The sequence below is a fragment of the Alishewanella longhuensis genome (assembly GCF_014653435.1).
In the GTDB taxonomy this organism is placed as follows: Bacteria; Pseudomonadota; Gammaproteobacteria; order Enterobacterales; family Alteromonadaceae; genus Alishewanella; species Alishewanella longhuensis.
The window spans coordinates 331808-389478 of sequence record NZ_BNAO01000003.1 but is presented as its reverse complement, the minus strand read 5'-3'; the positions used below and the strand labels follow the sequence as shown (position 1 = coordinate 389478).

The window sequence follows — 57671 nt, the reverse complement described above, 5'->3', positions numbered from 1 at the left end:
CTGTTATAGGTGCCCATCAGCAAAGTGCTATCAGTGGGAATACGAAACAGTTCAATTAGCAAAATAATCTAACCTATCACGGCAGCAAGTTTTGCTTACAGCATAACTTAATCAGCAAAACACAGCGAATTTTTCACGCTGCAGCAACACCGTTAGATTATCCACACAACTCCGGTACCGGCCCGACCAGTTTATCCACACAACTCCGGTACCGGCCCGACCAGTTTATCCACACAACTCCGGTACCGGCCTGACCAGTATGCCTAATTATCCACACAACTCCGGTACCGGTCTGACCAGTATGCCTTAGTTACCATAACAACTTTTTCTCAAGTTCAATTACTAACATTACACATACAGCCCCAAGCAGTGCCCAGCCCCAGTGCACCAGCTGCAGGGATGTGGTACCAAACCAGTTCTGCATAAAGGGCGCGTAAACAAAGCCAAGCTGCAATAGCACTAAAATGGCGATGGCTAACCAGGCAATAAGGTTGGTGAATAAGAGTTTCGGATGCAAACTAAAGCTACTTAAATGCCGGCTATTAAGCAGATAACCGGCCTGAGCCACAACCAAGGCGGTAACGGTAATGGTCCTGGCATAAGCCAAATCAAAACCTTCACTTAACGCCAGTTGAAACAGTAGCATCGCACAGCCACCAATTAGCACTGAAACTAAGGTAATACGCCTTAAAAAAGCGCCACTTAATAGCGCTGCTTTCGTTTGCCGTGGTGCTCGTTGCATCACACCCGGTTCAGCGGGTTCAAAGGCCAATGCCAGTGCCAACGTTACTGCAACAACCATATTAACCCAGAGAATTTGCACCGGAGTAAGCGGTAGCGTTAAGCCAAATAAGACGGCACAGAGCATGACTAACCCTTGCGCACCATTAGTCGGTAGGATAAATAAAATGGCTTTGCGTAAGTTATCATAAATAGTGCGGCCCTCTGCAACGGCAGCGGCGATGGTACTAAAGTTGTCATCGGCCAGTACAATATCGGCAGCCTCTTTACTGGCCTCAGAACCTTTGATGCCCATGGCTACGCCAACGTCGGCTTGTTTTAGTGCCGGCGCGTCATTTACCCCATCACCGGTCATGGCCACTACTTCGCCTTGTTGCTGTAAGGCTTGCACCAAGCGCAGCTTATGCTCTGGGCTGGTGCGGGCGAAAATAGTGCCTTTTAACGCCATCTCTTGCAGCTCTGCGCTAGAAGCTTGTTCAACTTGTTTGCCGGTATAGACCACTAGCTCACCGTGTTGCGCTAACCCCATGGCTTCGCCAATAGCTTTGGCGGTTCCGGCATGGTCACCTGTGATCATTTTCACTTTAATCCCTGCACCCTGGCAGGCGGCAATTGCCGTTATCGCTTCAGGTCTGGGGGGATCAATAATGCCGATAAGGCCATAAAAACATAGCGCTTCTAACTCTTTTATGCCTAATTCATTCTGTTCAGTGCTTTTACCTGCTGCGGCTAATACCCGTAAACCTTGTTGACTCAACACTTCAATTTGTTTTAGCCAAAAGGCTTGATCCAGCGGCTCAATTTCGCCTTGTGCCGATAGTTGTGTTTGGCAACGCGGTAATAAGCGGTCTGGTGCGCCTTTTAGTAATAGCTGTTTGCTGCCGTCAGGCCTTTGCTCCAAGCTAGCCATAAACTTATTTTCAGATTCAAACGGGATCACCGCCAATCGCTGATAGCGTTCACGTTCAAATCCTGTTTTCTCTGCCAAGCAAAGTAAGGCCCCCTCAGTGGGTTCGCCATGCACCTGCCATTGCTGAGCTTTTTGTTGTAGCTCACTGTCGTTTGCCACGGCAATCACTTCTATCAATGCTTGCAACGCAGGATGCTCTCCAAGAGCAACTGGTTGGTTCTGATGCAAAATGTCACCCGTCGGTTCATAGCCAATACCATTAACCTGATAATGCCCCTGTCTGGTAACCACATCTTTAACTGTCATTTCATTGCGGGTGAGAGTCCCGGTCTTATCTGAGCAAATTACCGTTATCGCACCCAGAGTTTCTACGGCATTTAACCGCCGGGTAATAGCATTGCGTCTAGCCATTTGTTTTACGCCAAGTGCCAGAGTAATGGTTAAAATAGCGGGTAACCCCTCAGGTATAGCTGCTACGGCAAAGCCAATAGCGGCTAAAAATACGTCGACTGGGGCATAGTTATGTGCCAGTAAGCCGATAGCTAGCATTAGCACCGTCAAGATAGCGATAGCCAACGCAAGGTAGCGACCAAACTGGTTCATTTGCTTGGTAAGGGGTGTTTCTAAACTTTGTACATCAGAAAGTAGCGTATTGATCTGGCCAATCTCTGTTGTAGCACCAGTGGCGGTCACAACCCCAATACCCCGTCCAGAGGTTACCAAAGTGCCGGAAAAAGCTAAACAACTGCGATCGCCTAAAGGTGCATCTGTTGCAACGGGCGCGGTTTGTTTCGACACGGGCATCGATTCACCTGTTAGCGCCGACTCTTCAATGCGCAGTTCAGTAGTTTCCAGCATGCGTAAATCAGCCGGCACTCGATCACCAGAGCGAAGTTTCACAATATCACCAGGCACTAAAACGTCAGCTGGCAACTGCTGCCATTGCCCATCGCGGCAGACATTGGCGTTTACCGATAACATCTGGCGAATGCCAGCTAAGGCTTGCTCGGCTTTTCCTTCCTGAATAAACCCGATAATGGCATTAATCACCACCACAGCGAGTATTACCACTGTGTCCAGCCAATGACCCAAAATAGCTGTAACCAAGGCGGCAAATAGCAAGACGTAAATTAAGGTATCGTGAAAATGCTTAAAAAAACGATAAAGCAATGAGGGGCCCGGCGCCTGCGGCAAGGCATTTTCACCATAATGTAAAAAGCGTGCTTTAGCCTCCTGAGTTGATAAGCCAGCCGCACTGCTACCTAATTCGGCTAGCGCCTCATCAGCATTTTTGTTATGTACCTGGTATTGCGGTTTATTCATAGGTTCAGCTCAGTTTCTCAACTTATAATCATAGTATGCCAGGAAGCCTGCGTTACACCCTGCGCTATATCAAGCCACTTGTCCACACAACTCCGGTACCGGTTGGAGGTCTTACCTGTTGAGCTTTGATTTGAAAAATTCACTTATTAATCTAAATTTAATCTTTATTAACAAATGTTTTTCATTATGGCTAGAAAACCTCGCTCATTTATTGATGGCATGCCTTATCACATTATTAACCGTGGGCATAATCGTATGCACTGTTTCGGATCTGAAGCAGATAAGCGCGTCTTTTTCAAAATGCTTTGTAGTAAGTTAGAAACCTTTGCAATCAAGTTACATGCATTCGTCTTGATGTCTAACCACTATCATCTTTTAATTACACCTGAAGACGGGGCTGAAGTACCGCATTTTATGCAATGTTTAGGACGCAAATACGCCGCTTACTACAACACCATCAATCAGCGCACAGGCACAGTATGGGATGGTAAGTATTTTGCCAGCGTTATTGAAAGCGACTATTACCTGCTCGCGTGTTATCGCTACATAGAACTAAACCCGGTCCGGGCTGGTTTAGTGAAGACTCCAGGTGGTTTCGAGTGGTCTAGTTTTCTCACTAATGCTTGCGGCAAAAATTCGACGGTAATAACACCACATACAACATATGAGGCTCTTGGGGCTACCTCATTAGCTCGCTTAAAAGCGTACAATCAGTTATTTACTCAACCCATGAGTGAAGATGAATTATATGATATCCGTAATGCCCTGACTAAGAACAGCATAAAGCCGCGCCCTCAAAACAGGTTAGACCGGTACCGGAGACCTGTGGATAAAGTGGTCGGGCCGGTACCGGAGTTGTGTGGATAAGTTAGCCGAAGATACCGCGGGTGTCGATGACGACTTTTGCTGCTACCTCGTTGATATGTAATGCTTTGAATTGGCGGTGGTCGACCAGCACAACCAGCACATTGGCTCGTTCTAATGCTTGGGGTAGGGTAGTTAACTTGTCGTTATGCTGGCTAAGACGCTTCGGTAATTGTTTGATATTGGGTTCAACTAACAATACCTCACCCACATTATCATTAATTAAGTGCTCAGCAATATCCAAGGCCGGGCTCTCGCGTAAATCATCAATATCGGCTTTAAAGGCTAAACCCAAACAGGCGATAACAGGGCGTTTAAATTGGTCTGCCGCCGCCTTTACCTTCTCAATAACATAGTGCGGTTTGCTGTCGTTAATTTCGCGGGCCGAACGAATTAACTTAGCAAGCTCAGGCGCTGAATCAACAATAAACCAAGGGTCAACTGCGATACAGTGACCGCCCACGCCAGGACCTGGGCTTAAAATATTGACGCGAGGGTGGCGGTTTGAAAGTTTAATTAGCTCCCAAACATTAATTTTTAGCTTGTCACAGATAAGTGATAATTCATTGGCAAAAGCAATATTCACATCGCGAAAGGCGTTTTCTGTCAGCTTGGCCATCTCGGCGGTACGGGCATGGGTTTGTAAACATTCACCCCGAACGAACAGCTCATACAAAGACTTGGCTTTTTCGGCACAGCGTGGCGTAATACCGCCAATAATACGGTCATTACTTACCAATTCCTGTAACACTCTGCCCGGTAAAACGCGCTCTGGGCAATGCGCAATAAAAATATCGGCAGCATCAGAATGGTCCATCGGAACCTTTAAATCAGGCCGAAGCTCATTTAGCCACTGAGCGATTTGCTCGGTTGTGCCAACAGGTGAGGTTGATTCCAAGACAATTAAATTACCTTTTTCAATTACCGGAGCAATATTTTCGATAGCAGTACGAATATAGCTAAGATCAGGTGATTTATTTTCTTTAAAAGGAGTGGGTACCGCAATCATAAAAGCTTGTGCCGGCTCAGGTATAAGCGAAGCACGTAACTTACCAGTTGTTACCGCAGCCTGCACTAACATATCTAAATCCGGCTCTACGATATGTATTTTACCCTGATTTATTGTGTTAACTGCGTGCTCAGAGACATCAATACCCACCACCTCAACACCGCGCGAAGCGATTACTGCAGCAGTAGGTAAACCAATATAGCCAAGACCAATTACCGACACTTTAGAAAAAAAAGCTGACATCATATCCCCTTAGTAGGATTTAGATTGTAATGTGCTCATCTTAAGGCTGCGAAAATGAATATACAATTTACATATAGAAAAATATAACAAACTAAAAGTGAGCGCTAAAACCCAAAGCAACCGCTAAGCAGCAAAAAAATCGACCTATCAGTACAAAGTAACGCAAAACATACGCTAGCATAACATTTACAGCTTTGTGGTGTTTCTGCTATTCTCGGCCAAAAATTTAAATGTAAAAAAATGAAAATATCAAAAAGCTTTTTTAACATTCTGCTGCTACTTATCTTAAGCCCCGTCTCGGCAGCGCCATGGTTCGATAAGTCTGACCGGACTGTTATGGACAGTCTGGACTTATTGGTTGCAAGCCAGTTGATAACTACTAATTTACATCAAGAACGCATTTTTATTGCTCCAGTATCAGAACAGCTTTTTACATTGCAAAAGCAGGTGCTAAGCGAAGAAGAGCAGCGCGCGGTTGATAGACTACTGAATGCCATAAGGTACGTCGAAGGTAATTATAATCATTATTTTAGCGCGGGATATACCAATTCAAACAGCATTTGGGTTGCTGGTCAGCAGTCGCAGTTTGCACGCTACAGTGCAAAGCTCGGAACAGAGTGGTATCAAGGAAATTTTGCAGTAGGTCTATTTGCGCAGCGCTTCGAAAATACATTAACAGAAAATTATTCGTCACAACATTTTGCCGGCAGTTATCTGGCTTATGCATTCCCCAAGCTTTCCATTAGCATAGCTCAAGAAAACTTGCATGCAGGCCCTGCTGCATCAGGACTGCTAAGCTCTAATCGGTTTTATACGCCGCCAATAACTTTGCAGCTAAGTAATGGTAGACAACCTTTACATAATGCTTTTATTAACCATGGCTGGGACCTAACTTTAGGTCATTTTGATAAGCATGGATTAGGACAATTACAATTTGTTAAAGCCGCTTCACATCATGTGTTGAACTTTAGCTCACAAATTTCGGCTGAGCTTGCACAGGTTAAAACGCAAAACATTATGCAAAACTGGCAAAATAACAAAGCAACTTATGTTAATTTTACGTTTACCCATGCAATTAACACAAACAAACAAGTTTACAGTCGTTTAGATTACCAAACCACTAACGCAGCATTGGCATTAACTGCTGGCTTCAAACAAAGCCTCTCGATATTCGATGGCTCGTTATCAGGTTTTATTGAAACGCGCTTATTTCAGGCCGATTACCTAGATTGGCAATTTTTAGGGCATACTAGTGATGCTCAGTACCTAAAGTCAGATAATAGTGTTGGCCTTAATTGGTTTGAGAGCACTGGTGCAGCTATAAAATGGCACGTGAGCTTTCAACGATGGGATATCCCATTCTCTGAGGCAACAAATAGTGTACAATCGGTCGTCACAAGCTCAATCCCGTTATTTTCTGGCTTGCTTAGTGCAAGTTTGAAATGGCAAAATAAACTTCCAGTTGCAGTAGACGGTCATTCAGCACTCGATGCTGCCTTCAATTGGCAAGTACGCTTTTGACGCATTTTGTCTTTCGCAACAAAACTTTGGTTATGGAGTCTCCAGTGTTTAAATTTTTTACTGCATTCTTGCTAGCGTTCTGCATAGGAACGGCTTTTGCCAATACACCGTCTCCAGAAATGCTAGCGCAGCTCAAAAATCTGCCGTTAGAGCAACAGCAAGCACTGGCAAAGCAGTTTGGGATAGACCCTAACACTCTTATCAATCAAAATACGCCAGAAAACCCTGCGAATACAGTGCAAGTTTTACAACCTAAAGTCATACCGGGTGAACAAAGCCGGCAACGCACACAAGCCGTCAGAACGGTAAACACTCGGTTTGGTCTCAATATTTTCAATCCAGAAATATCAACTTTTGCACCGGTAGATAACGGTCCTGTGCCTGATAGTTACATTCTCGGTGCGGGTGATACTATTTTACTGCAGTTTTTTGGTAAGCAAAGTTCAAGTCATTCTTTACAAATTGACCGCGACGGTCAGGTCGTGGTGCCAGAAGCCGGCGCTATAGTGTTAGCTGGGCTGTCATTTGGCAATGCCAGGCAGCTTCTTATCGATAGGATTCGCCAGTCGACTATAGGTGTTGAAGTAGCAGTATCTATGGGGAAAATGAGAACCATAAACATTATTATGGCAGGTGAAGCCAAAAACCCTGGCATGTATGCGGTATCTGCGCTTACAACTGTAACGCAAGCTTTGTTTGTCTCTGGTGGGGTATCAGACATTGGTTCTTTGCGTAATATCAAAGTGAATCGTGCGGGCAAAACTGTTGCAGAGTTTGATCTATATGAGTTGTTATTGCAGGGATTAAACTCCAAAGATATACATCTTATGCATGGCGATGTGGTCTTTATAAGCGCATTAGGGCCAACAGTAAGCATTAATGGTGAAGTTCGCCGTCCTGGCGTTTATGAAATTAACCCAGGCGACACAATTCAATCGTTATTAAGTCTTGCCGGTGGCGTTAATGCTAAAGCAAACACCGCCAATGTGAGCTTAGAAAGAACAGACGGCAAATCAAAAAATCTTCTAAGTTTACAATTGAGTAATTCTCAGGATATTACTCAGAAGTTACATAACGGCGATAAATTGATGGTTCACCCATTAGAGGCCCGTTTTAACAATCAAGTGACGATACTGGGCGCTGTAGCACGTCCAGCCGTATATGCCTGGCAGCCTGATATCAAGTTGCACCATCTTATTCGTAATATATGGTCAGATTTACTGGTATCAACAGATTTACAATCGGCAATCGTTGTGCGCAACAATCCAAATAGCCGCATGCACGAGGTGTTTAGTTTCAATCTAATCGACAATATTAAAGACCACGCTGGCATTATTAGGAACGAGTTGACCTTGCAACCAGACGATATTATCTTGATCTTCCACCACGGCAGTGAGGGGTACAATCGTGCACAACTAAACGAAAAGCTTGCAGAGGTACTGCAAGAAGACTTCACCAACCTCTTTAATAGCCCCGCTACATCAGGTGATTTCTTTACAAAAGCCTTTAGTGCTATTCAGGAAAAGTCTCAGGTTGTTTCTGTTCCGCAGCAATCTGTTAGTAACGTTTTGATAAGCCAAGATGAGCTAATAGAACGAAGAATCAATGAGCTGCTATCGCAAGTCTATTACAATGAGACACAGATAGCACTGAGTCAGCATCTTACCCGACAAGAGCTGTTGTATCCGTTGTTACAAATGTTGAAGCGGCAGTCAAATCACAACAGTCCCATGCAAATCGTATCCGTAACCGGCGATGTAAAAGTGCCTGGCGAGTATCCGTTACTAAAAGAGGGTAATATAAAAGCTCAGCTGGCATTGGCTGGAGGTTTAAACGCTTCGGCTTATTTACCACGTGCCGAACTCAGCCGTTTTGAAGGCTTTAGTTTTGAAAGTAACTCGGTGAAATTTAACAATGTGCCAATTCAACTTAACGCCATACTTAATGGCACAGAACCCGACATTGTATTAAGAAGCCGTGATCGTTTGAATGTCTTCAGCGCGCCTTCATGGGACGAAACTCGAATTGTTAAGCTTCGTGGTGCTGTGCGCTTCCCTGGTGATTATCAAATCGTTAAGGGAGAAACATTATCGCAACTTATCAATAGGGCTGGTGGCTTTACTGACGATGCTTATTCTTTTGGTGCTATTTTTACCCGCCAATCGATAAAGCAGCAACAAAGAGAACAGCTAAATAAATTATTAGAGCAGGTAAAATCGGATATCGCTACTAAGTCTATTTCTGCACAAATGTTAGCAACACCGCCCCAGCAAGCGATTGCTCTGGTAAACGAAATTGCTGATGCAGAACCAGTTGGCCGCGTAGTGTTAAGTGTTGAGCGTTTAATGGCTGGCGATGTCAGTTCTGACATTGTTTTAGAGCATAACGACAATTTCTTTGTACCCAGGCTGAATAACACCATTACCATCATTGGTGAAGTGCAACATACTGGCACGCACTTATTTAATGGAACTTTTAGTGTGGAAGATTACCTAAAATTGTCAGGCGGATTACGTAAGCGGGCAGATAATGATCGTTTATATGTAATAAGAGCTGACGGCTCAGTGCTAATTCCGCCACGCAGTCGTTGGTTTAGCGCGCAGGCTACTAATTTACTGCCAGGTGACACCATCGTGGTACCGGTTGATATTGAATACAAAGATTCACTGAGCTTATGGTCGCAAGTTACCCAAATTTTCTATCAAAGCGCGGTAGCCTTGGCAGCAATTTCAAGAATTTAATTAAATAATTAGCAGCTTGAAAAATAGGCGAGCTGCTGTTTTTATTGAGGTTTTTATGTTTTTTGACAGAGTATGTAAAAGTGAAACTCACACAGTAAACAAACGAAAAAAAGGTTTTACGCTTATCGAATTGCTAATCGTTATCGTGATACTGGGTTTACTAGCTTCTCTGGTTGCTCCCACTATGTTCTCAAAAGTAGATTCATCCAAAATTAAAACAGCAGAAACTCAGCTGAGGATGCTAGAGAGTGCATTAAACACCTATCGCTTAGATATGGGGAATTATCCTGCATCGTTAGACGAATTACTGAAAAGTGAGAATCCCAAATGGGATGGTCCTTATTTACCTCGTGAAGTACCATTAGATCCTTGGGGAAATCCTTACCACTATGTGCTTGGTGGTGAAGCAGGGAAGTCTTTTACCCTAAGTTCACTTGGCAGTGATGGTAAAGCGGGTGGCGAAGGTGAAGCAGCTGATATTACCCTATAAAAGTAGTTTTTCGGAAAACTAAATGACTGTAATAGATGATTTTTTTCAGCAACAAGCGCTCACGGGCGAAGACATTGCAAAAGCACGTTTATATCAAGAGAAACATGGCGGTAGAGTAGAGCTCATCCTGAACAGAATGGGCGCTTTATCTTCTGAAAAGCTTATTGAATTTTATCATCAGGTGTTTGGTACAGCTCCAGTAACCAAACAATCGTTGCAGGCAATTTTGGTAAACGACAAGCTTAAAGAACAAATATGGGCTGAGTATAATGCTCAATTGTTGTTCGAATTAGCGCAAAAAAATATTTTGCTTTGCAAACAGCATGACGATGCTCCCATCACACTAATATCTTCTCCACAACTTGATTTTTGTGAAATAGAAGCAGTAGTTGAAAAGACAGGTTTAACGAGCTATCAGTTGTTAGTTGCTACCGATGAGCAATTTAAACAACTCAGCGAGGTTTTACTGCCCCCTGTTGAAGATTCAGGTACAGTAAATTTATCTATTCTCGAAGAAGATCGGCTGCGTGAGTTAGCGTCAGAAGCGCCAACGGTCAACCTATTAAATAACCTAATTATTAAAGCTCTCAGACGCAGAGCGTCAGACATGCATATAGAACCGATTCGGGGTGTGGCTCGGGTACGCTACCGTATAGACGGCGTATTGCATGACGTTGAAACTATTCCGCAAAACATGGTGTTACCTATAGTCACCCGTTTAAAGCTCTTGTCAAAAATGGACATTGCTGAAAAACGGCGGCCGCAAGACGGAAAAATAGAAATGAAGATTGACGCCAAGTCAGTCGATATACGCGTTTCAGCGTTGCCTGTTGGTGATGGTGAAAGTATAGTCATGCGGTTTTTGTTAAAAGAATCATTGAGTTACGATATTAAAAATCTGGGTATAGAAACAGATGTTGAGCAAAGTCTATTAGCCGATATCCAAGCTACTTCAGGTGTTATTTTGCTCACAGGGCCAACTGGCTCAGGTAAGACAACCAGCTTGTACTCATTTTTGTCGTTGCGTAATGAAGAAGATGTAAAAATTATTACTATAGAAGATCCGGTAGAGTATCAATTATCCGGTATCAATCAGGTACAAGTGCAAACCGATATTGGCTACACTTTTGCGTCTGCTCTGCGCAGTGTTGTTCGACAAGATCCAGACATTATCATGGTAGGTGAAATTCGGGATCATGAAACTGCCGCTATCGCGTTGCAGTCGGCGTTAACGGGGCACTTGGTATTTAGCACCCTGCATACTAACGATGCCCCAAGTGCTTACACGCGCCTGCTAGATTTGGGCGTTGAGCCTTTTTTGCTTAGTGCCGCTGTCAAAGTAGTTGTAGCACAACGTTTAGTGCGACGGCTATGCCCAGTTTGTGCTCAACCTAACCCCAGCTTATTGCAACAGGTGCAAGTGTTAGATAAACATCACATACTTAGCCAACACTACGAACATGCAAATTGCAAAGTAGCAGCAGGTTGTGAGCACTGTAACCATACTGGTTACAGTGGGCGTGTTGCTATTATTCAATATTTAAAATGTGACAACGAATTAACGTCGTTACTTGGCCATGCAGACTTTTTAGATGCAGCGGCAACACTTAACAGGCAACGTGGTTTACGTAGTTTATTAGAGGATGGTCTACTTAAAGTGCTGAAAGGTGAAACAACCTTAGACGAAGTATTAAGGGTTGCGGGTTAATGCCAATATATCATTATAAAACCTACAACCAAAGTGGTACCTTGGTTAAGGGGAAAATAGACTCAGCAAACGAAGATGAGGCTAGGCGAAAACTCACTGCAGACGGTCTGTTAATCGTTGAGCTTTATCAGCAAAGTACGGCAACCGATCTAACCTTATTTGCAAATACTAGCTTAAATAAAAAAGACATAGAACTGTTCACAACAGAGCTAGCTTTGCTATTTCGCTCAGGTATTAAGCTCGATAAAGGCTTACAGATATTGGGTGAAAACCTAGCTAAGCCATATTTGCAAAGTTTTGTGTTAAATGTGGCTCAATCGGTTCGCAAAGGCAATAGTCTCTCTCAAGCACTGTCTGAGTACAGTGTATTCGATAACTTGTACATTAATATGGTGAAAATTGCCGAGGAGACAGGAGATTACCGCAACGTATTTGAAAAACTTGCTGAAGACTTGAAAAATGAACTTGCCCTCAGAGAGAAGGTTATTCAATCCTTAACTTATCCTGCAGTTATATTATTTGTCTGTGTAATGTCGCTACTCTTTATCTTTAACTATGTAGTCCCTAACATGACTGGCCTGTTTAACGAGCAAACAGACTTACCCGGATATACCGTTGCCTTACTTGGTATTAGTACTTTTTTTCAGCTCTATCAATTTCACCTTTTCTTCATTATTGCCGTTACAGTGTTTTCACTATGGTATTTTAGAGAACAACCCTTTGCAAAAAATGTGTTTAAAACTTTAAGAACATTGTCACCGGTAAATGTTTTGATAGAACAAATAAAGTTTAATTCAGCAGTCGCATCCATGCTTAAAGCTGGTATAAAAGTAGATAAAGCGCTGAGAATGGGCGCAGAAGTATTAAGAACGCCAGCATTAAGCCAAGAAGTGATTATTTGTGTAGAGAGTATCAGACGAGGAGAATCTCTTTCCGAAAGTCTAGGCTTAAGCCAACTTTATCCGCCTTTTTATAAGTCACTTTTGAAAATCGGCGAAGAGAGTGGTCAACTAACCGAAGTTTTTAACGAGATCGCAGACCGTTCCAGGCAAAAATTCTATGCTTGGGTTGCAAAATTCACCAGTTTATTAGAGCCGCTATTGATCTTAGTCATGGGGGGTATTGTTGGTAGTGTAGTGGTCATTATGATGCTAAGTATCTCATCTGTAACCGATGTTGGATTTTAGTCGCGATGCGGCAGCAAGCTTTTACACTAATAGAGTTACTTATTGTTATTATGCTGATGGCTTTACTCATGTCTTTAGTAGGACCTGTCGCCATAAATCAATACGAGCGAACGCGCTTAGTAGAAGAGCGAGAGCACTTTTTACGTATTGTTGAACGTGCGAAAGCCGACGCGTTAAACCGACGCATTTCACATACGCTCAATTTTTCTGAAAATCAAATTAGCTTTTCGCAGCATACTGAAACGCATGTTCATACTTATCAATACCTGACATTTGGCAATGAGAAACTTACTGTAAATGCGCATGGTTATTGGCAGCCAGAAACGCTTGACTACCTGGAGCTTACCAGGCAAAAAACACTGGCGTTAAACCCACCAGCTATCGAACTAAATTAAGATGTCTATACCAAGCAACATCAAACCAGTTCGGCCTAAAGTCACTTCCGGCTTCACTTTAATAGAAGTGTTACTGGCTATGGTTATTATGGCTTCGGTCATTACCGTGAGTGCGGTAACCTTACAACGCTTTAGCCAAAACAACCATAAAGCCGCTGACTTGGTTGCATTAATCGCCGTAAAAGAACTAATAAAAAATAATATTAAGCATCAACTAATTGTAAGTAATGAAACAGGCGGTGAAGGAGTTTTTAACGAGGTCAGCTACAAATGGCAAGCAGAAACTGTTGCTTTTAAAGCGCCACCGCCAAGGTTTCAGGAAGGCGGTTCGCAAAGTTACCAACCGCGCTATCGCTTGTTAAATATAAACCTGAGTTTGCAGCATAATGGAACAACACACCAAGTTGAATATCGGGAACTTACATGGGCTCCAGACCTATTTTTAACCGTTCAGTAAAACAAAAAGGCTTTACGCTAATCGAGTTACTGATAAGCATAAGTCTGTCATCCTTGCTTTTAATTACTGCGGCCTTTGCATACAGTTTTTTTCAAGACAGTTGGCGCAGGAGTATGGGAAAATTTGAAACTGCTGTTGCAGACTACCAGCGTTGGCAAATTGTGCTAGACGTGTTAAATGCTTCTCAAGTTAAAACGGTTTACAGGAATCAACCTGTACTTCGGGCGGCAGAAAATAACACAGGTTACTATTTTTTAGGTGAGGAAGGGGGCTTTACAGCCTATTCAACGATAAGTGTGCAAGATCCTGCGCGCACCAGTATTTATCGGCTCTTTAAAGAAGAGGATCCATTTAACCCAGGCAAATGGCGCTTGGTATACGAAGAAGCCATATTAGTTAATCAGTTACTACGTAGTGCAGATCAAAACTTGCCATTTAATTTTAGACGCATTTTAAAAAGTGGTTTATCTGACATAGAGTTTTTATATTACGGCTATACCTCGTTAGAAGACAGAAACTCAGCCAGATCAGAAAATGCTATAGAGGTAATAAAACCAACCTGGCTGCGTACTTACGATGGTATGACGATAAATTTAAATCCACTGAGTGTAAAAATAAGCATTGAACAACAAGTGATTGTTATAGACATTCCCGACACACTAGATAGATCAATAATGAGCATTTACAGCGATGTCTAACGCACAAATAAAAGTTGCTTTAGCCCAGGTGCAAAAAGGGATAGTGCTATTTCAAGTATTGCTAATAACGGCAATAATCAGTGTCTTTGTATTAGTCGCCGCTGCTTATAACAAACAAGTATTAGAGCAAGCGTTTGCCTATAAAAACGTATCAGATAGCAGAGATAGGCTTTATAGTGCCGCAAACGAAATGTTATTTACGTTTCTCACCGAAAGTTGGTTAGACAGTGGTCCCCTCGCTGCAACACCAGGCTTAAACTATTACGGCAAACCTTTTCAGTTTCCCGCATTTTATGCTAACAACACTGCCGCAACAGAGGACACTAGCACACCAGAAATACTCGTTAGTCTGCAAAGCGCCGATAGCTTACTTGATATTAAATTTAACCATGGCATTCTCACAACTTTACTGCAGCAAAAAGGCTTGTCGGAATCTGCAGCTCGGCAAATGACGGCTACATTAGAACAGGCCCAGCAATTTATTACCGAAGCTGGCGGAGTAAACAGTATTAATGATGCCTATCCGTATAAGCCGTTAGAGGCCTATGCTGAATTAGCTTCATTACCTGGTTGGTCTATGGAAATAGTGACGGAACTTTTACCCTTCATTACACTCTACGGCGTTAACGCAAATCCGTTTTGGGCACCCGACGATTTACTACCAATATTATTGCCAGCAAACCATGCGGAGATACTTATACAAGATAGGCAAAACTTACAGTATAATGCCGCTCGTTACACGGCTGTTACCGGGATAGATGGCGACGAAATAGTGGGTTTTTACCCAGATAAAAATTTAAGAATCGTAGTAAGTGAGCCAGCTCAATCAACCTCATTAACGCTCGAAGTTAAAATAGAGCCTTATGACCGTAATCCCGTTACGCTTTATCTATACAGCAAATCGGCTGGTTTTTTCGTTAATAAAAATGAGCAATAGGCAGGTTAATCAGTAAATTGTATGAAAAACATTTTTGCACTATGGCACAAATTTTCAGCTTGGCTAACAGGCAACACCCTTGGGTATCTTGATGCGTCAGGCGTGTTTTATCGCTTAGAGCCAAAAGCTCAGCTACAATGGCTATCCACTAACCTGACTATTGCGACTACTCACGCAAAATTACCGCCATTAGTTTTGGTGTCGAGGCACTGGTACTCGGAGCAGAAAAAAAGTTATCCGGTTAATAACAAAGCAGATGTTATAAAAATCGCCAAACAAGAATTTGGTAATAGCTGTCAGCTCTATCTGGGCGATTACACCGATGGTAAACGCGATGTTTTGGTCATACAGTTTAAACCGGCCTTATTAGACTTTGCTAGCCAGGCAAAATTAATTATTCCCGAAACCTTGCTGATTAATAAGCATTATCCGAAATTATTGGTATCGGCAAAAATGCGTGACCAGGCCTTTGCGCAAATAACAACACCGGATGGTCTATGGCAAAGCATCAAGTTAAGCCCTTTATTGCCAGATACGGCAAGAGCAGCAATTGCCTTGGGGGCGCCAGCAGACGCTGTATTGCAAAACATTACAGAAGATGCGCTACGCCTGAGCCTATTTAAGCTGTTTAAAGGTTTCTCCTTTGCTGAATTACAACAACTTGCCAATATTGCCAACAGTAGTGAAAAGCAAAAGCCTTGGGCAGCCTTTGCTGGCGTATTGTTGTTCAGTGGCTTGGTGTACTTGTCAAGCGCGGAGCTATATTTGCGCAGCCAAATTAGCAGCTATCAGGCACAACTGAGCAGTATCTCGCTTAACATAGATGACGCGGTAGCTACCCGCAGCCAGTTTGAAGAGCTTACCCGTAAGGTTAACCAATTTGACGCCAAAAGAGCTGATCATTACAACGCCTTGGCGGTTTGGCACATTTTAGCTGAGCTTATTGCAAAAGAGGTCGGTTTTACTAATACCATCTACGATGGCAAAGTATTAACCCTGTTTGGCCAGGCTCCTGAGGCGGCAGCAATACTAGAGTGGCTGCATGCTCAACCATACATTTCAGATGCTGACTTTACTAACCCGGTACGCCAGATAAGAGCCGGCGAAAGTTTCTCATTAAAGTTAACGGTGGAAGGGCAACGTTACGCCCAGTGGTTAGAGCAGCAAGCTACTGCAGCAACTGCCGCAGCGGAGGCAGCTATGTTGCCGCCAGAAACCCAGCAAAAGCAAAATAACACTGAACAAACTGCTGAGGTAGCAAGTGAAAAATAAAAAAGCATTGCTGTTTTTATTAGCCTTACTGGCTGTAATAAAGTTTGTAATTCAACCGTTATTACAGCATCAGCAGCTGCTAAGGCAAGACTTACAAATGGTAATGAGCCAGTTAGAGCGTGCTGAACGCACCTTAAAGCTAGCGCCGTTGCAGCAAGAGTTGCTAACACCATTAGAGCAACAATTAAAAGAACAACAAGGTTTATTTCCCCGTGCTAACAACGGGCCATTATTTCGCTTGAGTATCCAGCGAATTATTAGCACTAATTTTTCTGCAAATAAACTTGAAGTAAGTAACTTTGACTGGCTACTTACCACGGATGACGGCCCCTTTGAAGTGCATCAGTTAAGGTTTAACAGCACCGGTCATCCGGCACAGCTTTTTAAAGCATTTAACGAGTTTGTAGTCGCAAACGAATCGATCGAAGTAGTAGAGTTTACCTTTGCGCAACGCGCCCAAGCCAACAGAATTTTATCCGAAGTAGCAACCCTAACCTTAATGCTCAATGTAACTGCAATAAAAGGGGGGCAATAACATTATGGATATGGCAAGTTTCCGGACACAGTTACAGCAGTTAACCCAATTTCCGTACAGCGTGTTGCTGGGTGCAACTTGCTTAATGTTAGTGATTTTCTTTGTACAGCATGTTTATGTATCGCCGCCAGACAGCACCCCATCAGAACGCGAGTTTAGTTTGCCGGTAGTAAAACCATTAGCAAAACCTATGCTAAGCGAGTCGCTGGCATCATGGCAGCAGCAAGCTGTGGCGCAAATCACGCCTGAAACGCTGGCTACCGAGCCTGAGGGGGCGACCAAGCTAGAAAACCAGCATTTGCGCATAAGAGGGACTTGGTTAAATTCGGCAAAACAGGCTGTTGCATTATTTGAAATTATTGAAAACAATACCACACGTTTCGCGCCTTACACTCAGGGCGAGCTGTTTGGTTACTATAAGGTTGCGCAAATCGCTAACCAACAGGTAAGCCTAGCCGATACCCGTGAACCAAACGCTGAGCCTATTGTACTCGTTGTATTTGAACCTATTTCTAACAGAGAATAATTATGATTAATTATGTCAGCTCGCTGCGGCTAAGCGGTGCCATTGCGTTAACCTTTTTATTAGGTAGCTGTGCCTCACCGGATGTGTCTTTACGTCTTGATCCAGGTAAAATGGCAGACGAACGCCCTATCTCAGAACAAGTTAGTGATGATTACGAGGAGGCACCCGCGGCGCAAACCGGCTTTAACCGGTTAAATAGCCTAATGACGAGCCGCACAGCTACCCAGCGCTCGGCTGATTTAGCGAATAACTTTGCCGCCAACGACAGCCACCAAATAGCGTTAAACCAACTGCCATTGCCAGACTTTATTCAATTGGTTTTTGGTCAGTCGTTAGCGATTAATTATGTTATTGCGGAAAACATTCGCTCACCACAACCTGTATCGTTAAATGTTTCCGAGCCTATTAGTAGCAGAGAGTTATTTCGTATTGCTGCACAAACGTTGGAAAAACAGAACTTATCGATAACCCTGCGCGACAACGTATACTTTATCCACCCTCGCGATAATAAAACGCGTAACGATGTGATCATTGGCTTTGGGCGTGCGGCACAAGATGTACCCGATACCCATTTACCTATATTGCAAATTGCGCCCTTGCGCTTTGGCGCAAAATTAAGTTTAGAGCGCACCCTGCGCGCGCTTAGCGGCGCCACTATTACTATGGATAACGAGCAGAATGCCGCCTTTATCGAGGGTAGCCGCGCAGAAATTATTCGTACGCTCGATTTAATTAACCTTTTAGATATACCCTCAACCCGTGGCCGCTTTATTGGGCTTACCGAGTTGGTGTATGTAACTCCCGATGACTTTATTAAACAACTTACCGAACTATTACAAGCCGAAGGCATTACTGCTAATACCCGCGCTGCGCAAGGCGGTGCCTTATTAATGGTGCCCATCAGCCAATTAGGTGCTGTAGCCTTGTTTGCTGGCGACGAATTTGTGCTAGACCGGGCAGAGTACTGGGCCAGACAACTCGATAAGCCGGCAAAAGGTGATCAAAAGCAGTTCTTTTTATATCACCCGCGGTACGCTAGGGCAGCCGATTTAGGTGCGTCTTTACAGCCGTTGTTAGGTAATGTTAACACGAGTGCGCAGGGCAATCAGGCACGCGATACACGTACCGCGCAAGCCCAGCAGTTAGTGCAAGCCCTAGCCGGTGGCGATTTACGCTTAAACGTAGATGAACGCTCTAACACCCTGATGTTTTATGGTAATGGCGCTTCTTATGCCGCCTTAAGACCTATTATTAACCGCCTAGATACCATGCCCAAACAAATTTTGTTAGATGCGGTTATTGCCGAAGTTACTCTTACTGACGAATTTTCCATGGGCTTCGAATTTGCCATCCGTAATGTATTAAGCGGTGAAGGGCGCAGCATTAACTTTGGCACCCTAGGCGCGCTGGGTGTAAGCGAAATGAGTGGCTTAAAAATTACTGGCATAGGTAGTGCCAAGCAATTTGTGGCGGCTTTATCGGCCTCGACTAACTTAGTAAATGTATTATCTAACCCTACGTTAGTAGTACGAGATGGTGTAGCGGCTAGCATTACTGTAGGTAACGACATCCCAACCATTGGCTCTACCACCACCAATCCCAATTTTGACACTCAAACCATTAATGTGGTGTATCGCAAAACTGGGGTGAATTTAAATGTGCAGCCTAATATTAATGCCCAGGGCCTGGTGGTACTGCAAATAGATAAGCAAATATCGAATATTGCCAGCGGTGGCCCCAGTGTGCAGGGCTCGCCCAGTATTTTTGAGCGTAATATTAAAACCGAGGTTATTGCTACCAGCGGCCAAACGATTTTGCTAGGTGGGCTTATTTCCGAAAATAATACCAGTGGCAACAGCTATGTGCCTGGTTTTGCATCAATTCCGCTTTTAGGTAAGCTATTTCAGGGTGAAAATAAGCAAAAGCAAAAAACCGAATTGGTTATTTTTATTACCCCCAGAATTATCGATACCGTAGACGATTGGTATCAGATAAGAAAAAAATTCGCCGAGGGCTTGACAAGCCTAACACTGGACGAATAAGTTACTCAACCATGCAATACGGCGTTAATAACTCGGGTAAAGCTATTGTGTTTTGCCAATTAACGAATAAACGTTATTGTTAAGGGTGTTTAACACACAAAAATCTTTTTCTATGATTGACATAGTAAGAGAGATTCATAATAATCATGGCGACAGCTTTAAGTTGTTTACGAGATTTGGCAAGAAGCTAATAATCTCAATTTCATGAAATTGGAGAATAACATGACAAAAACGTTCAAAAAGTCTTTGTTAGCACTAGCGGTGGCCGGTTTTGCTGGTCAAGCTATGGCAGCAACGGTTGATAACACTGCAGTAGTGGTTTCTACTGAATACTTACAAGTTGCACCAACTGGTACTTTAACTTCTAACGACCTTAACGTAGTGCTTGGCGCTGAATATACGTTAAATGACGTTATTACTATTACTTTCGCTGCTGCGCCAACTAACCAGTTACCAGCTAACATCACTGTTACTGGTCAAGATCCTGTTTTATTCCCTAATGGCCTTAAAGGTATTACTTTAGGTAAATTAAACCAGACTGGTAACGTTGTTACTTACCGTGTAACAGATATCGCTGGTGCGCCAAGTCAAAAAACTACTGGTCAAACTATCCCATTTAGCACTGTTACTTTCGAGCGTTCTGCTGTAACAGCTAACTCTGGTATGCCAGTAACCTTTACTGCACAGTTAAACAACAATGCTAATGCTGGTTCTTTAGAAGGTGCTGCGCAGGATAACCTGTTCAACCTGAAATCACAGTTTACTGTAGCTGCTACCACATTATTTGATCAAATTATCGATGTTGAAGCTGATCGTTTAGTGTTCGTTAACGCTGAAACTGATGACACTGGTGTTTTTGCTTTAACTGACAACGGTGGCGGTTTCGACTTTGATGCTGACTTAGACTTAGTTAAATATACCGTAACAGGTAACTTTGGCTGGATCGTAAACCCAGCTAATGCTATCGCTAACGGTGTTATTGATATCACTGGTTGTTCTGGTTTAGCTAATGCTGTTGTTACTGCTTCTGCTATCACCTTTAACTGTGATGACTACGGTTCAGTAACTGTGGATATCGACACAGCGGCTAACGGTGGTGCTTCTGTATTACCAACACAGCGTTTCACTTTAGCCACTGAAGTAACTTACTCTGACGGCCCTGCTACTGCGTCTAAAGTGGTTGCAGCTGCTACTGGTTTAGGTTCATGGGGCATCAATGCTTCACAAACCTTTATCCCTTACATGCCATTCAACCGTACTGGTGCTAATGCCACTTCTGGTATCAGCCAAATCATCACAGTAACGAATACTGCTGATGTTCAGTCTGTTGCTAACAACGACACTGATTACGCTGCAGTAACAGTAGACGTATTGTTAGAGAACGGTACTGTAGTTACCTTAACTAAAGACGATTTAATGGTTCAGGCATTACCAGGCGTTACTCGTATCGCTGGTCAAATCCGTAATGCTATGGCTGCTAAAGGCTTAACAGACGGTGGCGCTGCTACCCGTTATGCTGGTTTAACAGTATTAGTTAACGCTTCAGCTTCTGATATCCAGGTTTACTCTGCTTACAACGTAGGTGGCAACGACCGTGGTTGGGTACAGAACGATTCAGTTGTAACTAAGCAAGTTGCTGGTTTACAAACTCAAATCGACGAACTGAACAACGTAAGTGCTGGTAACGTTGAAGCTGCAGTTGCTGCTGCTCTGAACACGTACGGTGCTTCTACTGCTACTAACGTAACTGACGCACAAGTTGCAATCGAAGCTATCCTGGCTACTTTAGCAACTCAAGCTTCTGTTGACGGTTTAGAGAACCTGTCTGTTGCAGATATCCAAGGTCTGAACTTAGCTACTTCAGCTAACGTATCTGATACTCAGGCTGCACTGGAACTTGTATTAGCTACTTTAGCTACTCAAGCTTCTGTTGACGGCTTAAACAACCTGTCAGCTGCTGAAGTTCAAACTGCCGTATGTGCTGCTGTAGCTGGCGCTACCAACGGTACTGTTGACTTGAGTTCTGTTGTTGGTGACGTTACAGGTGGCGAAGCTACTGCTTCAGGTAATGCTGCTGCTGCATTAAGCTTCATCCTGAACTGTAACCCATAATTAATCTTAGTTGATTATACCAAGCCACCTTCGGGTGGCTTTTTTATTTTACTAAACCCCTTGTTTCTATCTAACAGTTGTGGCTTAATTATTGAGCTACTAGTAAACCGATTCATCCAATTTCATTTTTTATACCCAATCTATATTGGGTATTTTTTTGTTAATATCTTTTAAATGTACCTATTATATTGCCTGCTGCAATCCGATAGTATTAATGTTAAGGTATTACTTTAGAATGGAGTTTCTGATGAATAAATACTATCCCGCCTTTGGGCTTACAGCCTGTTTGCTTACGCTAATTTTACTTGCTGCCTGCAATGGTAATGACATCAGCGAAGCACCGCCAAAAACTACTTTTTATCGTGTTGAGTTTAATGTGGCTATTGGAGGCGCACTTACACCTGCTAGCGGTAGCTTTAGTGCCGGTACTCGCTTAACAATTACTGTGAATGTTACAGAGGGCTATGCGCTAGACAGTATTACCGGTTGCAATGGCACCTTAGAAGCGCTGCTTTATACCACAGCTGCGTTAACACAAAATTGTACTATTACTGCATCTTTTATACTGCTACCTGTGGCACCAACTAACTTAACCGTCACAGCCGCTGAACAACAACTTACTTTTTATTGGGACACCGATACAACAGTAACTGACTATACCCTTTATTATGATGAGGAGCCGGTGGTTGATGATCTGGGTTTAGTAAATCGTCATTCGCTAAAGAACATTACCTCTTTACAGCCACCTTTTACCTTAGCCAATTTAACCAACAATCAGGTGTATTTTGCCGTGATTACTGCCCGCAAAGGGGCCTTTGAAAGTGCCACAAGCCAACAGGTTTTTGCCGTTGTTAATCCGCTTTTTACGTCTGTTGGTGGGTTAAATGACACTGGTTTGACACTTTGTGCAGATAGTCGAGGGACTATTTCAGCCTGTAATGCAGATTCTGTTGTAAATCAAGATGCACTAATTGGGCGTGATGCAGTGATTGGGCTAGTAAAGCAGGGTAGTGGTAGAGCAGGTTTTGACTTTACCAAGCTAGATGAGTTTGGTGCTATCGTAGCACAGAATGCACCAGATTGGCGCTGTGTGCGTGATAATCATACCGGGCTTATTTGGGAAGTAAAAACGCAAGATGGTAGTATTCAGGATCAAAACCTTAACTATTATTGGTATGAACCTGATGATACTTTAAATGGTGGCAACCCAGGTTACGAGAGTGATTTTAGCAAAGAAAGAAACACCCTTTATTACAGCGGGCTGATTAATGAGCTAAAACTTTGTGGCGTTGCTGATTGGCGCTTACCCACACCAGAAGAGTTAACTAGCATAGTGGACTATAGCTTTTATGAACCCGCAATAGATAGCAATTACTTCCCTAATACTCTGTCTAGACCCTATCTCACCAGTCAAGCTCACCCCCTGCAGCCTGTGGGGGTTCGAGCGGTTAATTTCAGATTTGGTAGTATTGTAACTATCGATAAAATAAGCCCTAGCTTGGTTAGGTTAGTTTCAGGCCCTGTTCTAACAGAAGAAAATGGCCAATAGCGGAGTAATACGATGAAACCTTTTATTTTTAAGCTTTATGCTGTGTTATTGGCTTTATTTAGCATGTGCTCTGCTTATGCGGCGTTATGCCCTAATGAAAATCAACAAGTTAGAGCGACCACACCAACCGAAGACTTTATTTTATTCGAAAATGGTACCGCTATTCATAAGCGGACTGGGCTTATGTGGATGAGATGTTCTAACCAGCAAGTGTGGGATGGCGCTAAATGCATTGGAAACAGTATAGGAGCAACGTGGGCCAATGCATTGGTGATTGCAGAGCAATCTGATTTTGCAAGTTACACTGATTGGCGTTTACCCAACATTAAAGAATTACAAACGATTATTGAGGCACGCTGTTTACCTGGCGGGGTAAATGAAGTGGTATTTCCCATTGCCGATAGGGTGTACTACTCAGATCCTGATGAGGAAATTTGGCTTGGTGGCAATAATTTTTGGTCTGCCACCACTACTGTTTTTCCTAGTGCTTATGGGCCTAGTGCTTGGATTGTCCACTTTAATTCTGCTAGTACCAGTTTTACCCGCAAAGGAACCGTAAGATCTTTCAGGTTAGTAAGAGAGGTTGCCTCTGAGTAGCCCGTTAACCGGGGTTAACCGCCAGTAAATTCTGGCGGTTGCCAGCACAATCCGCTACAATCTCCTACCTTTTAAATTGCCCTGTTAAACTTTTCGCTAACGGTAGTTCATGAAACGATTAATCTTAAAGCTTTTGCCTCGTAGTTTAGTGTTTAAGTTAAAGCACGCTAAAGAAACGTTAAACGTGTATTTCATTAGGTTTTTTGCGGCTAATTCCGTTTTATCCTCTATCTATTTTGCGTTTTTTAGCAATAAGTTTGCGCGTGAGCATCGCGCTGTGTTGCTCGGTAGATTGGAATACCATCATTCATTAAAACAAATTAAACAAAGCTGCGTTTTGCTTAGGCGTAATATTCATCGTTTAGAAAAGGGGCTGATAATGCAGCCTCGTAGGCCAGTCTTTGCAGAAGCCTATATTCAGGAAACGGTTACTTGTTATAGTGATGCTATTAAGAGCTCTGAGCTATGCCATGAAGAAAAACAATGGGCTACCGACGTGCTTGCTGAGTTTTTTTCTGTAACAGGAAATAGTACTATTCTGGATAAAGCGCGCGAGCGATTTACTAGCTTAGCGCAGACGGGCAAGCGAAGCAGTGTGCCTTATCCGCATTCTGCTTTACCTGCTTCTCCGCTTAATTATGATGAGTTGATCCAGTTATTCCGCCGTCGTCGCTCAGTAAGGTGGTATCAAGAAAAGGCCATCCCCGCAGAACTGATTCGACAGGCCGTTACCGCTGCCAGCCTTGCGCCCTCCGCTTGTAATAGACAGCCTTATCAGTTTTATGTGGTTAATAATGCTGAGAAAGCCGCTAAGGTTGCCGAGTGTGCTATGGGTACGGCGGGCTTCTCGCATAACATTCCTTGTATTGTTGCTGTTGTCGGCGATTTAAGCGCTTATCCAGCCGAACGTGATCGGCATGTTATTTATATTGATGGTGGTTTAGCCGCCATGCAATTTATGTTAGCTTGCGAAACCTTAGGGCTGTCTAGTTGCCCAATTAATTGGCCTGATATAGAGCAGCGCGAAAAAATGCTTAGCGCGCAATTGGGGCTTGAATATCATCAACGCATTATTATGTTAATTGCCGTAGGATATGCCGAGTCTGAAGGTGGTATTCCATTTTCGCAAAAGAAAACGGATAAGTTATTGGTTAAGGATATTATTTAAGTATGTTAATTGAGATTAAAGGCGTGCAGTTTGTTAATAAAGGCGCAGAGCTAATGCTGCAAGCTGTGTTACAACAAATTCAGCAGCACTGGCCTGATGCCCAACTGGTTTTAGCGCCTAATGCTAACTCTTCTTATCTTAACCGCGCCAAGCTTGGTGCTTACCAAAAGTGGTCTATCCGTAAAAATATTATTGATTTAAATGGTCTTAGCTATGCGTTACCCAAGGCTTTTCGGCACTGGCTAAAGCGTACCTGGGGTGTGGTAACCGAAGCCGATATTGATGTGGTATTGGATGCTTCTGGCTTTGCTTATGGCGATCAATGGGGCTTTTTATCCACCAAAGCCATGGCCGGTGAAGTTGTTCGTGCCGCTAAACACGGCAAAAAATATATTTTTTTACCGCAGGCATTAGGCCCTTTTACCCGTGAAAAAGATATGCGCTACCTAAAACGTGCCTTACCTAAAGCGACGTTGATTTGCGCCCGAGAAGAAAGTAGTTTTAATCATGTAAAGCAGCTAATTGGTGAAACAGCAAACTTGCAGCGTTTTCCCGATTTTACCAATCTGGTAAAAGGAATTATTCCTGACTATTACACTGATGGCCTTTCAAAGGTATTGATTATTCCAAACTCCAATATGATTAGTAGTCGTAATCAGCATGGTGCTTGGCAACAGACTTACTTGGATATGCTGGTTAATTCAGTGCAGGTTATTCGTAAAATGGGGTTAAAACCTGTACTGTTAAATCATGAAGGTGAGGCAGATGGTACCATTTGCACTTTGGTGCAACAGCGTGCGGCAGGTGAGCCAATAGAGCTTATCACCGAGCAAGATCCGCTAAAAGTTAAAGGTATTATTGGTGCAAGCAAAGCGGTAATATGCTCACGGTTTCATGGCTGTGTAAGTGCTTTATCACAAGGTGTGCCTTGTCTTGGTACTAGCTGGAGCCACAAATATGAGCGATTGTATGAAGAGTATCAATTGTCTACTTGCTTGATCGATGCCAACATCACTATTACTGAAATTGAGGATAAGTTGCACGCGGCTATTGCTGGTGTTGATGCGCCTGATGTTATAAATTCCCGCAATGCGTACAAACTACAATCTGAAGCTCTTTGGAACACAATACGGTCTATAATCTAGATTAGATGGAAGTTTTATGAATACTGAGCGTGAAACCGTTACGATAGTGGAGTTCTTCCAGGTTCTTTGGGCTAAGAAACTGGTAATAATTGCCATAACGGCTATGTTTTCTGTGGCAGGTGTACTTTTTTCGTTAAGTTTGCCTAATATTTACATGTCACAAATTAAACTTTATCCGTCTGAAGAGAGCCGTGGTGGTGGTCTATCAGGAATTGCTTCGCAATTCGGCGGTATTGCGGGTCTTGCTGGGTTAAGATTGCCAGGCGCTGAAGTTGATAAAGCGACGCTAGCTTTAGAGTTAGCGCGCTCCTATGATTTTATTACTAACTTTATTAATAGACGCGAAATTCTTGTCGATTTAATGGCTGCTGATTCCTGGCATCAGCAAAACGATACGCTTACTTACGATCCTGAAATTCATGATATAACCGCAGGCGTATGGTTGAGGGAATCCGATACTAAGCCGAGTAAACCAACTGATTGGGAAGCCTTTGATTACTTCTCTAAAAACACCTTAAGAATTTCTGTAGATGACAAAACCGGTATCATTACTATTGGAATGCGGCATATTTCACCTACTATTGCGTTTAAATGGGTAAACTGGTTTGTGGATGACATCAATGAGCACCTAAAAGCAAAAGATGTCGAAGAAGCCATCAGAAGCAAAACCTATTTAGAAAAAGAGCTTGCTGCGAACAGTTTAAGTTCTTCACAACAAATTTTATCGACGTTAATAGAGAAACAAGTGCAAACACTGATGATGGCTAACGTTCGCGAAGAATACGTATTTAAAGTGTTGTCGCCAGCTTATGTGCCGGAATTAAAAGCTGCGCCTAGTCGGGCTGTAATATGTATTCTCTTTTTTATGAGCGGCTTTATCTTGTCGAGCATAGGAGTCGTTTTCTACTCAAGCTTTAAAAGATGACAACTGTTTCTGATATAAATACCATAAAATCGAAAGAGACAACCTTAGTCCAACTTTGGTTGTTTTTTTATGTATTTTCTTTCTTTATTCCTGCTATTAATTTAGACATTGGATTTTCTTTGAAAATTTTCATGCCTTTGTCTGTTCTAACGTTGCTAGTTTTTTTTAATCGCTTAAAGCTTAATATTAATACTACAGATTTTCTTTGGGTGATTTTTATTTGTCTTGGGTTTGTCAGTGTCTCTCTTTCTATTGATTTAGAAAAAGGTTTTCGGTTGTCGCTTGGCGCGTTAATTATATATTTTTGTTATTTGGTTTTTCGTTCGTTTCTTTTTTATTGCGTAGAAAGAAATATAAAGGTTGAAAGTGTCTTCTTAGTAGTCGCTTTGATTTTTTCAAGCGTTTCTTTAATCTTATACTTTATTGGTTTAAAGTCGATAGGTATTAATGTTTTAAGCTTTGAAGGTCAAAGAGTCTATGGTGTCTTAGTGGATAGGGCAATTCCGCGCTTGATCGGTGTTGTACAAGATCCTAATATTTTTATTTATTATGCTTCGATTTTTATTTTCTACTTTGGTTTAAAAAAGCAAAAAGCGTTTCTTGATATATTGTGTTTAGTGTTGTTGGCACTATGTTGCTTACTCACAGTCTCTCGTGGTGGCTTATTAGCTCTCATTCTTGTTTTTTCGTTGGTTTTTATTAATTCATTTTTCCGTTTCCTTCTAAGGCCAAAATTTACACTTTCTTTTTTTGCTGGATTGCTTTCTCTTATTGTCTTTATTTATATAGCTGTTTTATTCTTGTCTAGCGTTGATGATGTTATTTCTATTATTGAACGGCGTTTATCGTCAGCCGCTTCTGGTAGTGGTAGATTTGAAATCTGGATTAACGGTCTGTCGCTTTGGCAGCAATCACCTCTATTTGGTATTGGTTGGCACAATTTTTTGTATTATAACTCCAATTTTTTTATGCGTGATAATTATGCTCATAATACTTTCTTGGAAGTGTTGGTAGAAACAGGAATTGTCGGTTTTACTATCTATTTTCTTTTCTTCTTGTCTTTTTTCTATTCAATTCTTAAGGTGATCAATTCGGATTCACGCAAAATCTATTTGCTATTTACGTTTGTTGCAATGGTTTTAATGTTGAATAATTTATCGCTTATTATAAGTGAAGCAACTTTTTTTCTAATGGCTGTTGTTTATATGTCTTTATACAAAATTAAACTCTCTAAATCATGAGTCAGAATTTATTTGTAGTTGGCCCATTACTTAGCCAACATATTCAAGTGTGGTTTAAACACTTTACCACTACTGCAAACGTAACGGTGTTAACAGTACATGAAGGTGGTAAACCGCTGCCTGAAGCTATGCAGAAAAAAGTGTTTAGCATTACCGGTACGCGGCTAGATTTTTTTCTATTTGCCCCTGTCTTTTGGCTGCTTTGGTGGTGGCATCGTCCTGTGGTAACCAATTTTCATTATTTAAGCTCCTATGGGTTACTCAGCTTACTGTTACCCAAGCGTAACTTGGTGCTTAATGTGTGGGGCAGCGATGTTAATTTACCCTTTAAGAGTAAAAATAAGTTAAAACGTTTTTTAATTAAAAAAGCCTTGCAGCGTTATAGTTGGATTAATGCCCCCGCTGAGCATTTAAAACAAAAGCTTATTGCCTTGGGGGCGGCCGAAGAGAAAATTGAAGTATTTCAATATGGTGTCAACGTTAACGATTTGCCTATTAAAGCTAAAGCAACCGACAAAGCCGAGCTGATTGTGGTGTCTAACCGCAATTGGCAAGCACTGTATCGGATAGAGTTAATCGTGGCGGCTTTTTGCTTATGGCAGCAGCAACCCGATGCACCGCCGGCTTTATTACATTTGTATGGCACTGGTGATAACGCCGATATAGCCCGTGTTAATGCCACCTTAGCCCGTTATCCCACAGCAGCAAGTCGTGTAACAGTAATGGGCTATACCGATAAAGATACCATGTTGCAGCAGATGGCGCAGGCCGATATTTTTGTGTCGGTGCCAGAGCGTGATGGCACGCCATTGTCGTTATTAGAGGCTATGTATATAGGGTTATTGCCAGTAGTGTCGGATATTGATGCCAACCATGAATGGTTAGTGGCCAACTCGGCACTATGGCTAACAACCTATCAGCCAGCAGCACTCGCTGCTTTATTGGCTCAGGCGGTAACAACCTTGGCTTCTTCTAATGAGTGGCAAGCAGTGAACCGTGATAAGGTTGCTAAGCTTGCCGATGTAAATCAAAATTTGCCGCGTTTTTATGCGGTGTTACAACGCTATATTGGAGATAAGTAGTGCCCACTATTTGCGTGTACATACCTACACATAACCGCAGTGTTATGTTGCAGCGTGCTTTAACCTCTGTGTTTAATCAAAGCTTACCGGCCAGTGAAGTGATAGTGGTGGATGATGCCTCTGCCGACGATACCCAAGCTGTACTGGCCGATTGGCAAAAACGCTATCCAGAGCTTAAGGTGATTCAGCATACCCAGCCACAAGGGGCCTGTGCTGCCAGAAATGCCGCTATACAGGCTGCAACTGCAACCTTTATTACAGGCCTAGATGATGATGATGAATTTGCACTCAATCATTTGCAGCAGTTATATAATGCATTTTTGCCATCCTATGCCTTTGTGTCGGCCTCGCTGATAGAAGACACCGGTGCTGGCCGTATAGTGCGCGCCACTACCACAGGTGAGCACGATTTAAACAGCTTGCTACATTATAATAAATTTACCAATCAGGTATTTACGCTTACCAGCCGTTTAAAAGCGGTGCAGGGGTTTGATCCTGCTTTTCCGGCCATGCAGGACTATGATACCTGGGTGCGTTTAGTGGCCCAATTTGGTGCTGCCTTAAAAATCCCCGCAGCGACTTATATTTGGCATACCGGGCATGAACAAAATCGGATTAGCCATTCTTCAGAAAAACGGCTTAGGGCGTTAGTGCTGTTTTTAGAGAAACATCAGGCTTTGTTAATGCCACAACATAAAAAATCGCTAGAGCTAATGCGCATTAAAATGGCTGGCGAAAGCTTGGGCTTTTTGCGCTGTATTCGCTTAATAAATAAAGGGAACTGGCGGGCGGCTTTGGCTTTGCTGCTTAATACCCGCTTAAAACGGATTAAAGCTGTTATGAATAAGCGGAGGCTTACATGACGGCATCGAACCCTGTAGTTTCGGTAATTATGCCCGCTTACAATACAGCCGACTTTATTGCTGAATCTATTGAAAGTGTGCTATCCCAGCGCTTTACCCAATGGGAGCTACTGATTGTTAATGATTGCTCTACCGATAATACGCTTGCGGTTATTCAGCCGTATTTAACCGATAAGCGCATTGTATTACTTAATAACGAACAGAATTTAGGCGGCGCCGGATCGCGTAATAAAGCCATTGCCGCAGCAAAAGGGCGTTACCTGGCCTTTTTAGATGCGGATGATATTTGGACAACAGATAAGCTTGAAAAACAAATTGCCTTTATGCAGCAACACAAGCTTGGCTTCAGTTTTACCGGCTATACCACCATGACAGAAGACGGCCAAGCGTTAGATCCTTTAGCAGTACCTGCAAAAATTCGTTTTTCGCAATTACTGAAGCATAATTATATTGGCTGTTTAACCGCTATTTACGACACAGAGCCGTTTGGTAAAATTTACATGCCGCTGGTACGAAAGAGACAAGATTTTGCCTTATGGTTAGAGCTGCTTAAGCGCTTTGACTTCGCTTGGGGTATTAATACTAATTTGGGGTTTTATCGCATTAGAGCAGGTTCCTTGTCGGCTAGTAAAATCGATGCCTTTAAATTTTATTGGCGAGTGCTAAGAGAGGTTGCTGGCTGTAACTGGTTTACGGCGTCGTACAATCTTTGCTGCTATCTTGCTATTGTTTTTCTTAAAAAGAAGTGTAGTGCTTTTTATAACAGGGTGTTTATTAGGTAATGTCACAAAAAATTGTAGTTACCGGCGCCTCGGGCTTTATTGGTAAGGCTTTAGTGCAATGTTTAGCAGAGCAATATCAGGTTGTTGCACCTTTGCGTCAAGCCGTGGATTTTGGCACCGACGCTATTCAGGTTCCTATTATACAAGATATTGGCCATTTGCCTGCTGAGTGTGATTGGTTAGCTAACACCGATGTTGTGATACATATTGCGGCCATGGCACACCGGGTTGGAGCAGCGTTAGCCGATTTTCAGAGGGTAAACACCCAAGCCACATTGGCTTTAGCTCAAAAAGCGGTTGATTATGGTGTGAAACGTTTTATTTTTATTAGCTCTATAGGTGTGCTGGGTGCATCTAATAGCGTTCCTTTTAAATTTAACGATACGCCTGCTCCAGAAGAGCCTTATGCCGTATCAAAACTGCAAGCTGAAATTGGCTTAACCCAACTGGCAAAAGCGACAGGCTTAGAACTAGTTATAATTAGGCCGCCCTTAGTTTATGGCCCGGGCGCACCGGGGAATTTTTCTAAACTAAACAACCTTGTAAGTAGCGGTCTTCCTTTACCCTTTGGTAAGGTTAACAATAAGCGTAGCTTTGTGGCCTTAGCTAATGTGGTAGACTTAATTTCAACTTGTATAACGCATCCTAAGGCCACTAACCAAACTTTTTTGGTTAGTGACGATCACGATATTTCCACCACAGAGTTGCTTAAACTGATGGCATTAGCAAAGGGTAAGGCTGTTTGGTTGTTGCCAGTTCCAGTATCATGTTTAACTTTTGTCGCTGGGTGTTTTGGTAAAAAAGCCTTGATACAAAAGTTTTGCGGTAATTTACAAGTGGATATTAATCATACTAAAACAACGCTTAATTGGCAGCCGCCGTTAAGTGTTGCCGACGGTATAGCCCAGTGTTTTAAGGACTAAGTGACTATGTTGATTAGGCTGTTAGATATTATTTTTGCAATTACCGGTTTATTAGTTGGCTTGCCGGTGCTGTTGTTAATTACATTGTTTGGTTTTTTTGATACTGGCTCGCCAATTTTTAGACAGGTTAGAGTAGGGCGTAATAAAAAACCCTTTACGCTGGTAAAATTTAGAACAATGAAACCCGATACGGCCAGTGTGGCTAGCCATTTAGCGGCAGCCAGTGCCATTACGCCTATGGGGAATTTTTTGCGGCGCACTAAACTCGATGAATTGCCACAATTGTGGAACGTGTTAAAGGGTGAAATGAGCTTAGTTGGGCCTCGTCCTTGTTTGTTTAATCAGGAAGAGTTGATTGCCGAGCGAGAGAAACGCCAGGTTTTTCAGGCCCGACCAGGGATTACCGGCTTAGCACAAACCCAAAATATTGATATGTCTACGCCGGTGCTGCTGGCTGAGACGGATCAAAAAATGTTAGCTAAGTTTGGTTTGCCTGAATATTTTATATATATTTTTAGAACCTTAGGTGGTAAAGGCCAAGGCGATGTTGTTAAGCGTTAAGGTAAGGCTCTACAAAGTTTCTGTTGAGTAATTAGTCGTGATGGTATACCCTTTACGAGATTGTTTATTTTGGCATTGAGGGATTGATATGAGAAAGATGCTGGTAGCTGTAGCGGTTGCCGCTGCACTTGGTTTGCATAGCGCTGGAGCGCTTGCTGAAGAGATGGCAGGTGCGGGTAGCACCAACGCTATGTCTATGACCAATTTAGAAAAAGCGTCTGCGTCGGCCATAGCTGCCACCGTTATCTCTGTTATTATATCTAATAGCAGCGGTTCGACCATCGTAGGTGGTGACGACGATGACGACGATGACGACGATGACGACGACGACGACGATGACGACGACGACGACGACGATGACGACGACGACGATGACGACGATGACGACGACGACGACGACGATGACGATGACGACGACGACGACGATTGCGAAGAAGGTGAAGAACTGGTTGGCGGCGTTTGTGTGCCTAGCACCACAACTACCGTTACTAGCACCACAACTAACACTGTAACGTCTACTGGTACAGTGACAGTTACAGTTACTGGTACTTTCTAAGACGTTTTAAAGTATTTTAAGCACTAAGCCGCCTTTGGGCGGCTTTTTTTTTAGCGGTAGCCGTAGTATGCTTCGCATCGTTTTCACTTTTTAGCTGGATGCGGTATTAATGAAGCTTGTTGTATATTGTTTGCTATGCATTTTGCTAAGTGCCTGTGGCAACACTTATTACGTGTATAAAGAAAACTTTCGGATCCTCTTTAATAACGACGAGCCAAAAGTATTAACTTGGCAGCAAATAGCACAGAGCCAGTTCGACTTAATTGAGGTAGTTACTGAAGAACATGCAAGCTTGGTATTAGCGCTTGCTTTTATAGAAAATGGTCAGCATAAATTTATAAGTGCAGACAATAGTTTTTTTATTTTTGAGCAAGGGCGGTTGGTAAGAACGACTGGCTTAAAAGACAATGTGTTATTTACTAAGGCGACACAACCAGATCCCTTAGCCTTGCCGTTAAACGCGCTTGACGGCGCTAACTGGCAATTTGTACAAGATGTTACAACTGGCGTAAATTTACAGGCCAGTAACCATTTTTATGCGATGGGGCCTGCGACTATTAGCGTATTGTCGCGGCAAATTGCTACCTTACATTTTACCGAGCAGGTTACGTATTTGCACAATGGCAAAAGCGTGATTAATCATTATTGGTTTGATGCGGCATCTGGCCAATTAATTCGCACCTTGCAACATGTGCCCACTGCACTGCAATTTGTCGATGTTACCTTTTTAAGCCGCATTAATAGGTTGCCTTCGTAATGAAACCTTTAATTACCTCACTTTTAACGGCGTTAGTGCTTGTGTCGGGCAGCGCTTTGGCCAACACGCGCGTTACACTTAATGGCCAGGTTCTGGAGTATCAAACACCACCCCGTTTGGCTACGCTGTTAGCTGAATTACCCGCCTCTGCCGACTACTATTGGCCAGCTGCTGCACTCTACCGGGCGGACGCCAGTTTAGAGCAAGATCGCGTAGAAGTGCTGAATGGCCTAGCCCGATTAATGCAAAGTAGAAACACCGTATTAAGCCGCACCGCTAGCGTATTGCATACCGAGATAAAGCAATGGCGCTTGGCCAAGCGGGTTAATATTAATATCGATTTTGATCAGGCCCGGCGTGCGCGTTTTGCTAATCCAAGACTTACCGAGGGTGAGTTTTGGTTGCATGTGCCCAAAAGAGCCCATGCTGTGCACGTTTTTGGCGCGGTATTAAACCCGGGTATGAAACCGTTAATGGCCGATGCCGACGCTTATCGGCGCCAGGGTATGGCGGCGTCGGTTGCCGACAATAGCATTGTTATTTTAGGCCGCTTAAACGGCAGTACAGAGCAGCGTGGCATTGCTTATTGGAATAACCAGCATGCTGCAGTTTATCCTGGTGAGTGGGTATTTGTGCCTTTTGGCCGTAGTGTGTTACCTGCTGCACATAGGCAACTTAACGATAAAATTGCTGTGCTTGCCACCAATCGGGTTCCTTTATGAAGTCAAATGTTAAAATTGTTACTCTGGCAGTAGCCTGGGCTTTGGTTAGTGGTGCTTTGCAGGCAGCAGATACGGAAGTTGCAAGCTTTAATTTATCGCAAGCTAATCGTGGTGGCGTAGGTTTAATTCAAACACCTACCGCCCGTATGGGCAGCGAAGGCGCTTTTGCAGTAAATTATGCCGACAATGATCAGTATCGTTTTTGGAGTGCCAGTGTACAGCTGTTTCCATGGTTAGAAACTACGGTACGTTATACCGATGTGCGTACCCGCTTGTTTAGCCAGTTTCCGGGTTTTAGTGGTGATCAATCTTTAAAAGATAAAGGCATCGACGTTAAGTTACGCTTGTGGCAAGAATCGTATTGGTTACCAGAAGTTAGCTTAGGTTTTCTAGATTTCGGGGGGACTGGGTTTTTCGAAAGCGAGTTTATTGCGGCTAGTAAACGCTTTGGGCCTGTCGATGTGCACCTTGGGATGGGTTTTGGTAGTTTGGGCCGCTCAGGTAATATTGCCAATCCTTTTTGTGAAGCAGCGGATAGGTTTTGTCGGCGCAGTAGTGCCTTCCGTGGCCAGGGTGGTATGATTGATTACCAAAACTTCTTTACCGGCCCCGCCGCCTTATTTGGCGGTATTGAGTATCAAACGCCGTGGCAGCCACTGAGTATAAAGTTGGAATATGAAGGTAACGACTACAGCCGCGAGCGTGCTGGCACTATAGTACAAGACAGCGCTTTTAACTTTGGCTTGGTATATCGCCATGCCCCATTCGATTTACAGCTAAGTTATCAACGTGGTAATACCTTGGCATTTTCTGCAAGTTATAAGTTAGATTTCCAGACGCTTAGCCAGGTGAAGTTTGATCCGCCGCCACAGCAAGTAAAAGCTCGGGGTTTACCCAGAAAAGAGTTCACTCGCACTAAGATGCGCAACGATCTCTATTTTAATGCCGGTTTTGTTACCACCAGGGTGCAATTAACTGACGATGAATTAATTATTCAGGGTGAGCAGGTTGCTTTTAGAGATGATGATGTGTCTATAGAGCGAATTAGCCGGGTATTAGCCAATGTAGCACCGCACAATGTTAAACGGTATCGGATTATTGTTGAGCAAGCGGCCATGCCGATGGTAGAGACGGTAGTTGATGCCGCCGAATTTAGAGCTCAGGCACGTTACGACAGATTGGAATATGATTTAAAAAGTACCTATGTGCGGCAAAACCCGCAATTGGATGAGGTTAACTGGCAGTTTGTTAACCAGAATCGTGGTTTAAGCTTTTCGTTAGAAACCTTTTGGATCCAAATGCTGGGTAATCCAGAAGCCTTTTTTATGTACCAGGGCGGTTTGTTGCCTGGCGCGTCTTACAGTTTTAATGACAATTGGCTAGTGGGCGGCGCGTTAAAGGCAACGGTGCTGGAGAACTTTGATAAATTTAATTTTAAGGTCGATTCTCAAGACTCTACCCTGCCACGCGTGAGAACCTTTTCGCGTGAGTATGCAACGCGTAGCAGAGTGACCTTAGATAAGCTCTTTGCAACTGGCCGTGACAACTTAACAGAGAACGTTTTTGGCCAGGTTTATGGTGGCTATTTAGAGGCAATGTTTGCTGGTGTTGGCGCTGAAGTGTTATATCGACCTATAGATTCACGTTTTGCAGTGGGTTTTGATCTTAACTATGTGCGGCAACGTGATTTTGCCAGTGAGTATAAGCTGTTTGATTATTCTGTGTTAACCGGTTTTGCAACCCTTTACTGGCAACCTAGCTTTTTAAACAATAGTTTGGTGTCGGTCAGTGCTGGGCGTTTCTTAGCTAAAGATGTGGGTGTGAACATAGATGTAGGTAAGCGTTTTAATAGTGGTATTGTGGTTGGTGCCTTTGCTGCCATTACCGACGCCACCTCTGCCGAATACGGCGAGGGCAGTTTTACCAAAGGGTTTTACTTGTCTATTCCGTTTGATTTAATGTCGTTTAAATCTACCCGGGGCCAAGGTGCTATTCCTTGGGTACCTATTGCGCGTGATGGTGGGCAGATGCTACAGCGCCCGGTTAAACTTTACGGTTTAACGCAAGAGCGTCAATCGGTTAATTTTAGGTAGCACTATGCAAAGAGCGCAATGTTTAGCTATTGTTCATGCTTCAGCAAAGTTTATGTATAAGCAAGTTTTGCCTAAAGGTAAATTTGTGTATCGCCGAGATCTAACAGGCGCGCCAATACCGGGTAAATACAATATGCTGCGGCATTGTGGTGCCATTTGGTCTTTAGCGCTTTACGAGCAGTTTTTGGGTAAAAAGGCTTCATCTAAAAGTGTAGTAGCTGCCTGTGAATATGCCAGAGAAAGAATAGTGCGTTGTGTTTTTGGTGAAGAAAAAACACCGGTTTTACTTATTCTTGATAAAGGTGAAGCGAAACTGGGCGGCAATGCCCTGGCACTTTTGGCTTATTCGTTAGTTAAGCCCGTGCAAACTGAAGCGATAACGGGGTTAACTGCTGGCTTAGGCTGTTTTAATGACAAAGATACTGGGGCTATTCGGTTTTCTAAGTTTAATCCGCAAACCGGCTATGTGTCTGATTTTGTGTCAGAGTATTATCCTGGTGAGGCTGCACTGGCTTATGCCACAGTGGGCGATATTGAGCGAGCGTATAAGCTTATAGTGCAATTAAAATTGCAACGTGATAAAGACTCGGTGTTACAAGACCACTGGTTGCTGCAAGCGATTGAGTTGGTAGATAAGCATTTACCCGCCGACGATGTTGCGGCAAGGGGCTTTTTAAAAGACTATGCCCGATTAATTTTTGATGAAATTGTGGCTAACCCTTATTATTTAGAGCGCAGTACGCCCTTAGCGTGTCGGGCCGAGGCGTTAGTTGCTTATTTGGGGATGCTGGGCCGTGATGCCGTGTATCGTCAAGAAGAGCATTTTTTAGAGGTTCGGGATTTTTGCCATTTTTTATTACTAGAGCTTAAAAAACATCAACAGACTAAAGGTATGCTTGCCGGGGCATTCATTGAGGGTAAAGGTACCCGAATTGATTATACTCAGCATGCTATGACCGCGTACTTACGTTATGTGCAGTTAAAAGATGAGTTACGGAGTAAGCATGTTGTACTTTAACAGTAAGCAGATCCCAGAGCTTGCCGGATTAAATTTTAGGCAGCGCATGGCCGTGGTAAGAGCCGCAGCCGATCGTTTGCCGGCACCGACCAAGCTGATGTTGAATATTGTTAAGTTATTGATTTTAAGCTTAATGTTTTTGCAAATTGCGAGGGCGGAGGGCGTGTTAATTTTTGGATACAGTGCTTTGCTGTTGATAATTTATCCATTAATTACCCGGCCAATTACCTTTGCGTTATGCCAAGAGCGTTTGGCGATGGTTCGTCGGCAACTTTACCCAGATGTATCGGAATAACGTGGTTTTGGTGAGCGTGAATAATGGTTTGGTTAATTGTAAGGATTACCCTTATAATTTAATACTTTTAGTGTTGGATACAACTTGCCGTTTGGATTTTTTTGCAAGTTATAGGGAATATTGGAGAAGGTATGAAGGTTAGAAAGGCGGTGATTCCAGTTGCAGGTTTGGGTACCAGGATGTTGCCTGCAACCAAAGCAATTCCAAAAGAAATGCTTCCAGTAGTTGATAAGCCTTTAATTCAGTACGTTGTTCAAGAATGTATTGCCGCAGGTATTAAAGAAATCATCTTAGTGACTCATTCTTCAAAAAATAGCATTGAGAACCATTTTGATAAGAGCTTTGAGCTTGAGTCTATGCTAGAGAAGCGGGTAAAAAGGCAGTTGCTGGATGAGGTCCAGAATATTTGTCCAAAAGACGTGACAATAATGCATGTGCGTCAGGGTGAGGCCAAAGGTTTGGGCCATGCGGTGTTATGTGCTAAACCCCTTATTGGCAATGTTCCTTTTGCTGTGTTGCTGCCTGATGTATTGATTGATAGTTACGAAAGTAACCTAAAGCAAGACAATTTGGCACAAATGATAAGCCGCTATGAAGAGCAAGATCTTAGCCAGGTTATGGTAGAGCCTGTACCGCTTGAGCAAGTAAGTAATTATGGTGTCGTAGACATTAATGGCGAAGTATTGAAGCCGACCGCCTCTGTGAACATGCAGGCCATTGTTGAAAAGCCTGAAGTTGATGTTGCGCCATCAAATTATGCTGTAGTTGGTCGTTATGTGTTTACACCTGAGATATGGCAAGCGTTAGCGTCTACACCGCTTGGTGCCGGAGACGAGATTCAACTGACGGATGCTATTGCCATTTTGATGAAGTCTTTCCCAGTACAGGCTTACCATATAAAAGGTAGAAGCCATGATTGTGGTAATAAATTAGGTTATATGAAAGCCTTCGTAGAGTATGGTTTGCGTGATAGCAAGCTTGGCGCTGACTTTCAATCTTGGTTAGCGACAATGTCTTTAGCTAAAGCAAAATAACAATGGATAGCCTAACAGAACTAAGAATATTGGTTATATCAATTAATGTCTGTCAGGCTTTTAGGAGTTAATTCTATGCTTTCATGGCTTTTGGAATTACCACGATTTTTTAAACGCGTAATTTCAGTAATTGCAGATGTAGCGTTTTTATTTGCATCACTTTGTATTGCATACATGGTTACGCAAAGCTCTACAGAGTATTCATTTAGCCAAGTATTTCTTGGTTTTGTTGTTACCTTGCCGATAACCATTTATTTGTTTGCGCGGCTAGGCTTATACCGGGCAGTTATTCGTTATATAGGACAACATGCATTAGGTGCCGTGTTAGCCGGAATAATGTTTAACGCTATTGCAATGGCGTTGTTTTTTTCCTGGTTGCGGTTAGACGACAAGTTAAATTTGTTGTTTGTTTATGCTGTGTTATCTCTGGTTTTTGTAGGCGGAGTGAGACTGCTGGTAAGAGTTTTACTAGGCCAGCGTAACAATATTTCTAAAGAGCGGGTGCTGATATACGGTGCGGGCTCTTCGGGTAGACAATTAGCTCAGGCATTAAACAATGGTGACCGTTTTAACCCGGTAATGTTTGTTGATGATGATGTTACCTTGCAGCGCTCTACTATCTTAGGTATTCCTGTAGGTTCTCCTGACCATATTGTTTCTTATATAAAACTTAAGAACGTGAGCCGTATTTTACTGGCTCTACCCTCGGCAAGCCGCGGACGCCGCCGTGAAGTTTTAGATAAGTTAGAAGCCTTACCTGTGCCTGTTCAATCAATTCCGGGTTTTAGCGATGTTGTTGACGGCACTATGCGTATTGACGAGTTGCAGGACGTGAAAATTGAAGATTTGCTAGGGCGTGATCCTGTAGCGCCTAAAGCAAAACTGATGAACGCCAACATTGAAGATAAAGCTGTTTTAGTGACGGGTGCAGGCGGCTCTATTGGCTCAGAGTTATGTCGGCAGATTTTAAAGTGCGGCCCTAAGACCCTAGTATTATTTGATATTTCTGAATATGCGTTATATGCGATAGAGAAAGAGCTGCGTTTACAAATAGCCCGAGAGCAATACGAGATCACCTTGGTGCCTGTTTTAGGCAGCGTACAGCGTGAGCAGCGCCTCGAGAGTGTTATGCGCGCTTTTTCTATTAACACTGTTTACCATGCCGCGGCGTACAAACATGTACCACTTGTAGAATACAACGTTATAGAAGGCGTGCGTAATAACGTATTTGGTACTTTACATACGGCTAATGCCGCTATTAAAGCTGGGGTGCAAACCTTTGTGTTGGTATCAACTGATAAAGCAGTTAGACCTACTAATGTTATGGGGGCCTCGAAACGTTTAGCTGAGCTTGTTTTGCAAGGTTTAGCTCAATATCAGGCTATTACCCGCTTTTCTATGGTTCGTTTTGGCAATGTATTGGGTTCTTCCGGATCTGTGGTGCCGCTTTTTAGAGAGCAAATTAAAAAAGGCGGTCCTATTACAGTAACAGACAAAAATATTATTCGTTACTTTATGACTATTCCAGAAGCTGCTGAACTGGTTATTCAAGCGGGGGCTATGGGAAAGGGCGGGGATGTATTTGTGCTGGATATGGGCGAGCCTGTTAGTATTGACCAGTTGGCGAGAAGAATGATTCACCTGATGGGACTGGAAGTTAAGGATGATAACCATCCTTATGGCGATATTGAAATTAAATATACCGGTTTAAGGCCAGGCGAGAAGCTCTACGAGGAATTATTGATTGGCGATAATGTGCGTAAAACTCAACACTCTCGCATTATGGCAGCTGATGAGCGCTGTTTACAGTGGCCGCAGATGCAGTTATTGCTAAACCGTTTAGATAATGCGTGTGAAAAGTTTGATGTGGCGGCCGTTATTGATCTTATTCGCTCTGCGCCTACCGAGTTTAATTATACCTGTGCATCAAGTGATTTGGTGGTAAATGCCGCCTGTGATATTCAAGCCGTGCAGCCTTTAGTGTCAGCTGTTGCCCGAGTTGAAAAGCCAGTGAGCACTGAGTTGAATATTGCGCTGGATTCGTCGAAACAGATTGCTTAATTTTTTGTTTTTTAGGGTTGTGGGTTTTAATAGGGAAAAGCATGTCAGTTTACAAAATTGCGGTGGTGGGAACCGGGTATGTTGGTTTATCAAATGCGGTGTTATTAGCCCAACATAATGAGGTAACTGCAATAGATTTAGTTGCAGAGAAGATAGCCTTAATTAACGCCAAACGTTCGCCAATTGAAGATAAAGAAATTGCAGATTTTTTGGCGAATAAGTCTCTGAAGTTACAAGCTAGCCTGGATGCCGACGCGGCATATCAATTAGCGGATTACGTTATTATTGCTACACCGACTGATTATGATCCTGAAACCAATTATTTTAATACTGGCAGTGTTGAGAAAGTTATTCAGCATGTGATGAGGGTAAACCCTAACGCGGTGATGGTGATTAAATCGACTGTACCGGTTGGGTTTACTAAAGCGATTTCTGCGAAGCTTGGCACCAATAATGTGATTTTTTCGCCAGAGTTTTTGCGCGAAGGGCGGGCACTTTACGATAATCTGTATCCGTCGCGTATTGTGGTAGGCGAGAAAAGTGAGCGCGCAAACGTTTTTGCGACGTTAATGCGTAATGCCAGCTTAAAACCCGATACCCCAGTGTTATTTACCGACAGTACAGAAGCGGAAGCGATTAAGCTTTTTTCTAATACGTTTTTAGCGCTTAGAGTGGCTTATTTTAATGAGCTAGATAGCTATGCAGAGAGCCATGATCTTAACACTCGTCAGATTATCGAAGGCGTGTGTTTAGATCCAAGAATTGGTAACCATTACAACAACCCTAGTTTTGGCTATGGCGGGTATTGCTTGCCAAAGGATACCAAGCAGTTACTGGCAAATTATAAAGATGTTCCTAATAACATTATTCAAGCTATTGTAGAGGCAAATAGAACTCGTAAAGATTTTATTGCTGACTCTATTATTAAACGTAATCCTAAAGTAGTAGGCGTATTTCGGTTGGTTATGAAAGCGGGGTCTGATAATTTTCGGGCGTCTGCTATTCAGGGCATTATGAAACGCATTAAAGCCAAGGGCATCGAAGTTGTAATTTATGAGCCCGAGTTAAAAGAGCAAAGCTTTTATAATAGTAAAGTGATGACCGATTTAAACGAGTTTAAACGTATTTCGGATGTTATTGTAGCCAATAGAGCCAGCGAGTTGCTGGTTGATGTTACTGATAAGGTTTATACTCGCGATCTTTTTGGTAATGACTAAGCTGCTGTTGTGGTAGCTGGGTTTTCTGTTGATGAAACTTTTTCTTGTTACGGGCGGCTCAGGTTTTATTGGTTCTGCTTTCGTAAAGCTATTATTAGACCGTGGCTTTAGGGTCGTTAACCTTGATAAGCTCAGCTACGCTGCAAACGTTATTGCAGAAAATTTCTGCAACAATCAAGGCTATACTTTTATACAAGGCAATATTAATGATATTGCCTTGCTTGATACTGTCATCAATAAATATAAACCAGACTATCTTGTTAATCTTGCAGCAGAAACCCATGTCGATAATTCTATTAGCAATGTTGCAGACTTTGTTGATTCTAATGTTGTTGGTACCTGCACATTACTTACGGTTGCACTAAAGTATTGGCGAGAGTTGCCTGCCAAAAAAGCAGCAACATTTAAATTTTTGCAGGTTTCTACTGACGAAGTTTTTGGTCAGCTTTTAGGGGACGCTCCCGCGTTTACGGAGCTGTCATCTTATAAACCTCGGAATCCTTATGCTGCTTCAAAAGCCGCCGCAGATCATTTTGTTAGAGCTTGGCATAACACCTATGGCTTTCCCGCTGTTATATCAAATTGTTCCAACAATTATGGCCCAGGCCAGCATATCGAAAAGTTTATACCAAAGATTATCACTAATGCATTACAGGGCTTGTCTATTCCAGTTTATGGTAACGGCAGCCAGTCTAGAGATTGGCTGTATGTTGCTGATCATGCTAAAGCCTTGCTTGAAATTTCACTTAATGGCGAGATTGGCGAAACCTATTTAATTGGCGGTGGTACTGAGCTAACTAACCTTACGCTCGCAACATTACTGTGTGAGATGACTGCCGATATTCAGGCGAGTTCAAATATGGCCGTTAAGGCCCGCAAAGAACTTATCATTTTTGTTCAAGACAGGCCAGGGCACGATCAGCGATATGCTATCGACAGTACTAAAATTAGACAGGAGTTGGGTTGGTTACCACAGACAGATTTCGGGAAAGGTTTACGTAGTACGGTAATGTGGTATTTTCAACAGCTTAATGCAGGTAAGCTGCCTGCTCAACTTGCTGTTGATCTTGGCAAATGAATATTCTATGTGGTAACAATAATATCGTGCTACTTGGTGGCAACGGTTTATTGGGGTTTGAACTTAATCAAACCTTGTCTACTTTACATAGGGTGTTTGCTCCTTCTCGTGCCGATTTAAACGTTACCGACTTTACCGCCTTAATTGCTTATTTAGAGAAAATTAGACCTGCTGTCATTGTTAATGCTGTGGCGTGGACGGACGTTGAACTTGCTGAATCAAGTAGTGTGTTAGCGTTTTTACTTAACGCCGAGCTTCCAAAGGTTCTTGCCCTGTACAGCGCCAGAACCGGTGCAAGGGTGATACATTTCTCTACAGATTATGTGTTTTCCGGCGAAGGACAACAAGGTTGGCGCGAAGAAGATATTACTGAACCGGCTACTGTTTATGGAAAATCTAAACGTCAGGGCGAGCTCTACATCGCAAGCTATACAGAAAATTATCTTATTTTTCGGGTTAGCTGGTTGTATGGTTGGCGCAGAAGTAATTTCTTACTCAAGTTTTTATCGCTGGCTGCATTGCGTGATAAGCTGAGTATGGTTGATGATCAGATTGGCGCTCCAACTCCAGCCTGGGCCATAGCCCAGGTGATGCCTAGTATAATTAATCTTAGTACTGAACGGTGTTTACATTCTGGTATTTACCACCTTGCTACTAAGGGAAAAACTAGTTGGTATGGTTTTGCGACAGAAATTCTTAATCATGCTTATTTAATGGGTTTTTTACTGAAACTGCAAGCTGACAATTTACTTGCTATAACCTCTGATTGTTACCAAACCTCTGCCGCCAGACCAAAAAATTCTATGTTTAATCTAGCTAAGATTGAGCATGATTTTAATGTTGTGTTGCCTGATTGGAAAGAAGGTCTTGCGCTAACTTTTCAACAACTACTAGCAGATGAGCGTTACAAACCTTTGCTGGAAAAATTTGTTCAAGGACGGTTAAATTGACATTTATTGCAACTACTATACCTGATGTTAAGCTTAAAACGCCCTTGGTGCACAAAGATCAGCGCGGCTTTTTTTATGAGGCTTTTCGTGCGCACGATTTTAAGCAGCAGTGTGGTAGCTACACATTCAAACAGCTTAATCGCTCATCGTCAGTAAAAGGGGTCTTGCGCGGTTTACATTTTCAACACTTGGCTGCGCAAGGTAAGTTACTTTCAGTGCTTGTGGGGACTATTGTAGATGTGGTTGTAGACTTAAGGCCAACTTCTGCAACTTTCGGCCAAGTATTAACCTTGACGCTCGACGCTACGCAGCATCAACAACTATGGATCCCGCCTGGTTTTGCGCATGGTTTTTTTGTGTTATCAGATACGGCGTTTATTGAATATCAGTGTACCGAGTATTTTGATCCAAATGATCAATATGTGATTCGTTGGGACGATCCCTCTTTGGCTATTAATTGGTCGTTAGACAAAACAGACCCTGTCGTTTCCCCAAAAGATGAGAAAGGTATGAGCTGGCAATGTTTTCTAGATAAATTTGTAGATAAGACAATTGTTTAGTTTTAAATAATTTACTGTTACTGTACTGCGTTGTTGATAACCTTTGAAAAGGAGTTTTATGAAATATCGTGACCTTTGTGTGGGTGCTATATCACTCTTGGTTTTAAGTGCTTGCGGCGGTGGGAGCGGTGATTCTACTCCTGCGCCTACTTATACTATTCAGGTCGGCAGCTTTACTGGCGGTAGTATCTCGCCAACCTCGGTTAGTGTATCGCAAGGGCAAACGGCTTCTTTTACCGTTACGGCTGACACAGGGTTTGAATTAGTCAGTGTCACAGGTTGTGCGGGTACGCTAACCGGCACGACTTACCGTACCGGGCCCATTACTGCAGCTTGCAGTATTATGGCTACCTTTAATAAGAAAAACTATGCAGTGTCAGCATCAGCAGGCAATGGCGGTACTATTGCGCCTAATGCTGTGAGCGTGCCGCATGGTGACACAACGGCTTTTGATATTTCCGCTAATACGGGTTTTGCTATTGCTGGCGTTACTGGCTGTGGTGGGAGTTTAGCGGGCAATCGTTATACCACTGCCGCGATCACCGCTGCATGCGAAGTAGTAGCCAGTTTTTCGGTATTGCAGTTTGCTGTTACGGCTAGCAGTCAAGGTAATGGTGCTATTAGTCCGGCGCAGCAAGTGGCAAATTATAATGACAGTTTAACTTTTACCTTAGCACCTGCAGCGGGCTACTCTGTGGCATCGGTATCTGGCTGTGATGGTACGCTGCAAGGTTTGAGTTATGTTACGGCGCCTGTTACGGCCGCTTGTAATATTACTGCCAGCTTTAAACCGAGTGAATACACCATCTCTGCGGTAGCAACAGGTGGCGGCACTATTACGCCAGGCAGTATCAATATTCCTGCAGGCGGGCAGGCGGAGTTTGTAGTTACTGCCAATAATGGTTTTCGTTTTAAGCAATTAGATGGGTGCGATGGGCGCTTTGCCGACAATAAGTTTATTGTAGAGAATGTTACTGACTCTTGTGCCATTGTTGCCCAATTTAACCCGGTCGATGTTGTTGAGTTTGCGGATGCGCAGTTGGCCAGAGCAGTGAAAATAGAGCTAGGGATCGCGTTAACAGAGCCGGTTTCAGCGGCACGTTTAGCACAGTTAACAAACCTGAGTGCCAGTGGGCTAACCATTTCGCGTTTAGATGGGTTGCAATATGCTACTTCTTTACAGTACTTAGATGTTTCCAGTAATAATATTGATAACTTTTCAATACTTAACCTTTTAGCTACAGAGCAGCAGCCAGCAAAATTAACAGCGCTTTACCTCGGTAATAATCCGGTAACCAGCTTACCCGGTTTCTCGCACCTTACTGCACTGCGTGATCTTTCGCTACAAAGTATGGGACTTGATACCTTACCGGCGCTCGGTAGCCTTAATGAATTACGCTATTTAAACCTGGCGTATAATAAACTTCCAGATTTGACGGCATTGGCTGGTTTGCGGTTATCGAGTTTGTATTTAAATGGTAATCCTTTACCAGACAATGCTTTTAGCGTTATCTCTGGTATGCCACTAACGACATTGTATGTGGATAATACTGATTTCTCCTCGGCCGAACGTATCAACATGCTAGATAATTTAAGAGACTTTTCGGCAAACTATACCCAACTGAGTAACCTTAATCCGTTAATGGGGCTACGGTTTTTAACTCGGTTATCATTGTATGGTTCGCAAGTAGTTGATTTGCGCCCACTGTTAAATATGTTCCCCGATAATAATGCCATAATTTATGCTGGTGGTTGTTTTAAAACTACGGGCTTTGCCAGAGCACCTGCGGTTATTGAAGAGTTAAACCGCCGTGGGAATTATGTTCAGCTGTATAATTGGGCCACACCTTACGATACAGGTTGTAATGTAGGAAGTGATATTATTACAGACTTAGCAATAACCGCTAACATGGATAACAACGGTTTGCAGTTAGACTGGTCACTTACTTCAAACGACACCGGACCTTGGCGCTGTGAGTTGCATTTAAATTTAGGCGAACAACAGCCTCGAGCCCCGGTTAAGGTGCTGGAAGACTGTCATTTGACGCGCAGTTGGCTGGTGCCTGAGCTTAATCAGGACGTTACCGAGCCACACTTAGTTATTGATAACGGTTTAGTTAAAACGACTACAAAGATAAATGCTGGTCGGGTAGTGCATGCTGCAGGTTTAAGCGATCCTTATTTAGACGGGACAGATTGGTTGCAAGTGGTGGCGAAAAGTAACCCTTACTTAGTGCCATACCGCGCGGCTAAACTGCGTTTACATCTGGTATCGGTAACCAACAAGGCGGCGCCCGTGCTTGAGGCCTGGCTGCAGGATGGCGCAACTAGAACGCCCTTAACTGTTACAGCGCCCACACAATTGCCAGCACAAAAACAGCAAGGCAGTTTAAGCGAAAGTTACCTGGTGAGCTTACCGGCGAGCTCTGCTAAGCCTGGCGTTAGCATAGTGGTTAATATTGCAGGCTATGGCGAGAGAACCTTTACACCACAGTTTGCCGCGGTAAATAGCCTAGATTTAACGATAGTACCCTTTAAACTCGGTGATATGCTGGCGCCTGTGCCTGAGAACAGCCTGATCGAAAACTCCATTTTAACGGTGTGGCCTTTTGCCAGCGTAAATATTACCAAGCGTCAGCCCTATACCTTGTCGGCAGCAGCAAATGTGAATAATAATTCCAGTATGCTTAGTGAATTATACGATTTGCAGGTCGCGGAAGGCGAAACGAGTTTTTACTATGGTTATTACACCCGTGAAATGAATAACGATGGCTGGGGTGGTATGGCATGGCGACCGGGTATGACAGGCGTTGGCCTGGTGCCCTTTGGTGAGCTAGACTATACGTTAAGCCATGAGCTTGGCCATAATCTGAATCTTCAGCATGCGCCCTGCGGCAACCCTTCTGGCATTGACGCCAATTATCCTTACAATGGCGCTTCTATTGGTACCTATGGTGTCCCACTCTCTTTTAATACGTTACTTTCTCCAGGTATTTATAAAGATCTGATGAGTTACTGTGGTACCGAGCATGTTTCGGATTACAACCTAGAGTTAGTACAAGATTATATTGCTGAACAACAAAGCAATCCGGGTTTACATTTGCGCAATCCAAGTGCGGCAGAAGTTGAAGCGCAGTTTGCCAGTGCGAGGTCGGCTAAAGCTGTGCCTCAGGCAGCGATGTTTTATCGTTTTGACTTAAGTGATGCAGCAGCACCTGCTGTGTTACAGGCTATGCAGGTAGCACGTTCGCCGGTGTTAAAGGCTAATAGCCGTTTTACGGTGTTAGCTGAGTTTAGCCAAGGCGCACCCTTACCGGTACCGGTAGAAAAGCTGGTTTTTGGGCATGGTGACGGTGCTGAGCAAATTAGTTTTGCGGTGCCATTAACGCATCAGGGGGCAAGTTTGGTTTCTTGGTCACTTTATGATGGCCAGCGGATACTAAAATCGCAACAAATGGCGCTAGCAGAGAAGCTAGCTGCCAATATCCAGGCAGCGCCTGCGGTGCGAATTGAAGAACAGGCTGGCGAGGTTTGTGTGTTTGTGGCCGGTCGTGTGGATGGGGTTAACCTGACCTTGTTGCAGCAAGATAAAACGACTGTTGTGGCGCTGAATGAGCGTTCAGCACAGTTTTGTCGCGCGGTAGATGGCATGGCCGCCGGTGGTAGTTGGCAAGTACAAACCCGGCAAGGTTTAGCTGTTCAGCTTTATACTGTTGATCGCTAAGTCTTTGGGTACATTTTGGAGTCTTTGGCGGCATACGCCGCCAAAGTGTTGTATTTAAGTTTGCTTATTTTGAATTCATAGTTTTTTTATTTGGCTTTTTGCATAGTTTGTATATTGGCAAATAATCGTAATAATGGAAAAAGTTAGAAAAACTAAACGATTTAAAAGATAAAGGGGTTATAACAAACGCCGAGTTTCAACAACAAAAAGAGAAAATACTTAATAAAGCAGATTTGACCAAAGTGAGCGTTGGCAACGGTAAAGCTCAGGAGTGAGCGCAGCAGTTTAATGATTTTTATTTTAGGCTTATAGAGTGATGCTATAAGCCTTTTCTATTTGTTAAACAATAATTTTTTCCCTTGTGGCTAAGGTGAATGCTTAAGTTATACTGCATGCTTCTAATGTAAGCAGGATAGAAAATGAAAAACGTTATATTTATGGTTGGCCCAGATGATAATAACAACAGTAAATTAACTAGGGATGGCAATAAGTTAAAAATAGAATGTTCTGGGATTTTGCCAATTCTTGACTTTAATCTGCTAGGCGCGGCTGATCTGGTTAAATATTTTCATTTATTTATTTTGGGGGTTCATAAAAATATTACACTTCCCAAAGATGTCAATAGTTTTAAAGTTGTGAATTTAGTTGGCGATGCTGATGGCAGTTATAACAGTTTAACTGCGATAGATAAGTTTTTTAAAGAACTTGCGTTAACACAGGTCGTTAATGATCCCGGCGATGTTTATAAAACCTCCAGAACAGCGCTACCTAGGCTTTTACAAGGATTGGACAAGGTGAAAGTTGCCCAAACAGCCGCGGTTAATGCCAACACGGTCTCAGAATTGAAGGTAGCAATTAAAAACAGCGCTATTGCGTATCCATTGATTGTTAGATTGTCGGGTTATCATAATTCGCAGTATATGAGCAAAGTTAATGATGAATCTGAACTCGAGGCCCTAGCTGATTGGTTTAGTGTGGGTACAAAATTCATCTTGATTGAGTTTATCGAAGGACTAAAAACGGCAGATTTTTATCGAAAAGCTAGGATAGCCGTGGTTGATGGGAAATTTTATCCGCAACACTTTTTGAGCTCAGACTCTTGGTGTGTCAGTGTAGAAAATCGATACAACCTGATGATGCAAGAGTCGTCGTTAAGAGACGATGAGCAGCATTATTTAGAATCATTCCAGAGTGATATTTACCCTAAGTATCAAAAAACCTTAGCCGACATTCATAAAAAAATTGGGTTAGATATTTATGGAATAGACTGCTTTTTGAAAGAGAATGGTGAAATCGTTGTTTTTGAAGCCAATCCCTGTATGGATTTGTTATCCATGTGGGTAGGCCCTAATAATGAATATAACTATAAAATCCCGTACAGAGCTGCTGTGAAAGAGGCGATTGTTAATTTGCTTGTTCGTTAGTTAATTGTTTGACTTCATTCCGTTGTTGCCGAAAGGATGTTCGGCAACAGCGTGACTTTTTAAGCTATTCATGCTTTGAGAAAAATTATTACTGTAAATTCGAAAATTAGACCAAATTACGTACATTGTTTTTTAATCATTCTCAACTATGCTTCTACGGCCAAAAATCAACAGTAAAGGACCTTACTCATGGCTTTGACAGCTAAATTCAATTCACCATACCTTATCTCTGCTGTTTCGCTTGCTTTGTTAACTGCTTGCGGAGGGAGTTCTAAAAAGGAAGAGGTTATAGTCACACCCCCTCCTGCTGCCACTGCACCAGTAGCACAAAATGATACTGCCATTTCGTTAAATAATGTGGTTTTAGATATTGATGTTTTAGCAAATGATACTGCTGGTAGTGGCGGTGCTTTAACGCTAACTTCGGTAACGGCGCCCACATTGGGCACCGCTGAGATTGTTAATAATAGAGTTCGATACACACCTGCGGGTATGTTTTTAGGTTCTGATACTTTTACTTATACGGTTACCAGTGGCACACGCACCGCGACTGCAACAGTTAATGTATCAGGCCAGCAGTCTATTAACTTAACCGGTCGAGTTATTGACTCTCCTATCGCCGATGCCACAGTAAAAGTGGAGATTAACGGTGAGACCTTTACTGCAACTGCTGATAGTCAGGGTTTTTATACACTATCCATTTTATTATCCTCTGCTGTTGGTGATGAGATTATTCGCGTTATTGCGCAAGGCGCTGAACAGAATAATCAAGGTTTTGTTACTTTGAGTAGTTTAACGGACACAGCAAGTGCTTTATTAGCAATGCGTGAGGATGGGCAAGCAATTAGTAATGCAGAGCTTTCAGCCTTGCAGCTGACTCAAATTACCACGGCAAGAGATTTACTGATCCAACAATTAGTTGGAGAAGCTGAGCTTACACCAGAGCAGTTAGCCGAAGCAGAAATATCGCTGGATGTTGAAAAACTGCTAACCACCGCTGCGGCGATAAAGTTGTTAGTTGATAACCCCGCTTTTACTTTGCCCGAGGGGTATAACACCATTGAAGAGTTTGTTTTAGACACTGCAGCCTTTACTGCTTTTGTGGAGGCGGCAAGTGAGGGCGAAAATAGCCCATTAAGTTTAGCTAAAGCAGCGACTTTGGGTGATCCCGATGTTTTACCCGCAGCTAAGCCCTTGTCTGGTAATTATTTAAGGGTGTTTGATACACCTGCTTTTATGAGTGCCAGAACTTTCGAAAATATTCATTTTGCTGACGATAATTTAACCTTTATTGTGCAAACTAACGTAGGTGGTGAGTTTAAGCCGGTTACTAAACCTATAACTTTATCTGGAAGTACTATTGAGATTGTCGATCCAGACAAAACGGGTTTTCAGCGTTTTAGCTCTTTTCAAACTTTCTCTGGACTGCTGCCAGATGACGCCAGCCGAGCAACCTGGCAAGCTAATGGTTGTCCTAGCCAGATTAATGTAATTGGTTATTCTGGGTTTACTAAGTTTACTGTTCTAGAACAAACAGCCGATTATCTTGTTGCCGAAGTGGAATCTTTTATCAAGAACGAGCCTGTAGCCGGGTCTGAGTGTGCAGGTATTACACCGCCAACACGTATTAGTTCTGGATCGGCTATTGTTAGATATGTGCGTGAGTCGGCAGTAGTTGCTGAACCGCTTGAATTTGATTTGGCGCAGTCAAAAATCTGGATCCTGCCGGAGTTATCAGGCAGTCAGGTTGAAAGCGAGCTTTATACCTTAAACGAAGATGGTACTTTTGAGACTTTTACCGGTATTTACGAGGGATCTATTTTAACCTGGGCCTTATCTGAGGATAAAAAAACGCTGACATTGAAAGCGACAAATGCGTTTGATAGCGGTGAGTTTAACCAGATGGAGTTACAAATCTCCCGGGCCTTAGATAGTGCTTATACGGTTTTAACGACCTTTTCAAATGAAGAGTTGGTAGAGCGATTTAGTGCATTAAAGAGTGCATTACCTGTTAGTGGCGAGGGTGTTGTTAATGTATTAGCTGCTACTGCGGGTACCAGCAAGTTTATCTTGTCTTCTGTAAATTCGCGAAATAAGGAATGGCAAGGTAGAGTGCGTTTGCCCGGCGATTGGTTTGGCTGGGTACTGGCATCAGATGGCACCGCGCGTAGCCCATTTTTCAACTGTGATGGCGTAAGACCCGACTTGGGCAGTTTGTGCGTTGGTGACTTCAAAACCTCAACAGGGTCTTTGTCTGCAGGTACCTGGGAAGTAAAAGACAATGCGTTATTTATTGAGCGTGGCCTTGCAGTAAATTACCAATCTGGGGCTTGCGTGCAGGGTGAGCCTTGTAACTTACGGGTTATAGTGCCTTTATACGAAAAAGACGGTGTTGTAACGGGTTATGAGTACAACGTTGTTAGACGCAACCAGTTTCAGATTATGCCGCGCGTGATGCATTGGACTACGCCAGACTTACCTGCTGTGGAATAACCCTGCTAAGTAGACTAACTTGGTTTAGGCTTAGCAGGTTTAAATTAACCCGTGTTGGTGGATGTAAAAAGCCCGGGAGTTGTTAACCGGGCTCTTTACTTGCAAACAATAAATAAAATGTACGTAGGTTATTTTGACAGTCTTAGATTTAGAGCATATTTAAATGCTTAATCCCTTTTAATGTCATTCTATGCTCGTCACCAACTAAACGGCGCAATTGTTCAATGCCTGCAGTGAGATGTAGTTTGGCTTCCTCTTGGCGTTTTAATGCTATTAAGGTAATACCATACTCCATTTTATACATACCCAATTGCCAGTGGTTATCATTAAGAATATTTTGGTTAGCCGCAAATAAGGTTTCAAATTGAGTCAAACTCAGTTCAGGATATTGCATGTCTCGGTAAAGTACACCAAGCGCATATTGCACATCTAAGAATAGCCTGCCGTTTAACTGATTTATTTGCTCTAGTTTTTGTTTAACGTCTAATAGCAACTGTTCAGAGGCAGCATAGTTTTCTTGCTCATTATAAAGCCTTGCAAGTTTGATCTGTGAGTTTAGGGTTGTGTGATGAGTCTCGCCCCGCTGTTGTTGCATAAGTTTATGGGCGTGCTCATAGTGCTGCTGCGCCAACTCAAAATTTCCAGAAAAGTGATGCGCTGTCGCCAGGTTGTCATGCCAAATGAGAACCGAATTATGTGTTTCACCTAGCAGTGGTGTGCCATCAGCGATATTTTTACTGAGGAGTAAGATAGCTTGAGGAAGCTCATTTTTATCTATTAATAAACTGGCGAAATTAGCCCGATTCAATAAAGTGTTAATGTGCTGGTTTCCAAGCACTTTTTCTAGAAGCACCTGATTTCTTCCAAAAATTTCCTTGGCATAGTCGCTATTTCCCTGCCGATGGTTTAACGCAGCATAATTTATGGTTGCGGTTAGATAAAGCGGATTTTCTTCTCCAAATTTACTTTTATAAACCTCTCTTACTAAACCGAGATAAGTAATGGCTTTTTCTGTATTACCTGTTTGGTAGTATAACGTCGCCAGGTTATTGTAAAAATGTTCTTTATAAGAAGAATCTGCTGCTATGCTCTTCGCCAGTCCTTCTTCCAGTATTTGTTCTGCCTCGGTAAAGTTACCCAACGACAGTAACACTAAGCCATAGATGTTTAGGCTTTGTAATAAATCTTCGCTATTCGCTGCTACCACCTTTTGTTGTACTGGTAAGATGCTTTCCAGTAGTGTTTTTGCCTCGTTTATTTTACGTTGGTGGTAAAGCACTTCAGCTAGATAAACCTGACTCTGAAGGGTTTTGCTATTAGATTCGCCTAAATAGCCTTGCTGGATCTGGATGACTTTTTGAAAGGTCTCATTCGCCAGATTTTGCAATCCTAACTCGTTTAACGTAACAGCTGTAGTGCGTAACAACTGAGTTTGAATATCGGGTTGCTCTGAAAACTGCTCATCAATAGCAATAATGGTTTTGTCGAAAATAGTGTTTTGCAATAGCGAAAGGCCGATATCAGTGTAGTTTAGCGAGCTCTGTAACTCGGTATAACGCAGATCATCAATGGCATCGCTGGGATAAAGTTTTGTAACGGCGTTTTGAATGATGGTGTTTAAATTTTCGCCTAGCTGTAAGGGGTTTATGCTTGCTAACTGTGCCGATTGAAAGCGCACAACCTGCTCAAGCTCCTGCGCTTTGTGCTCAGCTAAATTTTTGGCATCAGTAGCAATATCTCGTTGTTTGGTTGCTTCCAGAAATCCCCAACTGGTGCCTGCGATACCTGTGCCAATAGAGATAAATGCAAAAGTAAATAGCGCCGTTACGATCGGATTGCGTCGGATAAACTTCCGCAGCCGGTATAACGGAACAGCGGGTTGTATACTCAACGGCCGTTGCTCGGTAAGTGCAATCAGCTCAGACTTTAGATCATGAACAGATAAGAATCGTTGCTCAGGCAGCTCTGCGGTGGCTTTAACGCTAAGAACATTCAGCTCATCCGCTAATAAGGTTGTTTGTATTGTTGCTGTTTTTAGTGCATACCTCAGCAATATACCCAGACTGTAGGTATCCGACAACGTGGTCAGCGGCTCGCCGTTTAATTGCTCTGGGCTGGCATAGTGTCGCGATAGGGCTCTCACATAATGCTGCACATAAGCCGGTGCTTGTTCGTCCTGTTGTTTTAACCGTGCTATACCAAAATCAATGAGTTTGGGTTTACCGTGTTCATCTACCAAAATATTCTCAGGTTTTAAATCGGCATGAATAATCTGGTGCGTATGGGCGTAGTGCAGGGCGTCGCAAAGCGCAATAAAAAGCTGCACCACGCTTGTTAGCTTTGGCTTGCTGTTGTTAAGCCAGGTATCCAAGCTGTGGCCGTCAATATACTCCATCACAATGTAATGGGCTTGCTGGCCTTGGTATTCGGTAATACCGGCGTCAAAAACCTTGGTAATGCCAGGATGGTTAAGTTTTGCTGCTACATTGGCTTCAGCAAAGGCTTTGCTATTAGTCGTTACCGGGAAAATGAGTGGGTTTAATACTTTAATCGCCACTTGTTGTTCAAATTGACCATCTTGCCGGCTGGCTAAGTAAACGGTGCTCATACCGCCGAGGGCAATAATGCGTTCTAGCTGCCAGTAGCCGAGTCGTGAACCGGTTAGCGCACCGGAGATATCTTGCTGTTGTAAGCGTTTGGCGGCATGGCGGATATCGTCGGCTAAATGCAGGGTATTGTTGCTATCGGCAAGCAAGGCTTGCAGTTTTTCGGCAAGTTTGGCTGATTTCTGCGCCAGGGTATCAATAAAGTGTTGTTGTTCCTGATAAGTTGGAAGTGCGGCAGCGTCTAAATACAGTTGGAATAAATTCATCATATTATGTCTTATTTGTTATTTTTAATGATGCAAATGCTTTAAACCCTAAGCGCTTAACAGTTCGGCTTTTACCGCTGTGCGAATAAAGTTTAGGTAGTTATCTACTGTGCGCGGATGTACCTGCTGCACTTTGGCAATATCATCGCGATTAAGTTTGCCAAAGTAGTACAGAAGAGCGGCCTGAGTTTGTTCGGGATAATGGTGCTCTAACTCACTGAGTACTTTGTCTAATTGTAGTAATTTCATATCAAGTGCTGCTTGTGGTGCTTCCTCCTCCTGTTGCTGGCGCTTTTCGGCTTGCTGTTTGCGCACTAAGTCTATTATTACGCAGCGACATACTTGGCTAAGCTGTCGCAGCAGTTGTTTTTGATCATCGCTTATCAGCTCTGCGCGATTTTGCTGTAGCTTTAAGTACACCTCATGCACGAGTCCAGTGGTGGAGTGCCAGTCTAGCTCGGCATCACACACTGCCGCTTTATGGTTGTGTGCTAATTGTTTTACTAAAAAGTAAATGTCGGGCGAGTTAAATATTTGTGACGCAGCTGCAGACGTTAAAGATTGAGTTGATACAGTGGGCATAAATTCTTTCCCTTTAATTAACCTAAGCTTAATTTAGGGGTTTTATGCGCTGAGTCAACATTTTTTTGAGGTGAATGTTGAAGTGCCTGTTCAAATGTTTGGTTATTGCTATAGCATTTTATATATCTAACGCCAATAAAGGAACCTTGTGCTAAAAGCGATCTTTTAAGTGCTTTGTTAACTTTCATAATTTTGTTCAGAAAACATTATTATTGAGTTTGTTAAAGTGAATAATAAAAATATTTTTAACTAGCTTGCGAAACTTAACCTAAATTACGTGGGTTTGTCGCTGTTGTTCTTTCCGATAAGGTAAGCCGATCAAAAAAGGATTCGGGGACGCTATGAGGCAGAACAGCATGCTACAGCTTAGAACGCTGACTAAAGCTACGTTATGGGTATTTTGCGGTGTTTTATTAAGTGCTTGTGGTGGTGGTAAAGATGAGCCACAACTATTTACAGTTACAGCCAACGCTGGCAGCGGTGGAAGTATTTCACCCGGCAATAGCAGCGTGCAAAATGGCCAAACTACCAGCTTTACGCTAAACGTGAATGAAGGTTATAGCATTGCCGGTGTCACGGGCTGTAACGGCAGTTTAACTGGTAATACCTACACTACCGGTGCTATTACCGCGGCTTGCAGTGTACAAGCCAGCTTTAACCTGAATAGCTACACGGTAAGCGCCACGGCGGGGGAAGGCGGAAGTATTAGCCCGGAAACTGCGGTTGTTTCGCATGGCGTAATAGCTGAGTTAACTATAACTGCTGAAAGTGGTTATACCTTATCCACAATTACCGGGTGTGACGGCAGCCTTACAGATAACACATATCGCACTGCACCTATTACCTCTGCTTGCTCTGTAGCTGCTACTTTTGCCAAACAAGTTATTGCAGGCGAGCTGCCTGAGGTAGCGGGCATTATGACTGCGAGCATTATCAATACTGATGAAGTCTATTTTCACGCCGATACCCAGGGATTTATTCCGGTAAGTGGTCACACTGCATCACCAACTCAAGCACCGCCAGCTGGCTGGTCCTTTCCTAATGGGTTATTTGACTTTACGGCCGTACAGCGTGTTGCTGGTGGCTCGGCAGTTATTACGTTTTCCTATCCAGTGGCTTTACCGGATAGTTTTAGCTATTACAAATTTGGCCCAAGCACTCTAGATGCGGCACCGGGTTGGTATGTGTTGCCTACCTCACACTATGAAGTATCAGCAGATCGCAAAACCTTAACATTGACCATTTTTGATGGCCAGCTAGGCGATAGTGATGGTGAGATTAATGGCATCATTAAAGATCCGGGTGGCCCAGCATTTCAGCAGCAATATAGTGTTACCGCCACGGCGGGCGAGGGCGGTAGTATAAGCCCAGGCAGTGCCACAGTTGTGCATGGCGCAACTACTAGCTTTACGGTTACCCCTAACAGTGGTTTTGCGATTGCTAGCGTTACCGGCTGTAACGGCAGTTTAAATGGTAACACCTATACCACGGGGGCTATTACCAGTGCTTGTGGTGTGCAGGCCAGCTTTAGCCAAAATAGCTACAGCGTGTCGGCCAGTGCGGGTAATGGCGGTAGTATAAGCCCAGGCAGTGCCACAGTTGTGCATGGCGCAACTACTAGCTTTACGGTTACCCCTAACAGTGGTTTTGCGATTGCTAGCGTTACCGGCTGTAACGGCAGTTTAACT

The 57671-nt window shown here is 43.1% G+C and carries 47 protein-coding genes and 2 pseudogenes (1 of these 49 cut by a window edge); 44 read left to right on the top strand and 5 right to left on the bottom strand.

The genetic code is table 11. From position 1 onward, the window contains the following. Both IE163_RS08810 and IE163_RS08805 read right to left on the bottom strand, forming a co-directional pair. Positions 1-62, bottom strand: partial view of an MHYT domain-containing protein gene (locus IE163_RS08810; protein ID WP_189432325.1) — the 5' end (the start) only. Its footprint begins 3235 nt before the window's first position; only the first 62 of its 3297 coding nucleotides appear in the window; it begins with the start codon at positions 60-62; its stop codon lies off the left edge, out of view. Positions 63-310: 248 nt separating this feature from the next. Then, positions 311-2974, bottom strand: coding sequence for a cation-translocating P-type ATPase (locus IE163_RS08805; protein ID WP_189432324.1), 2664 nt, complete (start codon positions 2972-2974; stop codon positions 311-313). A gap of 186 nt (positions 2975-3160) precedes the next feature. On the opposite strand from IE163_RS08805, the gene IE163_RS08800 reads away from it, so the two are divergent. Next, complete coding sequence (locus IE163_RS08800) at positions 3161-3841, top strand: transposase (RefSeq protein WP_189432323.1); 681 nt, start codon at positions 3161-3163, stop codon at positions 3839-3841. A 1-nt stretch (position 3842) separates the two neighbouring features. Here IE163_RS08800 and wecC read toward each other — a convergent pair whose 3' ends face one another. Further along, positions 3843-5090, bottom strand: coding sequence for a UDP-N-acetyl-D-mannosamine dehydrogenase (gene wecC, locus IE163_RS08795; RefSeq protein ID WP_189432410.1), 1248 nt, complete (start codon positions 5088-5090; stop codon positions 3843-3845). Positions 5091-5330: 240 nt separating this feature from the next. Between wecC and IE163_RS08790 the strand changes: the two genes are divergently transcribed. The 42 genes and pseudogenes from IE163_RS08790 (at position 5331) to IE163_RS08590 (ending at position 52529) form a co-directional block, all read left to right on the top strand. Continuing rightward, positions 5331-6611: a hypothetical protein gene (locus IE163_RS08790; protein ID WP_189432322.1), complete on the top strand. Its 1281-nt coding sequence runs from the start codon at positions 5331-5333 to the stop codon at positions 6609-6611. 44 nt (positions 6612-6655) lie between these two features. Continuing rightward, positions 6656-9352, top strand: coding sequence for an SLBB domain-containing protein (locus IE163_RS08785; RefSeq protein ID WP_189432321.1), 2697 nt, complete (start codon positions 6656-6658; stop codon positions 9350-9352). 55 nt (positions 9353-9407) lie between these two features. Beyond that, positions 9408-9842, top strand: coding sequence for a type II secretion system major pseudopilin GspG (gene gspG / locus IE163_RS08780; RefSeq protein ID WP_189432320.1), 435 nt, complete (start codon positions 9408-9410; stop codon positions 9840-9842). A gap of 22 nt (positions 9843-9864) precedes the next feature. Then, positions 9865-11550, top strand: a complete 1686-nt coding sequence (locus IE163_RS08775) for a GspE/PulE family protein (RefSeq protein ID WP_189432319.1) — start codon at positions 9865-9867, stop codon at positions 11548-11550. Then, positions 11550-12737, top strand: a complete 1188-nt coding sequence (locus IE163_RS08770; RefSeq protein ID WP_189432318.1) for a type II secretion system F family protein — start codon at positions 11550-11552, stop codon at positions 12735-12737. Before IE163_RS08775 ends, IE163_RS08770 begins: the two co-directional genes overlap by 1 nt. A 5-nt stretch (positions 12738-12742) precedes the next feature. Continuing rightward, positions 12743-13132 carry a type II secretion system protein gene (locus tag IE163_RS08765; protein ID WP_189432316.1) on the top strand — a complete coding sequence of 130 codons (390 nt, stop codon included), beginning with the start codon at positions 12743-12745 and terminating at the stop codon, positions 13130-13132. A 1-nt stretch (position 13133) separates the two neighbouring features. Beyond that, positions 13134-13589: a type II secretion system protein gene (locus IE163_RS08760; protein ID WP_189432314.1), complete on the top strand. Its 456-nt coding sequence runs from the start codon at positions 13134-13136 to the stop codon at positions 13587-13589. Beyond that, positions 13556-13654 (top strand): annotated as a pseudogene (locus IE163_RS17980) (prepilin-type N-terminal cleavage/methylation domain-containing protein); the annotation flags it as partial. The gene IE163_RS08760 and the pseudogene IE163_RS17980, both read left to right, overlap by 34 nt. 48 nt (positions 13655-13702) lie before the next feature. Beyond that, complete coding sequence (locus IE163_RS08755; RefSeq protein WP_229833495.1) at positions 13703-14287, top strand: hypothetical protein; 585 nt, start codon at positions 13703-13705, stop codon at positions 14285-14287. Continuing rightward, positions 14280-15224, top strand: coding sequence for a type II secretion system protein GspK (locus tag IE163_RS08750; RefSeq protein ID WP_189432310.1), 945 nt, complete (start codon positions 14280-14282; stop codon positions 15222-15224). The genes IE163_RS08755 and IE163_RS08750 overlap by 8 nt, the downstream gene beginning before the upstream one ends. A 21-nt stretch (positions 15225-15245) precedes the next feature. Further along, complete coding sequence (locus IE163_RS08745; protein WP_189432308.1) at positions 15246-16496, top strand: PilN family protein; 1251 nt, start codon at positions 15246-15248, stop codon at positions 16494-16496. Then, positions 16486-17031, top strand: coding sequence for a hypothetical protein (locus IE163_RS08740; protein WP_189432306.1), 546 nt, complete (start codon positions 16486-16488; stop codon positions 17029-17031). The genes IE163_RS08745 and IE163_RS08740 overlap by 11 nt, the downstream gene beginning before the upstream one ends. 4 nt (positions 17032-17035) lie before the next feature. Beyond that, positions 17036-17557, top strand: a complete 522-nt coding sequence (locus tag IE163_RS08735; RefSeq protein WP_189432303.1) for a hypothetical protein — start codon at positions 17036-17038, stop codon at positions 17555-17557. 2 nt (positions 17558-17559) lie between these two features. After that, entirely contained in the window at positions 17560-19599 is a 2040-nt protein-coding gene (locus tag IE163_RS08730) for a secretin GspD/PilQ domain-containing protein (protein ID WP_189432301.1), read from the top strand. Between the two features lie 222 nt (positions 19600-19821). Continuing rightward, positions 19822-21711: a Slr4 family S-layer protein gene (locus IE163_RS08725; protein WP_189432299.1), complete on the top strand. Its 1890-nt coding sequence runs from the start codon at positions 19822-19824 to the stop codon at positions 21709-21711. A 247-nt stretch (positions 21712-21958) separates the two neighbouring features. Next, positions 21959-23260, top strand: coding sequence for a DUF1566 domain-containing protein (locus tag IE163_RS08720; RefSeq protein WP_189432297.1), 1302 nt, complete (start codon positions 21959-21961; stop codon positions 23258-23260). Between the two features lie 12 nt (positions 23261-23272). After that, positions 23273-23857 carry an Lcl C-terminal domain-containing protein gene (locus IE163_RS08715; protein WP_189432294.1) on the top strand — a complete coding sequence of 195 codons (585 nt, stop codon included), beginning with the start codon at positions 23273-23275 and terminating at the stop codon, positions 23855-23857. Between the two features lie 379 nt (positions 23858-24236). Beyond that, positions 24237-25025, top strand: coding sequence for a nitroreductase family protein (locus IE163_RS08710; RefSeq protein ID WP_229833494.1), 789 nt, complete (start codon positions 24237-24239; stop codon positions 25023-25025). A gap of 2 nt (positions 25026-25027) precedes the next feature. Beyond that, positions 25028-26170, top strand: coding sequence for a polysaccharide pyruvyl transferase family protein (locus tag IE163_RS08705; RefSeq protein WP_189432290.1), 1143 nt, complete (start codon positions 25028-25030; stop codon positions 26168-26170). A gap of 16 nt (positions 26171-26186) precedes the next feature. Further along, the gene (locus IE163_RS08700; RefSeq protein ID WP_189432288.1) at positions 26187-27095 is read left to right on the top strand and encodes a Wzz/FepE/Etk N-terminal domain-containing protein; all 909 of its coding nucleotides are present in this window, start codon (positions 26187-26189) and stop codon (positions 27093-27095) included. After that, positions 27092-28336, top strand: coding sequence for an O-antigen ligase family protein (locus tag IE163_RS08695; RefSeq protein ID WP_189432286.1), 1245 nt, complete (start codon positions 27092-27094; stop codon positions 28334-28336). The genes IE163_RS08700 and IE163_RS08695 overlap by 4 nt, the downstream gene beginning before the upstream one ends. After that, positions 28333-29418 carry a glycosyltransferase gene (locus tag IE163_RS08690; protein WP_189432284.1) on the top strand — a complete coding sequence of 362 codons (1086 nt, stop codon included), beginning with the start codon at positions 28333-28335 and terminating at the stop codon, positions 29416-29418. Before IE163_RS08695 ends, IE163_RS08690 begins: the two co-directional genes overlap by 4 nt. After that, the gene (locus IE163_RS08685) at positions 29418-30281 is read left to right on the top strand and encodes a glycosyltransferase (protein ID WP_189432282.1); all 864 of its coding nucleotides are present in this window, start codon (positions 29418-29420) and stop codon (positions 30279-30281) included. Before IE163_RS08690 ends, IE163_RS08685 begins: the two co-directional genes overlap by 1 nt. After that, positions 30278-31063 carry a glycosyltransferase family 2 protein gene (locus tag IE163_RS08680; protein WP_189432280.1) on the top strand — a complete coding sequence of 262 codons (786 nt, stop codon included), beginning with the start codon at positions 30278-30280 and terminating at the stop codon, positions 31061-31063. The genes IE163_RS08685 and IE163_RS08680 overlap by 4 nt, the downstream gene beginning before the upstream one ends. After that, the gene (locus tag IE163_RS08675) at positions 31063-31986 is read left to right on the top strand and encodes a UDP-glucose 4-epimerase family protein (RefSeq protein WP_189432278.1); all 924 of its coding nucleotides are present in this window, start codon (positions 31063-31065) and stop codon (positions 31984-31986) included. The genes IE163_RS08680 and IE163_RS08675 overlap by 1 nt, the downstream gene beginning before the upstream one ends. A 6-nt stretch (positions 31987-31992) precedes the next feature. Next, positions 31993-32547, top strand: a complete 555-nt coding sequence (locus IE163_RS08670; protein ID WP_189432275.1) for a sugar transferase — start codon at positions 31993-31995, stop codon at positions 32545-32547. An 88-nt stretch (positions 32548-32635) separates the two neighbouring features. After that, positions 32636-33103: a hypothetical protein gene (locus tag IE163_RS08665; RefSeq protein WP_189432273.1), complete on the top strand. Its 468-nt coding sequence runs from the start codon at positions 32636-32638 to the stop codon at positions 33101-33103. A gap of 109 nt (positions 33104-33212) precedes the next feature. Beyond that, positions 33213-33860 carry a YjbF family lipoprotein gene (locus tag IE163_RS08660; RefSeq protein ID WP_189432271.1) on the top strand — a complete coding sequence of 216 codons (648 nt, stop codon included), beginning with the start codon at positions 33213-33215 and terminating at the stop codon, positions 33858-33860. After that, on the top strand, positions 33860-34582 hold the full coding sequence (locus IE163_RS08655; RefSeq protein WP_189432269.1) for a capsule biosynthesis GfcC family protein: 723 nt from the start codon (positions 33860-33862) through the stop codon (positions 34580-34582). The genes IE163_RS08660 and IE163_RS08655 overlap by 1 nt, the downstream gene beginning before the upstream one ends. Further along, positions 34579-36675, top strand: coding sequence for a YjbH domain-containing protein (locus tag IE163_RS08650; RefSeq protein ID WP_189432267.1), 2097 nt, complete (start codon positions 34579-34581; stop codon positions 36673-36675). The genes IE163_RS08655 and IE163_RS08650 overlap by 4 nt, the downstream gene beginning before the upstream one ends. A 52-nt stretch (positions 36676-36727) precedes the next feature. Next, positions 36728-37693 (top strand): hypothetical protein, encoded by a 966-nt coding sequence (locus tag IE163_RS08645; protein WP_189432265.1) that lies wholly within the window; start codon positions 36728-36730, stop codon positions 37691-37693. Beyond that, a complete protein-coding gene (locus tag IE163_RS08640) occupies positions 37680-37988 on the top strand; it encodes a DUF6170 family protein (RefSeq protein WP_189432263.1) in 309 nt (102 codons plus the stop codon). Before IE163_RS08645 ends, IE163_RS08640 begins: the two co-directional genes overlap by 14 nt. A gap of 131 nt (positions 37989-38119) precedes the next feature. After that, positions 38120-39022, top strand: coding sequence for a UTP--glucose-1-phosphate uridylyltransferase GalU (gene galU, locus IE163_RS08635; protein WP_189432261.1), 903 nt, complete (start codon positions 38120-38122; stop codon positions 39020-39022). A gap of 75 nt (positions 39023-39097) precedes the next feature. After that, a complete protein-coding gene (locus tag IE163_RS08630; RefSeq protein WP_189432260.1) occupies positions 39098-41083 on the top strand; it encodes a polysaccharide biosynthesis protein in 1986 nt (661 codons plus the stop codon). A gap of 41 nt (positions 41084-41124) precedes the next feature. Then, positions 41125-42300 carry a nucleotide sugar dehydrogenase gene (locus tag IE163_RS08625; RefSeq protein ID WP_189432258.1) on the top strand — a complete coding sequence of 392 codons (1176 nt, stop codon included), beginning with the start codon at positions 41125-41127 and terminating at the stop codon, positions 42298-42300. A gap of 31 nt (positions 42301-42331) precedes the next feature. Next, on the top strand, positions 42332-43378 hold the full coding sequence (gene rfbB / locus IE163_RS08620) for a dTDP-glucose 4,6-dehydratase (protein WP_189432256.1): 1047 nt from the start codon (positions 42332-42334) through the stop codon (positions 43376-43378). Further along, positions 43375-44328 carry a dTDP-4-dehydrorhamnose reductase gene (gene rfbD / locus IE163_RS08615; RefSeq protein ID WP_189432254.1) on the top strand — a complete coding sequence of 318 codons (954 nt, stop codon included), beginning with the start codon at positions 43375-43377 and terminating at the stop codon, positions 44326-44328. Before rfbB ends, rfbD begins: the two co-directional genes overlap by 4 nt. Beyond that, positions 44325-44888, top strand: a complete 564-nt coding sequence (rfbC, locus tag IE163_RS08610) for a dTDP-4-dehydrorhamnose 3,5-epimerase (RefSeq protein ID WP_189432252.1) — start codon at positions 44325-44327, stop codon at positions 44886-44888. Before rfbD ends, rfbC begins: the two co-directional genes overlap by 4 nt. 58 nt (positions 44889-44946) lie before the next feature. Further along, positions 44947-48612 (top strand): InlB B-repeat-containing protein, encoded by a 3666-nt coding sequence (locus IE163_RS08605; RefSeq protein ID WP_189432251.1) that lies wholly within the window; start codon positions 44947-44949, stop codon positions 48610-48612. Positions 48613-48764: 152 nt separating this feature from the next. Beyond that, positions 48765-48887, top strand: a pseudogene (locus IE163_RS17975) (SHOCT domain-containing protein); the annotation flags it as partial. A 144-nt stretch (positions 48888-49031) separates the two neighbouring features. After that, positions 49032-50036 (top strand): ATP-grasp domain-containing protein, encoded by a 1005-nt coding sequence (locus IE163_RS08595; RefSeq protein WP_189432249.1) that lies wholly within the window; start codon positions 49032-49034, stop codon positions 50034-50036. Positions 50037-50225: 189 nt separating this feature from the next. Next, the gene (locus tag IE163_RS08590) at positions 50226-52529 is read left to right on the top strand and encodes an Ig-like domain-containing protein (protein WP_189432247.1); all 2304 of its coding nucleotides are present in this window, start codon (positions 50226-50228) and stop codon (positions 52527-52529) included. Between the two features lie 148 nt (positions 52530-52677). Here IE163_RS08590 and IE163_RS08585 read toward each other — a convergent pair whose 3' ends face one another. Together IE163_RS08585 and IE163_RS08580 are read right to left on the bottom strand one after the other, a co-directional pair. Further along, positions 52678-55404: a serine/threonine-protein kinase gene (locus tag IE163_RS08585; protein ID WP_189432244.1), complete on the bottom strand. Its 2727-nt coding sequence runs from the start codon at positions 55402-55404 to the stop codon at positions 52678-52680. A gap of 45 nt (positions 55405-55449) precedes the next feature. Then, positions 55450-55983 (bottom strand): ECF-type sigma factor, encoded by a 534-nt coding sequence (locus IE163_RS08580; protein WP_189432241.1) that lies wholly within the window; start codon positions 55981-55983, stop codon positions 55450-55452. Between the two features lie 341 nt (positions 55984-56324). Between IE163_RS08580 and IE163_RS08575 the strand changes: the two genes are divergently transcribed. Further along, positions 56325-57671, top strand: a 1347-nt coding sequence (locus IE163_RS08575; RefSeq protein WP_308430898.1) for a choice-of-anchor U domain-containing protein, incomplete at its 3' end; no start/stop codon positions are given.

What these genes read in the sequence shown, in the direction of transcription:
- IE163_RS08695 (WP_189432286.1), top strand. Translation starts at nt 27,092, where the DNA reads ATGACAACTGTTTCTGATATAAATACCATAAAATCGAAAGAGACAACC.
- IE163_RS08665 (WP_189432273.1), top strand. Translation starts at nt 32,636, where the DNA reads ATGAGAAAGATGCTGGTAGCTGTAGCGGTTGCCGCTGCACTTGGTTTG.
- IE163_RS08700 (WP_189432288.1), top strand. Translation starts at nt 26,187, where the DNA reads ATGAATACTGAGCGTGAAACCGTTACGATAGTGGAGTTCTTCCAGGTT.
- IE163_RS08705 (WP_189432290.1), top strand. Translation starts at nt 25,028, where the DNA reads ATGTTAATTGAGATTAAAGGCGTGCAGTTTGTTAATAAAGGCGCAGAG.
- IE163_RS08655 (WP_189432269.1), top strand. Translation starts at nt 33,860, where the DNA reads ATGAAACCTTTAATTACCTCACTTTTAACGGCGTTAGTGCTTGTGTCG.
- IE163_RS08720 (WP_189432297.1), top strand. Translation starts at nt 21,959, where the DNA reads ATGAATAAATACTATCCCGCCTTTGGGCTTACAGCCTGTTTGCTTACG.
- IE163_RS08675 (WP_189432278.1), top strand. Translation starts at nt 31,063, where the DNA reads ATGTCACAAAAAATTGTAGTTACCGGCGCCTCGGGCTTTATTGGTAAG.
- IE163_RS08725 (WP_189432299.1), top strand. Translation starts at nt 19,822, where the DNA reads ATGACAAAAACGTTCAAAAAGTCTTTGTTAGCACTAGCGGTGGCCGGT.
- wecC (WP_189432410.1), bottom strand. Translation starts at nt 5,090, where the DNA reads ATGTCAGCTTTTTTTTCTAAAGTGTCGGTAATTGGTCTTGGCTATATT.
- IE163_RS08605 (WP_189432251.1), top strand. Translation starts at nt 44,947, where the DNA reads ATGAAATATCGTGACCTTTGTGTGGGTGCTATATCACTCTTGGTTTTA.
- IE163_RS08585 (WP_189432244.1), bottom strand. Translation starts at nt 55,404, where the DNA reads ATGATGAATTTATTCCAACTGTATTTAGACGCTGCCGCACTTCCAACT.
- IE163_RS08730 (WP_189432301.1), top strand. Translation starts at nt 17,560, where the DNA reads ATGATTAATTATGTCAGCTCGCTGCGGCTAAGCGGTGCCATTGCGTTA.
- IE163_RS08625 (WP_189432258.1), top strand. Translation starts at nt 41,125, where the DNA reads ATGTCAGTTTACAAAATTGCGGTGGTGGGAACCGGGTATGTTGGTTTA.
- rfbD (WP_189432254.1), top strand. Translation starts at nt 43,375, where the DNA reads ATGAATATTCTATGTGGTAACAATAATATCGTGCTACTTGGTGGCAAC.
- IE163_RS08715 (WP_189432294.1), top strand. Translation starts at nt 23,273, where the DNA reads ATGAAACCTTTTATTTTTAAGCTTTATGCTGTGTTATTGGCTTTATTT.
- IE163_RS08645 (WP_189432265.1), top strand. Translation starts at nt 36,728, where the DNA reads ATGTATAAGCAAGTTTTGCCTAAAGGTAAATTTGTGTATCGCCGAGAT.
- IE163_RS08680 (WP_189432280.1), top strand. Translation starts at nt 30,278, where the DNA reads ATGACGGCATCGAACCCTGTAGTTTCGGTAATTATGCCCGCTTACAAT.
- IE163_RS08595 (WP_189432249.1), top strand. Translation starts at nt 49,032, where the DNA reads ATGAAAAACGTTATATTTATGGTTGGCCCAGATGATAATAACAACAGT.
- IE163_RS08580 (WP_189432241.1), bottom strand. Translation starts at nt 55,983, where the DNA reads ATGCCCACTGTATCAACTCAATCTTTAACGTCTGCAGCTGCGTCACAA.
- IE163_RS08670 (WP_189432275.1), top strand. Translation starts at nt 31,993, where the DNA reads ATGTTGATTAGGCTGTTAGATATTATTTTTGCAATTACCGGTTTATTA.
- IE163_RS08735 (WP_189432303.1), top strand. Translation starts at nt 17,036, where the DNA reads ATGGATATGGCAAGTTTCCGGACACAGTTACAGCAGTTAACCCAATTT.
- IE163_RS08660 (WP_189432271.1), top strand. Translation starts at nt 33,213, where the DNA reads ATGAAGCTTGTTGTATATTGTTTGCTATGCATTTTGCTAAGTGCCTGT.
- IE163_RS08755 (WP_229833495.1), top strand. Translation starts at nt 13,703, where the DNA reads ATGGGAAAATTTGAAACTGCTGTTGCAGACTACCAGCGTTGGCAAATT.
- IE163_RS08650 (WP_189432267.1), top strand. Translation starts at nt 34,579, where the DNA reads ATGAAGTCAAATGTTAAAATTGTTACTCTGGCAGTAGCCTGGGCTTTG.
- gspG (WP_189432320.1), top strand. Translation starts at nt 9,408, where the DNA reads ATGTTTTTTGACAGAGTATGTAAAAGTGAAACTCACACAGTAAACAAA.
- galU (WP_189432261.1), top strand. Translation starts at nt 38,120, where the DNA reads ATGAAGGTTAGAAAGGCGGTGATTCCAGTTGCAGGTTTGGGTACCAGG.
- IE163_RS08710 (WP_229833494.1), top strand. Translation starts at nt 24,237, where the DNA reads ATGCAGCCTCGTAGGCCAGTCTTTGCAGAAGCCTATATTCAGGAAACG.
- IE163_RS08590 (WP_189432247.1), top strand. Translation starts at nt 50,226, where the DNA reads ATGGCTTTGACAGCTAAATTCAATTCACCATACCTTATCTCTGCTGTT.
- IE163_RS08640 (WP_189432263.1), top strand. Translation starts at nt 37,680, where the DNA reads ATGTTGTACTTTAACAGTAAGCAGATCCCAGAGCTTGCCGGATTAAAT.
- IE163_RS08630 (WP_189432260.1), top strand. Translation starts at nt 39,098, where the DNA reads ATGCTTTCATGGCTTTTGGAATTACCACGATTTTTTAAACGCGTAATT.
- IE163_RS08790 (WP_189432322.1), top strand. Translation starts at nt 5,331, where the DNA reads ATGAAAATATCAAAAAGCTTTTTTAACATTCTGCTGCTACTTATCTTA.
- IE163_RS08770 (WP_189432318.1), top strand. Translation starts at nt 11,550, where the DNA reads ATGCCAATATATCATTATAAAACCTACAACCAAAGTGGTACCTTGGTT.
- IE163_RS08800 (WP_189432323.1), top strand. Translation starts at nt 3,161, where the DNA reads ATGGCTAGAAAACCTCGCTCATTTATTGATGGCATGCCTTATCACATT.
- IE163_RS08805 (WP_189432324.1), bottom strand. Translation starts at nt 2,974, where the DNA reads ATGAATAAACCGCAATACCAGGTACATAACAAAAATGCTGATGAGGCG.
- IE163_RS08765 (WP_189432316.1), top strand. Translation starts at nt 12,743, where the DNA reads ATGCGGCAGCAAGCTTTTACACTAATAGAGTTACTTATTGTTATTATG.
- IE163_RS08745 (WP_189432308.1), top strand. Translation starts at nt 15,246, where the DNA reads ATGAAAAACATTTTTGCACTATGGCACAAATTTTCAGCTTGGCTAACA.
- IE163_RS08775 (WP_189432319.1), top strand. Translation starts at nt 9,865, where the DNA reads ATGACTGTAATAGATGATTTTTTTCAGCAACAAGCGCTCACGGGCGAA.
- IE163_RS08760 (WP_189432314.1), top strand. Translation starts at nt 13,134, where the DNA reads ATGTCTATACCAAGCAACATCAAACCAGTTCGGCCTAAAGTCACTTCC.
- IE163_RS08750 (WP_189432310.1), top strand. Translation starts at nt 14,280, where the DNA reads ATGTCTAACGCACAAATAAAAGTTGCTTTAGCCCAGGTGCAAAAAGGG.
- IE163_RS08690 (WP_189432284.1), top strand. Translation starts at nt 28,333, where the DNA reads ATGAGTCAGAATTTATTTGTAGTTGGCCCATTACTTAGCCAACATATT.
- rfbB (WP_189432256.1), top strand. Translation starts at nt 42,332, where the DNA reads ATGAAACTTTTTCTTGTTACGGGCGGCTCAGGTTTTATTGGTTCTGCT.